The organism is Gordonia humi (genome assembly GCF_014197435.1).
Lineage (GTDB): Bacteria > Actinomycetota > Actinomycetes > Mycobacteriales > Mycobacteriaceae > Gordonia > Gordonia humi.
Map to the genome: position 1 here is coordinate 3733595 of NZ_JACIFP010000001.1, position 56652 is coordinate 3790246.

The window sequence follows — 56652 nt, forward strand, 5'->3', positions numbered from 1 at the left end:
GAGTGTGGCGTAGAACATGATCAGGCCGAGGACCGCGAAGGTCGCCTGGGTGGTGAACATGCCGTACGCCGAACCATCGAGCGAGTAGCCCTCCACCGACGACGCGGACAGCACCATGATCAGACCGAACGCGGTCAGGATCACCGTCAGCGACAACACCATGTGGAACGAGGTCAGCGGCTTGGCGAGCAGCGTCTTGATCCCGTCGCGCACCGTGGCGAGACCACCGCGCACATCGACCGACGACATCGACAGGTCGAGACTGCGCGCGGGCGCCTCGGTGCGGCGAGCTCGCGAGCGACGCGTCCGCGCCGGGTCCGGTTCGTCGTCGGAGTCGTCGGCGTCGGCCGCCTCCGCGTCCACGCCGTCCGTCCCGTCGGCCTTCTCGTCGCCCCCGGCTTGGTCGTCCCGGTCCTGGTCGTTCCCGGTCTCATCGTCGACGGTCTCATCGTCGACGGCCTCATCGTCGACGGCGAGGAAGTCGTCGAGGTCGTCGGCGACGGACCGCCGCGCACGGCGACGCGTCCGCGGGCTTCGGTTGCCGCGCGCGCTCATCGCGAACGGGTGTCGGCGAGGGCTGCGGACGCGGCGGCGAACGAATCGCCGCGTGCCCCGTAACTCGCGAACATGTCGAGGGAGGCGGCCGCCGGCGCCAGCAGCACCGCGTCCACTCCCCCGCGCGCGTCACGGTCCGCCTCTGCCAACTGCCAGGCGGCCGAGACCGCCTGGGCCATCACCGCGTCGGCGCCGTTCACGCCGGGCGCGACGACGACCGGGGTGTCGTCACCAGTCCGCTGAGTCATCACCGAACCATCGTCCCCTGTGAATACTGTGACTGCTGGGACTTCTGGGGCGTGTCGCGCAATCGCCTCCAGAATGATCTGCCGATCCGTGCCGATTGCGACGACTCCGGCGAGCCGATCGGAGTTCTGCGCGATCAGATCGTCGACGGCTGCGCCCTTGAGGAGACCGCCCGCGATCAGCACCACGCGGTCGAAGGCCGCGATCGCCGCCTGCGCGGCGTGCGGGTTGGTCGCCTTGGAGTCGTCGACGAATGCGACGCCCGCGAGGGTGGCGACGGTCTGTCCGCGGTGCGCGGCGGGCGAGAAGCCGGCGAGTCCACGGCCCACGGCGTCGGCGGACACGCCCGCCGACCGCATCAGTGCGGCCGCGGCGAGGGCGTCGGCCCGCCCCGACGGCCCGGCCGGTCGGACGTCGGCGGCCGCGATCAGCGGCACGGGTGCACCGGCGAACGCCCGGTCGACGAGGACGCCTTCGATGACTCCGAACTCTCCCGCCTCGGGATGGTCGAGGGTGAAGCCGATGCGCCGCGCGGCCGGTCCCACCGGCAGTCCGGCCGCGACCTCGTCGTCGAGACCGACGATCGCGATCTCGCCGAGCAGCGCCTGCTGTTTCGCGGCCGCGTAGGCGTCGAAGGACCCGTGCCAGTCGAGGTGGTCGGCGGCCACGTTCAATACCACTCCCGCGCGCGGACGCACCGACGGCGCCCAGTGCAGCTGGAACGACGACATCTCCACGCAGAGGACCTCGGCGCGCGGAGCGGAGCGCAGCGCGTCGACGACGGTCAGACCGATGTTGCCGCACGCGAGCGCGGACAGACCGGCCGCCTCGGCGATCGACTCGGCCATCGACGTGGTGGTCGTCTTCCCGTTCGTCCCGGTGATCACCAGCCAGGTGCGCGGCTCGCCGTAGAGTCCGGCGCGGTCGACCCGCCAGGCCAGCTCCACATCGCCCCACACCGGGATCCCCGCCGCGGCGGCCGCGGTCAGGATCGTGTCGTCCGGGCGGAAGCCGGGCGACACGACGATCAGGTCGGTGTCGCCGGGTGCGGTCGCCACCCCGTCGGCGTCGACGAAGGCGTCCGGTCCGACGGCGGCGACTCCGCGCTCGCGGAGGGCGTCGTCGCCCGCGCCGGCGGCGAACTTCGTGTCGAGCATGGTGACCACGGCGCCCTGCTCGAGGAGCAGTTCCAGCACGGCCAGGCCCGTCGCGCGAGCGCCCGCGACGAGGACCCTCGTACCGACCGGCAGCGGTGTGCGGTCGGTCATCGCGTCAACCGGCATGCGAGATGTACTCGCCGTAGAACAACGTCAGACCGAGAGCACAGGAGATCGCGGTCAACAGCCAGAACCGGATGATGACCGTCGTCTCCTTCCATCCGCCCAGTTCGAAGTGATGGTGGAACGGCGCCATGCGGAAAACGCGCTTTCCGGTGGTCTGGAAGAACGCGATCTGTACGACGACCGACACGATCTCGGCGACGAACAGCGCGCCGAGGACCACGGCGAGGAGTTCGGTCTTGGTGGTGATGGACAGGCCCGCGACGAGACCGCCCAGGGCCAGCGAGCCGGTGTCTCCCATGAAGATCTTGGCCGGTGCGGCGTTCCACCAGAGGAAGCCGAGGCAGGCGCCGCCCGCGGCGACGGCGACCACGGCGAGATCGAGCGGATCACGCACCTGATAGCAGCCCGCCTTGTCGTCGCCCGCGCCGAGCAGCTCACACGACTGGCGGAACTGCCAGAACGTGATCAACACGTACGCGCCCATCACCATCGCGGCCGAGCCGGCGGCGAGGCCGTCGAGTCCGTCGGTGAAGTTCACCGCGTTCGACCACGCGGCCACGACCAGCCAGCAGAAGAACACGAAGCCGATCGCCGACAGCGAGATCACATTGATGTCGCGCACGTACGACAGGTGATCGCTGGCCGGCGCGAGTTCGGCGCCGTTGCGGAACTGCAGCAGCAACACGCCGAAGATGATGGCGGCCGCGAACTGTCCGACCGACTTGGCGGTCTTGTTCAGACCCAGGTTGCGCTGTTTGCGGATCTTGATGAAGTCGTCGAGGAAGCCGACGATGCCGAGCGCGGTCGCCAGTCCCAGGACCAGCAGTCCCGAGGCGCTGGGGCCCGAGCCGTCCTGGATGAAGCCGACGAGGTGCGCTCCCAGGTAGCCGAGCCACAGTGCCGTCAGGATCGCGACCCCGCCCATCGACGGGGTGCCCCGCTTGGCCTGGTGGCTCTCCGGGCCCTCGACGCGGATCTCCTGGCCGAACCCCTGTCGTGAGAAGACCTTGATCAGGACCGGGGTGAGAAGAATCGACACCGCCAGCGAGATCGCGCCCGCGATCAGAATCTGGGTCACAGCTGGAAGTCCTCACTCGATGAAAGAGAAGTTGAATTCTGAATCTATCGCGCAACCGTCCCGAGTCGGCGCATCGGGTGACCCGCCGCGCGTCGGAGATCACAGATCGACGAGGCGAACCTGCAGGTCGGCAACGGTCTGCCAGTAGTCGACGAGTGCGGGCGCCAGATCGTCGGGGCCGGCGATCACCACGACGTCACCGGGTCCCGGAGCGTAGCCGGGCGCGGTCCGCATGTGGTCGATCGCCTCCGCGGGGGTGCCGACGAAGGCCGCCTCGTCGCCCCACGAGCCCTCCATCACCGCGCCCTGGTGCAGCGCGCGGACGATGCGGGTCTGACCCACGGCGATGATCTTGTCGACGGCCACCCGCACGGCCTGCCTGCCGAGTGAATCGTGTTCCACGGCACGGGCGTTGTCGTCGAGGCCGTCCCGATCGGCGAGTTCGCCGAAGACCGCCCAGGTGCGCCGCGACGATTCGCCGCCGGCGCCGCGGTGCATGCTGCCGGCTCCGGCGTCGGCGGCCACCGCCACCATCTCGCGCAGCAGCTTCTTGACGTCGGCGACGTCGGCCCCCGGCGCGGCGATCAGTACGTGCAACGGTTCAGCGGTCACCGTCGGTCCTCTCCTCCACTGCGTGCGCGAGCACGTCTTCGACTGCCTGCATCAGCACCAGCCGGTCGTCGAACGGGTGCTTGACGCCGTCGATCTCCTGTCCGGTCTCATGCCCCTTGCCCGCGACGAGCACGACATCGCCCGGTCGCGCCCAGTCGACGGCCGCGGTGATCGCGGCGCGGCGGTCGCCGACCTCTCGGACGTCCACGGCCCGCAGCTCGTCGCCGCTCACCGCGCGGGCGCCGGCGAGCACCGCGGCGCGGATGGCCGCGGGCTCCTCGCTGCGCGGGTTGTCGTCGGTGACGATCACGAGGTCGGCCCCGCGCGCGGCGGCCGCACCCATCAGCGGACGCTTCTCGGTATCGCGGTCGCCGCCCGCGCCGAGTACGACACCGATCCGGCCCGCGGTCTGTGCGCCGAGAGTGGCCAGCACCGCCTCGACGGCGGCGGGCTTGTGCGCGTAGTCGACGACGGCGAGGAACTCCTGACCGCGGTCGATCTTCTCCACTCGGCCGGGAACGGCGACGTCGGCGATTCCGGCGGTCGCCGCGGCTTGGTCGACGCCGAGCTGCTGGACCGCCGCGACGGCGACGAGTGCGTTCGCGACGTTGTAGGCGCCGGGCATCGGCACCACGATGTCCTGCTCGACCCCGTCCGGTCCGGTGGCGCGCACGTCCTGGCTCCCGCGGGCCGTCGCCGTCGCCGACACCACCCGCCAGTCCCCGGCTCCGCGCGCCCCGGTGGACACCGTGACGACGGGACGCCCGCCGGATGCGGCGATCGCCGCCATCCGCTCGCCCCACTCGTCGTCGATGCAGATCACCGCGCGCGCGGCCGCGACGGTGGAGTCAGCGGCGAACAGCCGCGCCTTCGCGGCGAAGTAGTCGTCCATCGTCTTGTGATAGTCGAGGTGGTCCTGCGACAGGTTCGTGAACGCACCGACCGCGAACCGGCAGCCGTCCACGCGCCCCAGGTCCAGGGCGTGGCTGGACACCTCCATCACGACGGCGTCGGCGCCCCGCTCGCGCATCACCGCCAGGAGACGCTGCAGGTCGGGGGCCTCCGGCGTGGTGAGCTCACTGGGGATCGGCCGACCGTCCAGTCGCGAGCCGGTGGTGCCGACGAGGCCGACGCTGCGGCCGGTGGCGCGCAGCGCGGCCTCGACGAGATACGAGGTGGTCGTCTTGCCCGAGGTCCCGGTGATCCCGACCAGCTCGAGCGTCGCCGTCGGATCGCCGTACACCCGCGCCGACACACCGCCGAGGATCGCGCGCGGATCCTCGTGCACCAGTACCGGCAGATCCGCGCCGACGGCGGAGGCCCGGACCAGCGCGAGGCCCGCGTTATCGGTCAGGACGGCGACGGCGCCCGCCGCGACCGCCTGGTCGACGAACTCGGCCCCGTGGCGGCGACCGCCCGCCATCGCGGCGAACAGGTCACCGGGCAGGCAGTTCTGCGCTCGCAGCGTGATGCCGGTGACGTCGACCGTCCCGCGGGGCGCGTCGATCCGCGCCCCCGTCAGTCGCGCCAGCTCGACGGTCGCGACCGGTTCGGTCGTCGGACGCGGCTGGACGTTCGCCGAGTCGTGTCCTGTGCTCACTTGTGTGCCCCTCTCCTGCGGCGGCGCCGGTGCCGCCTGCCCCCGATCGGTGCCCGCCGTCTGTCGCGGGCAGTGCGTCGATCAATCTACCGTGGTGCTCGAGGCGGTTCAGGACTGCAGACGTAGTCGCGGTGCGGGCTCGGGCGAGTAGGGCACACGTTCGTGCTGCAGCAGCCATTCGCCGATGGTGCCGAACAGCGGTGCGGCACTCTGACCGCCCGATCCGTCGGAACTGCGGACCGGGTTGTCCATCATGATGCCGACCACGTAGCGGGGGTCGTCGGCGGGCAGAATGCCCGCGAACGTGATGTTGTAGCTCGACCGCGAATAGCAGTTGCACTTGGGATCGACCTGCTGCGCCGTGCCGGTCTTGCCGGACGTCTGGTAGCCGGCGATCGCTCCGGAGGCGCCGGTGCCCTGCTGGGGGCCGCCGTCGTCGCCCTGCATCACCGCGCGGAACATGTCGCGCACCGTGTGCGCGGTCTGCGGCGACACCACGCGGACCGAGTCGGGCCGATCGCCGTCGGCGATGATCCGCGGGGGGATTCGCACCCCGTCGTTGGCGATCGCCTGGTACATCGAGGTCATCTGCAGCAGGGTCATCGACAGTCCCTGGCCGATGGGCAGGTTGGCGAACGAGCCGCCCGACCACTGGCTCAGTGCCGGGACCGCGCCGGGACTCTCGGCGGGCAGCCCGACGCCGGTGGCCGTGCCGAGACCGAACTTCTCGAGCATGTCCGCGAAGCGCTGCTCGCCGACGCGCTGCGCCAGCATGAGGGTGCCGACGTTCGACGACTTACCGAAGATGCCGGTCGTCGTGTACGGCGCGGTGCCGTGCTCCCAGGCGTCGTTCACGGTGATTCCGGACATGCGGATCGAACCGGGAACCTGCAGGACCTCGTTCGGGTTGGTGACCCCGTACTGGATGGCCGCGGACGCGGTGACGATCTTGTTGACCGATCCGGGTTCGAACGGGGAGGTGACCGAGCGGTTGCCTCGATCGGCGTCGCCCTGCTCGTCGAACGGCAGTGCCGGATTGAAGGTGCCGTCGTTGGCCATCGCGACCACCTCGCCGGTCCTGCTGTCGAGCACCACGGCCGAGACGTTGTTGGCTCCGGACGCCTTCTTGGCCATGTTGACCTGCGTCTGAACGAACCACTGGACGTCGGAGTCGATCGTCAGGTGCACCGTCTTCCCGTCGACCGCCGGGTGCACGTTGCGGGTGCTGCCCGGGATCACCGTGCCGTCGCGGCCCTGGTCGTAGGTCTCGGTGCCGTCGGTACCCGCGAGCACGGCGTCCATCGACGACTCGAGCCCTTCGGCACCGTTGCCGTCGTAGTTGACGTCGCCGACGATGTTCGCCGCCAGCGAGCCGCCCGGGTAGACCCGCACGCTCTGCGGTTCGGAACCCACCTCGGGGAAGTCGTTCATGATGGCCTTGGCCTGCTCCGGATCGATCGATCGAGCCAGGTAGACGAAGTCCTTGTCGGACTTGAACTCGGCGAGCAGGTCCTCGGACTTGATGCTGCCGCCGAGAGCCGACGAGACGCCGTCGGCGATCTGCTTGAGTCGGGTGTCGACGTCGGGCAGCGACTCGTCCTTCGCATGCTCCTCGGCGATCGACTTGCGCACCGACTTCGGCTGGAATGTCAGGGCGCGCGCGTCATCGGTGTGCGCCAGCAGGCGGCCGTTGCGGTCGACGATCGATCCGCGGGTGGCGTGCAGCACATTCGTCACGGTGCGCTGCTGCGCGGCCTGCGCCGATATCGAATCGGCCGCGATCAGCTGAACGTACGCCATCCGGCCCGCGACCAGCACACATGCCAGAGCGACGACGATCCACATCATCCGCTGGCGGCCGATGAACCGCCGGGACGGTGCGGTGTCCAGCTCGGCGATGCGATCGTCGTCGGGTGGCGGTGGAGGCGGCGTGGAGCCGACCGTCGAACGACCACCCGGTCGGGGCGCCGGCGGACGCACGGAACGGGATCGGGTCATGATCGTCGATTCTCCCCCGCGTCAGCGCACAGATCGGGTATTGGGCGTCGGCGTGGCGGAGACGGGCGGCGTGACGTCCGTCCGCGGTGCGCTCACGCGGCGCCCCGGGTCGGCGGGCCGGACATTGGTCGCGGGTCGATCCGACGGCGCGGGTGCCTGGGACGTCGGATCCGAGGTCGGTGCGGGCGTCGAAGTCGACGGTGCCGCCTGCGTCGACGTCTGCTGCGACGAGCCGGAGTCGCCGAGCCCCTCCGAATCGTCCACCTTGTCGGTGTCGATCTCCTTGACCGGATCGGGCGCCGGGTTCAGATCGGGCAGGACCTTGCCGTCGGAGGTCTTCGCCTCGCCGACCCGACGGGCCTTACCGTCCGCACCGATGACGATCTGCACGGCGCCGTCGGCGGGCACCATGTCGAGAGCCGCGGCCTTCTTGCCGATCTCGGCCGCCGAGTCGCTCTGATCGAACTGTCGCTGCAGATTGTCCCGCTTGTCCTGCAGGCTCTGATTCTCCTTGCGCATCGCGTCGAGCGCGTACGAGTCCTGAGCCGACTTCGTCGTCAAGTACAGGGTGAGACCGAGGGCGCCGACGATGAGCAGCAGCACCGGGTACACCAGCGGCACTCCGCGGATCCGGCGACCGCGCAGAGTCGCCGCCGCGCCGACTGGCGTCCCCCTGCGTTCACGGCGGGCGAGAGCGCGCTGCGCGGCCTTCGATCGGGTGGCACGTTCGGTCGCGGATCCTCCCGACCGTCGGCTCCGGGTCGGGCGCTGAGCACCCCGACCTCGGACACCGGGCGTCGTCTTGCGGTCGTCGAGCACTGTGCTCACCGCGGTCCCCCTTCGTTCACCGTCGTCCCCCTATGTCTTCGGCGACGCGCTCGATGGCCCGGATTCGGACCGGCGCCGACCGCGGATTCGCTTCTCGTTCACCGTCGTCCGCCTGCTCGGCCCCGCGTGTGACCAGCGCGAATCGAGCGGCCGTGCCGGGCAGGTCGACCGGCAGACCGGCGGGTGTGGTGTTACGGACCGCCTGCGCGAAATCGCGCTTGACGATCCGATCCTCGAGCGACTGATAGCTCATCACCGCCAGACGTCCGCCGACCGCGAGCAGGTCCAGCGACGCCGGGATCACGGCGCGCAGGGACTCGAGTTCTCGGTTCACCTCGATGCGCAGGGCCTGGAAGGTGCGTTTGGCGGGATGTCCGCCGGTCCGCCGGGTGGCGGCCGGAATCGTCGCGTACAGCAGTTCCACGAGGCGTCCGCTCGTGGCGAACGGTTCGACGGCGCGTTCGCGTAAGACCGCGGAGGCGATCTTCCCGGCGAAGCGCTCCTCACCGTATTCGCTGAGCACCCGCGCGAGCGCACCGTGATCGTAGGTGTTGAGCACATCGGCCGCGGTCAACTCGTCGTCGGAGTTCATCCGCATGTCCAGCGGCGCGTCGACGGCGTAGGCGAACCCGCGGTCGGCGCGGTCGAGCTGCATCGAGGACACGCCCAGGTCGAGCAGGACGCCCTCGACTGCGGTGAGGCCGGCGGCCGCGGCCACGTCGCCGATCTCGTCGTAGCGGGCGTGGTGGAAGACCACGCGGTCGCCGAAACGGTCGAGACGCTCCCGCGCGATGTCGATGGCCGAGGTGTCGCGGTCGATCGCGTGCACGGTGAGTCCGTCGAGCCGATCGAGGAAGTATTCGGCGTGGCCGCCCGCCCCGAGCGTGCCGTCGACGAGCACGGCACCGCTCGCGTCGTCGGAGCCGCCGGTGAGGGCGGGCGCCAGGAGTCCGAACATCCGCTCGGCCATCACCGGCACGTGTCCGTGTTCGCCGTGCTGACGGTCGTTCACGTAGCGCCCTCCCCTCGAGTGCTGATGTCGTTCCTGCGTGCGTCTGCCGCTGTGCGGCCTGCGAGACGACTCTGCGGTGAGGCGGGGTCCCCGCCCGAGCGCACCTGGCGTTGGGGAAGTACGTCAGGGTCGATCGGGCCGAGGCCTCATCTCACCGCAGGGTCTCCTCGTCGTCTTCGGTTCGTTCGTCTCACTCGCTAGAGGATCGAGTCCAGTGCCGCCGAGCCTGCGCTGGAGAACGCCTCCTCGTGAGCGTCCTGGTACTCGCGCCACTTCTGCGCGTCCCAGATCTCGAGGTGGTCGTACGAGCCGATCACCACACACTCCTTGGAGAGCTCCGCGTACGTGCGGTGCTCCGCCGAGAGGCTCACGCGCCCCTGTCCGTCGAGCCGTTGCTCGTCGGCGCCTGCGAAGAAGTACCGCAGGAAGGCTCGCGCTTCGGGATCATTCCGCGAGGCGGCCACGGCCTTGTCCGCGATGGCGTCGAACTCTTCGGCTCGATACACCGACAGGCTGTGATCCTGGCTTCGCGTGACCATGACTCCTCCTGACAGTGCTTCTCGGAACTTCGCGGGCACTGTGAGGCGCCCTTTGTCGTCGAGTTTGGGTGTGTACGTGCCGACGAAGCGAGCCATGTCGGCACCTCCTCACCCGGTCCTGGGTTTCGGTGGTTCCGGTCTCCCCCTCGCCCAGTGATGCCCACAGTACCCCACTTCCCACCACTTTCCACCCCTTACACCCCACCATTCCTCCACAATGCAGTGAAAATGCAGGTCATAGAGGTTTCTTGGGTGGGGATTCTCAGATTTCTCATCGCGTGTCCGCGCGCGTCGGCCGTTATTCACGAGACAAAACACCAGTTGAGTGGCTACAGAGACCACGGCGATCATCACAGTGGGGGAAGGTGGGGAGCCGGGGTGGGGCGTTGTGGGGAACCGGGGTGGGACGTTGTGGGGCACATATGCGTCAGGGGGTCGCATCGCTGCCTTTCGGAAGCGATGCGACCCCCTGACGGAGATCGTCTATTCAGTTCGTGTCAGTTGTGGGCGACGGAGTTCGTGACGACGCAGATGTCAGTGATCGTCCTGATCGAATCGTCGCTGGAATCGCGACTCCATCCGTTCACTGAACGACGGCTTGCCGCCGCCCGTCGACTTCGTGCCGCCCCTCGATCCGGACTGACCGGGCTCGGCCGCGGCCCCGCCGCGCCCCGACGAGAGAAGCCCGAAAGCCGCCGAAGCGAACATGACGAGGAAACCGGCGAAACTCAAGATCTTGAGACCGCCGATGTCGAAGTCCACCATCAGACCACCCACCAGCATCGCCAGGCCGATCAAGAACCCCAGGATCGCGATGAGTCGGCGACGCGCCGTCGGACGGCCTACGCGCTTCTTGGTCACGCTCGAGGCGAACTTCGGATCCTCGGCGTAGAGCGCGCTTTCAATTTCGTCGAGCATGCGCTGCTCGTGCTCGGAAAGCGGCACCATCCCTCCCTCGCTGGTCGTCCGGGCGTCATCTGTCAATGCCCAGTTATAACTCATGATACGAGCAGATCGCCGCGGCGACCACCTCCGGTAGCGGAAGTACGTCGTCGATGTCCGATCTTCCCTTGTTCGTACGCCAAGAGGGTGGCGTCCGCCACGTCGAGGAACTCCATCGCGCGGCGTTCGACGCGCGCGCACATCGTCGGGTCGATCGTCCGGACCAGGCCCGACTCGACCTTCGCACGCATGGCCGACAGACCGCCGAAGTACTCGGCGAGATCGTGCGCCTCGGGTGCCACGGCGCGGATCCGACTCCATGCGTCGCGCGCGTCGCGGCGGCGACGCACCGGGCCCGCGGGCTCGTGCACGGCGAGGACGGCTCCGGCGGCGCGAATAGCCGCGAGGTAGAACACCCGGAAACGCTCGGGTTCGTCATCGGTGATCTTCGATGCGTCGTCGAACAGAGCCTCGGCCCGTTCCAGCAGATCGCGGCTTCGGAGCACGACTCGCTCGTCGACTGTGTAGTGCGTCTGTGCTCGCATGGGCTGTGTCATCGTGTCGTCACCTGCTTTCTCACGTCCGGCACGCGTTCGTCCGGTCTGTTGAGACAGACGGTGTCATGAGCCTCTGACATTTTCGTCGCACCGCATCCGGTTCCACCGCACGACGACCAGGCGGACGCCTCGCGCATCCCGCCCCGAGGCCATGCCCTAATGTCTGGCGAAGAGAATTCCGGCGACACCGATGCGCGAGCACCGGCCCACGACGAGGGAGGGTCCAGCCGTGACCGCACCGTCCCCTTTCCGCCTCGTCGCCCTGCGCCCCGAGGACGCCCATCTGTGGCTCGACCCCGCCGTGCACACCTATGTGACGGCGATGAACTATCCGCGAAGCACCGAAGCGCACCGCATTCCGCTCTGGCGCGACCACATCGCGCGGCAGGGCTGGTTCGCGGTCGGCGCGGTCACCCGTGTCTCCACGATGGACGCGCTGCGCCCCGGGCTGAGCCGTCTGCGCATCGACCGGCTCACCGGAGGCGAGCGAGAGATCCTGGTGGGTGTGGCCTACGGCTATCACGGTGCGCGGGATCAGTGGTGGAATCAGCAGCTCCGGTCCGGGCTGCGCCGCGCGGGCCGCAGCCCGGACGAGATCACCGCGGTGACCGCCGACTACTTCGAACTGACCGAGTTGCACGTCCATCCCCTCGCGCAGGGCCGCGGCATCGGGGAACGACTGTTGACCGCGCTGCTGGCCGACCGACCGGAATCGACGGTGCTGCTCTCCACACCCGAGGTCCCGTACGAGGAGAACCGTGCGTGGGCGCTGTACCGACGGCTGGGTTTCACCGACGTCCTGCGCCGGTTCACGTTCGTCGGCGACCCACGACCGTTCGCATTCCTCGGGCGTTCGCTGCCACTGGCCACATCGCCGGAGTCCGTGTCGCGCCGCTGATCCGCGACCTCCTCTGGCACGATGACACCGTGAAGTCACTGCGCCGCGTCCCGATCCTCGCCATCGCCGCGCTGCTCGCGCTGGTCCCCGTCCTGTCGGGTTGCATGACCAAGTCCACGACGGTGGGCGATCAGTTCTCCGGTCGAGTCCTCGTGGCCACCAGTCCCGACTCGGGGCCGACGACTCCGTCGTTCGACATACCGGCGTCGTTGGGCGCCCAGGTCTGGTCTGCCGAGTTCCCGTCGCAGGACGCCGCCCCCGCACCGAAGGCTCCGGAACCGACCGACCCCGAACCCGGTGCGGTCGCGCCGACCGCCGACGGCAAGACCGGGGCGCAACTGTCGTTCGATCACCTCTCGACCGGACAGTTCGGTCAGCTCGGCTCGATCATCGCCGCAGCTCTTCCCGATCAGGCCGCGACGATGGACCTCAAGGTGACGCGCAGCGGCGACTACGTCCGCCTCCGCGGCTCCAGCGCACTCGGTGAACTGGATCCGAAGACGACGTTCGTCTCGATCACCGTCGACTTCGCGGGCCCGGTGGTCGCCACCAACGGTCAGCAGACCGGCGACTCGACGGTCACCTGGTTCCCGACGCCCGGGCAGACCACCGAGTTCAACGCCGACTCCGAGTACGCCGACCCCGCGACGGCGGCCGTGCCGAGTTGGACATGGTTCATGCTGCTGCTGTGCGCCGCGGTCGTGGTCTTCATCGTCGTCGCCGCATACAAGAACCGCGACAACAGTCCGCGTCCCGGGCGCGTCCTCACCTCCAAGCCGCTGCCGACGCCGCTGCAGAAGGTGGCCGACAAGGTCTCCAAGGACGAGTCCGACCCCTACGACGTGTAGCCCGCCCGAGCCCGGATCGACGCCGACGGACGATCGACGCCGACGGACGTCGGGAGGGACGGCGACGCGTGACGGGTGTCGATCCGCGGAGGATCAGACGGCCGCGAAGGCGCCCCGGGTGTCGACGCCGATGCGGTCGAGGACCTCACTGGTCGCCTTGGCGAAGTTCAGGCTGCAGAAGTGCAGACACGGTGCGCCCTCGGCGACGAGACGTTCGGCGGCCTCCGTGCACAGGTCGATGCCGACGGCCCGGATCGCGGCGCGGTCCTCCTCGGGGCCGTCGCCCGCCGCGCGCATCAGCCGTTCCTCGACGTCACGCGGAATGGTGCTGCCCGACAGTTCGGTCATCCGACGGGCGCTGGCCAGCGAGGTGATCGGCATCAGTCCCGGGATGATCGGTTTCGCGCCCTGCTCGGGGTCGGCGGCGACGACGCGGTCACGCAGGCGCAGGTAGTCGTCGACGTCGAAGAACACCTGGGTCACCGAGTACTCGGCGCCCGCACGCAGCTTGCGGACCAGGTTGTCGGTGTCGGCGACCAGGTCGGGGGCACGATGGTGTCCCTCCGGGAACGACGCGACGCCGGCGTGGAAGTCACCGAGGTCGCGAATCAGTTCGACGAGTTCGGCGGCGTATTCGACGCCGTCGGGATGCTTGACCCACTCCCCCAGCGGATCGCCGGGCGGATCGCCGCGCAGCGCGAGGAGATTCACAATGCCCTTGTCCGCGTAGGCGCCGACCAGCGCGCGCAGTTCGCCGACGCTGTGATTCACCGCGGTCAGATGCGCGATGGTGAGCAGGGTGGTCTCGGTGGCGAGTTCACCCGCGATGCGGACGGTGCGGTCCCGGGTGGAGCCGCCCGCCCCGTAGGTCAACGAGACGAAGGCCGGGTTCATTCGCTCGAAGATCCGCACGGCACGCCAGAGCCGGGCTTCGGCGTCGGCGTCCTTCGGCGGAAAGAACTCGACGGAGAACGGCACGGGGCCGTCGTGCGGGGCGGCGATCGCTTCGATGACCGATCGCGCGCCCGCGCGGGCGGTCGCAGAGGCAGTGGCTTCACTCACGCTAGAAATCATACGGAGCGCGCCGCCGGCGGTCGCTCGACGAGCCTCCACCGAGCCCGGCCGTGTGGTCGGTCACTTGACGAGGTCCCGGTAGGGTGAGCGCCGTGGTCAATCTGATGGATGTGCCGGTCGCCGTCGACGAGGTCCTGGACGAGTTCTTCCAGGCCACCGCGCCGATTCTCGAGTCGATTCATCCGAGTGTGATCGACAAGGGCCAGGCGCTGCGGGCATTCGTGATGACCGGCGGCAAGCGCATCCGCCCGCTGTTCGTCTACGCGGGTCGGCAGTGCGCCGGAGATAAAATCACGATGAGTAAAACACCGGACGCGGAGCGTGAGGCACTGCGCGTGTGCGCCGCCATCGAGTTGATCCAGGCCTGCGCGCTGGTGCACGACGACATCCTCGACCGGTCGGACACCCGGCGCGGGAGGCCGACCGTCCACCGTCGCTTCGAAGCTCTTCATCGCGACCGCGGCTGGGACGGCGACGCACGCCATTTCGGGGACAGCGCCGCGATCCTCGTCGGCGACCTGGCCCTCGCGTGGGCCGACGATCTGTTCCACGGAGCGCTCCCGACGGCGGTCGGCGCGCAGCCCGGCCCCGATCGGCCGGTTCCGTTCGCGGCGACGGCGGTCTGGTCCCAGATGCGCACCGAGGTGCTCGCCGGCCAGTTCCTCGACGTCACCAACGAGGCGTCCGGCGACGAGTCGGTGACCGCCGCCGAACAGGTGATGACCTATAAGACGGCCGCCTACACCGTCGCCCGGCCGTTGGAGCTGGGCGCCACGCTCGGCGGCGCCGACGAATCACTGCGCGCCGAGCTCCACGGCATCGGCATAGATCTGGGCATCGCGTTCCAACTGCGCGATGATCTCCTCGGCGTCTTCGGCGATCCCGCCGAGACCGGTAAGCCCTCGGGCGACGACCTGGTCGCGGGCAAGCGGACCGCGCTGCTCGCGGCCGGTCTCGCACAGGCCGACGAGACCGGTGCGCGCACGCTCCGCAGCGGCATCGGCAGGCCGCTCGCGGACGCGGAGATCGCCGCTGTCCGCGCGGTCCTGACCGAATCGGGCGCCGTCGCCGAGATGGAGCGTCAGATCGCCCGGCGCCGCGACTCCGGGCTGGCCCGGATCGATGCGCTCGACTGCGACGAGGACGCCCGCGCCGGACTGCGGACGCTGGCGCACCGCATCACCGACCGGACCAGCTGATGCCCGCCCGGACGCCGCACATCGCGGTGATCGGCGCGGGACTCGCCGGACTGGCCGCCGCCGCCCGACTCCGCGCGCACGGAGTCGACGTCACGGTGTTCGAGACCGGCGACGTCCCGGGCGGGCTCGTCCGCACGGAGACGATCGGCGGGCACCGCTTCGACACCGGAGCCACGGTCCTGACGATGCCGTCGCTGATCGTCGACACGGTGACGCAGCTCGGTGTGTCCGCGCGCGAGGCGCTCGACCGCCTCGCCGCGGCGCCGGTGGACCCGAGCTACGTGATGAACTACGCCGACGGCGCATCGCTGTCGATCCCCCACGACGCCGCCGCCGTCCCCGATGCGGTCGCCGAGGCGCTCGGCGCCCGTGCGGGCGCCGGCGCCGCCGATCTCCTCGGCTGGCTGCGCCGTGTCTACGACGCCGAGTTCGACACGTTCATCGACCGGAACTTCGACCCGACCGGTCTGGTCGACGCCCGGACCCGCCGGGCCGCCGCCCGACTCGTTCGGCTGCGCACGCTCGGCGGTCTGACCGGCGCGGTGTCGCGATTCGTCGACGACGAGCGGCTGCAGCGCGCATTCACGTTTCAGGCGCTCTACGCGGGTGTTCCACCGCACCGTGCGCGCGCGATCTACGCGATCATCGCCGACATGGACATCGGGCGCGGCGTGTCGGCCCCCGCGGGCGGCATGGGACGGGTCGGCCGCGTCATCGCCGACGCCCTGGTCGACGCGGACGTCGAGATCGTCTACGGAACCACCGTCCGCGCTCTGCGCCGTGACCACGACGGCACGGTGACCGCGGTGGTGACCGACGACGACACGATCGCCGTCGACGCGGTGGTCGCGACCGCCGAACGCGACGCCGTCGCGCGACTGGCGGACGAGCGGCCGCGTCGTCGGCTCCGATACTCGCCCAGCGCCGTCGTCGTGCACGGGGTGCTGCCGGTGGGGGCCACCGACACGTGGCGGTCGGGCCACCACACCGTCGACTTCGGGCGGGCCTGGACGCAGACCTTCGCCGAGATCACCGGCCGACGCGGTCGGCTGATGTCCGACGGCTCGTTCCTGATCACCCGCGGTGCGGTCGGCGATCCGGACACCTTCATCGCCGACGGCGCCGAATCGGTGTCGGTCCTGGCCCCGACGCCGAATCTGGAGTCGGCCGACCTCGACTGGAACGTGCTGGCCGGTCCCTACGTCGCCGAGATCCTCGCGACACTCGCCGCACGCGGCTATCCGGGCATCGATGCGATGCGCGTGCTCCGCGTCGACCATCCGAGGACCTGGGCCGACGCCGGGCTGCCCGCGGGCACACCGTTCTCGGCGGCCCATACCGCCGCCCAGACGGGACCGCTGCGAACTCGCAACGTGTGGCCGACGAGCCGCAACCTGATCCTGGCGGGAAGTGCGACGGTGCCCGGCGTCGGCATCCCACCGGTCCTGGTGTCGGGCGGGCTGGCGGCCGATCGGGTCACCGATCTGCTGCGCGGGGACGACGGGACGCGGTAGATGTCGGAGATGTCGTTCACGTCCACCCGCCGCCCGTCTCCGGTCCGACTGCTGCGCGCGTACCCGGACTCCGCGGTCGGTCTGCTCGGCTCGGTGATGCTGACCGTCGGCAGCTACGGACTCGCGGATGTGCCCCGCAACGACGCGACGCTCGAGAACCTGGGGCTGGCGCCGATGACGTACGGGCACGGCAAGACGCTCGCGGGCATCGCGTTCTGGCTGGGTGCGGCACTCATGATGATCGCCTGGGTCCGGATCGGCCGCGACCGCGAGTCCATGAGCCTGCGCGCCACGTCGACGACGGTACTGGTGTGGGCCGCTCCCCTGATGTTCGCGATCCCGGTGTTCAGCCGCGACGTGTACGCCTACCTCGGCCAAGCCGCCGCCCTCGCCGGCGGTTTCGACCCGTACAACGACGGTCCGGCGCACGTGCCCGGTCCGATCGTCGATTCGATGGCGCAGATCTGGGCGCCGACCACGTCGCCGTACAGTCCCGCGTTCATGCTGCTGGCGCGGGGCGTGGTCGCGGTGACCGGTCAGAACGTGTTCGCGGGCGTCTTCGTGTTCCGGATCGTGCTGCTGCCCGGTCTGCTGCTGGCGCTGTGGGCGGTGCCGCGCATCGCCGCGCACTTCGGTGCGAGCCGGCGGACCGGCGTGTGGCTGGCTCTGCTCAATCCGCTGCTGCTGGTGTACCTGGTCGGCGGTCCGCACGGCGAGATGCTGCTGATGGGCGTACTCGCCGCCGGCGTCATGCTGGTCCTCGACGGCCGCCACGTCTGGGGTCTGGCGGTGTTGGGAGCAGCGGTGTCGTTGAAGGTCACCGCCGGTGTGATGGTCCCGTTCGTAGTGTGGATCTGGCTCGATCATCTACGTCGCGAACGGGCGGTGAGCACCCGCGACCGCATCGGCGTGTTCGCGGCGACGGCGGCGATTCCGGCCGCCGTGTTCGGAGCGTTCACCCTGATCCTCGGCCTGGGACTGGGCTGGTTGAACGGACTGGCGTTCGCCAACCGGATCATCAACCCGTTCACGATCCCGAATCTGGCCGCCCATCTGATCAGCCTGCTGGCCGCTCCGTTCCACACGTTCAATCTGCACACGGTGCTCGGTGTGACGCGACCGATCGGTCAAGCCGTCATGGTGGTGGCCCTCGTCTGGCTCTGGTGGCGCGGTCGCGCCACCGAACGGACGGCGATGATGTACATGTGCTGGGCGATGTTCGCCGTGCTGCTGCTGGAGCCGTCCACGCTCCCCTGGTACTACACCTGGGTGACGGTGCTCGTCGTCGCCTTCACCCTTCCCATGTGGGCCCGTCAAGTGATCGTCGGCGTGTCCGTGTACCTGCTGATCGTCTTCCAGCCGGACGACTCGATCCTGTTCTACAAGCCGGTCGAGTCGCTGATCGCGGTGGCCCTCGGCGTGCTGGCGGCGGTCTCGCTGCGTCGTCCCGATCCGTTGCGGCTGCGTCGGTTCGACGCGCTGCTGCGTGGCCGTGGCTGACCCGGCACGGGGTTTCGCGGCCGCCCGCGAGATCACCGCGGACGCCGGTCGCACCTACTATCTCGCCTCGCTGCTGCTTCCGGGGCCCCGTCGACGCGCCGTGCACGCGCTGTACGCGTTCGCCCGCCTCGTCGACGACGCCGTCGACGGAGGACTCGGACCGGTCGCCGCCGCGGCCCGCGTCGACGCCCTCGACGCCGGACTGTCGGCCGTGCTGTCCGGGACGGCACCGCCGCCGGCGTTGTCGAGCCGTGACGTCGACCTGCTGTCGGCGTTGGGCGTCGCCGTCGACGAGAACCGCGTCCCGATCCACACCTTCGACGCGTTCCTGACGTCCATGCGGATGGACGTCCCCGGCACACCGACGTTCCGGTGCCGCTATCGGACGTTCGCCGAACTGTCGGAGTACACGTACGGGTCGGCCGCGGTGATCGGAGTGCAACTGATACCCGTCCTGGGCGCCGACCCGTCGCTGGCCGACGGCGCGGCCCTGCTCGGCGAGGCCTTCCAGCTCACGAACTTCCTCCGCGACGTGGCCGAGGACCTGCACCGCGACCGCATCTACCTGCCGCTCGACGAACTCGCGGCCTTCGGCGTCGACGAGGCCGTGTTGCGAGCCGATCTGGAGCGGGGCGCGACCAGTCCCGCACTGCGCCGCGCGCTGGCGCACCTGATCGCGGTGAACCGCGACCAGTACCGACGGACGCTGCCCGCGATCGCCGGACTGCCGCGGACGACGCGGCCCGCGATCTCCGCGGCCGCGCGCTCGTACGGCGACATCCTCCGGGCCATCGAGGACGTCGATCACGACGTCATGCGGATCCGCGCCGTGGTGCCGCGCCGGACGCGACTGGCACACGCGGCAGGCGCGCTCCTGCACCGCACCGGCACCGGGTGAGCCGGCGCCGAGGCCCGTCGTCTCAGAAGGCCTGCGCCTGCGCGCGTCGGATGACCTCGCGCGCGGAGTGGGTGTGCAGAGCGTCGGCCGGGCACAGACCGAGGTCGTCCTGCTGCTCGAAGAGCCAGCCCATGGCCTCGTCGCGGGTGTATCCGCCGTCGAGCAGGGTGGTGACCAGCCCCTCGAAGTGTTTGGCCAGTCCGCCGTCGTCCGCGAAGAACGCGGCGGGGACGACCGGTTGTCCGCCGCGCGAGGCGGCGAGGAGGTTGTGGTCGCGGATCAGCGTCCGCACGCGGTTGAGGGAGACGCCCAGTCGGCGGGCGGCCTCGTCGAGGCTCACGGCCTCGGCGTCGTCGGGCAGGATGTCGATGGAAAGCGGAAGGGAACCCACGGTGAGAGACACTACCCGCCCGTCCGCGGGGCGCACACGACTTCCCGTGCGTTACGGGTAGATTCGAACACCATGACCACTCCCGACGACCCGCTGATCGGCCGGGTGCTCGAGCGTCGGTACCAGATCGACGCGCCGATCGCGCGCGGCGGCATGTCCGCGGTGTACGTGGGCACCGACCTGCGACTGCACCGTCGAGTGGCCGTCAAGGTGATGGATTCGCGGTACGTCGGCGACCCGCAGTTCCTGCGGCGCTTCGAGTTCGAGGCCCGTGCGGTGGCCGGGCTCAGCCATCCCGGGCTCGTGGCCGTCTACGACCAGAGCATCGACGGCGACATCGCGTTTCTCGTGATGGAGCTGGTGCGCGGCGGCAGCGTCCGCGAGCTGCTGCGCGAGCGCGGTCCGATGCCGCCGCACGCCGTCGCCTCGGTCGCGATCCCGATGCTCGGCGGTCTTGGGACCGCTCATCGCGCGGGTCTCGTCCACCGCGACGTCAAACCCGAGAACGTCCTGATCTCCGACACCGGCGACATCAAGGTCGCCGACTTCGGACTGGTCCGGGCCGTCGCCGAGGCCGGTGTCACCTCCGCCAGCGTCATCCTGGGCACCGCGGCCTATCTGTCGCCGGAGCAGGTGTCCTCCACCGACATCGACGCGCGCAGCGACGTGTACTCGGCCGGGGTCCTGCTGTTCGAGTTGCTCACCGGCCGTCAGCCGTTCAGCGGCTCCACCCAGCTCGCGCTCGCATATCAGCGACTCTCGTTCGACGTCCCCGCCCCCGGCGACATCATCGACGGCGTTCCGCCTCAGCTCGACGACATCATCCTGCGCGCCACCGAGCGTCACCGGGACGATCGGTACGTGGACGGTTTCGCCATGCAGCACGCGATTCTCGACGCCGTCGACGATCTGCGCCTGCCCGCGTTCACAGTGCCCGCGCCCCAGCAGGCCTCCGATCGCGTCACCGCCGCGATCGCGCGCCCGATCCGACCGCAGCAGGCTCCCCCGCCGCCCGAGACCCGTCAGGTCACCGGTCCCGGTGAGCCGTACGACGACGAGGACGTCCTCGACGACGAATACGGCGACGACGGATACGGCGACGGCTACTCCGACGACGACTATTACGACGAACCTCGTCGGTCCGCGCTCCGCGAGCACCGCGGCGCCCCCGACGACGATCGGATCGACGATGTGATGCCCCCGAGCCGCCGCCTCGCGGCGCTCGTCTGGTTCCTGCTGATCGCCGCCGTCGCCGCGGGCCTGGCCGCCCTCGGCTGGACCGTCGGCGCGGGTCTGGCCTGACGCCGATCGGCAGACCGGACATCCGCGGCAGACAGCGACTTCCGCGGACGTCGGGACAGCCGCCGAAGTCGATGAGTGCCGCGGGTGCCGGGCGAGTCTAGCCGCGCAGCATCTCGGCGACGAGGAACGCGAGTTCCAGCGACTGCTGGGTGTTCAGGCGCGGATCGCAAGCGGTCTCGTAGCGGCCCTCGAGGTCGAGATCGGAGATGTCCTGGGCGCCGCCGAGGCACTCGGTGACGTCCTCGCCGGTCAACTCGATGTGGATGCCGCCGGGATGCGTGCCGAGGGCGCGGTGGACCTCGAAGAAGCCCTGGACCTCGTCGACGACGCGGTCGAAGTGGCGGGTCTTGAATCCGGTCGACGCGGTGTGGGTGTTGCCGTGCATCGGATCGCACTGCCAGATCACCTTGTGACCGGTGGCCTCGACGGCCTGCACGATCGCCGGAAGGACCTCGCGGACCTTGCCGTTGCCCATCCGCGAGACGAGCGTCAGACGGCCCGGACGGTTGTCCGGGTCGAGCAGCTTCACATACTCGACGGCCTGCTCGGGCGTCGTCGTCGGACCGATCTTCATGCCGATGGGGTTGTTGATCAGCTTGGCCAGCGCGACGTGAGCGCCGTCGAGCTGGCGGGTGCGCTCGCCGATCCACAGGAAGTGCGCCGACAGGTCGTACAGGACCTTGTCGTCGCCGCCGCGCGGGTCGTCGGCCAGCCGCAGCATCGCGCGCTCGTAGTCGATGACGAGTGCCTCGTGGGAGGCGAAGATCGACGCGGACTCCAGGCTCGAATCGGTGACGCCGCACGCGTCCATGAATTTGAGTCCGCGATCGATCTCGGCGGCGAGCGCCTCGTACCGGGCTCCCGCCGGCGAGGTGCGCACGAACTCGCGGTTCCAGTCGTGCACGCGGGCCAGCCGCGCCTCGGCGCCGGTCAGGGCGCGCACCAGGTTCATCGCCGCCGACGCGTTCGCGTAGGCGCGGACCAGACGCGACGGATCGTGGACGCGCGAGGCCTCGTCGGCGGCCAACGAGTTGACCATGTCTCCGCGATACGACAGCAGACCCAGTGCGTCGGTGTCGGCCGATCGCGGCTTGGCGTACTGCCCCGCGATACGCGCGACCTTGACCACGGGAAGGCTCGCACCGTAGGTCAGGACGACGGCCATCTGCAGCAGGGTGCGGATGTTGCCCTTGATGTGCGGTTCGGTGTTCGCCGCGAAGGTCTCGGCGCAGTCGCCGCCCTGCAGCAGGAACGCACGACCGTGGGCCACCTCGGCGAGCTGATCGGCGAGGTTCTCCACCTCGGTGGGCATGCAGATCGGCGGCACGCTCTCGAGGACCGTGCGCATCTTCCTGGCCTCTTCTTCCGGCCAGTTCGGCTGCTGCAGCGCCGGGCGCGCGAGGACGTCCTCGAATCGCTGGGCGAGCGAGCCGGGCAGCGGCGGCAGCTCCGGAAGTTCTTCGATGGGTACGTCTACGGTCCAGTTCACCACGTCGTTCACCCTATCCTGCGTCGACGGCACCCGAGCGGCCCGCCTCGATCGAGGTCCACTTGTCGAGGTTGTGCCGCGCATCGGCGAGCGCATCGTGTGCGTCCTTCGGCGCGGGCGGCAGCTTCGGCGAACCGGCCGCCTCCCAATGCTGCTTCAGTTCCCGGGTGTAGCGCGGCATGTTGCGCGGAAGGTCGGTCATCGGTCCCCACAGCTGACAGAGCACCACGTGGTCGTACGCGGCGACCCACGCCCACAGTTCGATTCGGCCCTCGCCCGCACTCAGGAACTCGTGCAGGTCGTCGCGGATCCGTTCGCGCGAACGCCACGCCTTGTCGGCGGGCGACGGCAGCTTGTCGAGAACGTTGGCACGGACCCACGGCCCCGCCCGGCCCGGGTCGAACTCGGTCGACACCGCGTAGAACTCGCGACCGTCCTCCCCGACCACCCCGATCGACACCAACTCGATGGTCGTTCCGTCCTCGATGAACTCGGTGTCGTAGAAGTAGCGCACGGGGTGAAGAGTAGCGCGAAGGCGTCAGTCCATAATCGTCGTATGCCCTCTTCGACCCGTGCCGCCGAATCCGCGCTGCGCCGCTGGCGTCCCGGGCCCGCCGCGTCGGTCCTGGCCGCCCTGGTCTTCGCGGCGTCGTCGACACTGCAGATCGCCGGAGTGCCGTTCACCTCCAGCTGGGGCACGCGGACCCGCTTCGACATGGACGTCTACCGACTCGGCGGGCAGGCCTGGCACCAGGGGCTCAGCCTCTACGCCGACGGATCGCTGCCGTTCACCCAGGACGGCATCTGGCTGCCGTTCACCTATCCCCCGTTCGCCGCGCTGGTGTTCACGCCGCTCGGCGCGATGTCGTTGGCCGTCACCAGCATCGGCATCTCGATCGTCACCGTCGCACTGCTGGTCTATGTGACCAAGCTGACCTTCGACGTCCTCGACGTCGGCGATCACGCCAACCGCTGGCAGCTCGGCCTGATCCTGTCCGCGGTCACCGTGTGGTTCAACCCGTTCTGGATGACCCTGGGCTTCGGTCAGATCAACCTGGTCCTGATGGCCCTGATCATGGTCGACGTCTTCGTCGTCGGACGACGGGGCGGCCTCGGCGCGACGGCGCAGGGTGTGCTGACCGGGCTCGCATCGGCGGTCAAACTCACGCCGCTGGTGTTCCTGGCGGTGTTCCTCGTCGCCGGGCGCGTCCGGGCCGTCGTGGTCGGCGTGGTCGCCTTCGTCGGCGCCGCGGCACTGGCGTGGCTGTGGATGCCCGACGACTCGAAGACCTACTGGACCGACACCGTGTTCCACACCGGCCGCATCGGCGAACCGGAGGGCCGGATCAACCAGAATCTGAACGCCCTGTGGCTGCGGCTGTTCGACGGCGGGTCGACCGCGTCGATCCTCTGGGTCGTCTCGAGTCTCGTCGTGACCGTGCTCGCCGTCGGCGCGGCGCTGGCCGCCCGCCCGCGCGAGGCGTTCGCGCCCGGCGCGATCGACGGCCGTGTCGACGCGATGGTGGTGGCGTGCACCGTCGCCGTCTGGGGCTTCCTGATCTCCCCGACGACGTGGGCGCACCACTGGGTGTGGTGCGTTCCGGCGCTGTTGACCTGCCTGGTGTTCGCGGCGCGGACCGACGACCGGCGTGTCCGCTGCGTCTACGGCGCGCTGACCGTCGTCGGCACGGCGATCTTCGCGATCGGGCCCTTCCAGTTGATCCCGCCCATCCAACAGGGGTGGTCGTGGGCCGACCACATCGTCGGAAACACCTTCGTCATCTGGGGCGTCGCGATGCTGCTCGCGTTCTGGCGGATGCCGTACCGCAATGTCACGCAAGCGGCCGCGGACTGACGAACGTGCGCGCGGCTACGCGGCGCCGTCGCCCATGAGGTCTTCGGCCTTGGTGTATGAGCCGTCGTCGTTCTTCAGCTTGGCCGCGTAGACGTCGACGTACTGCTGACCGCCCAGCCGCATGAGCGCGTACTGGATCTCGTCGGCGACCGCGCGTTCGATGAAGCGGTTCCCCGCCATGCCCTCGTAGCGGGAGAAGTCCATCGGCTCGCCGACCTTCACCGTGATCCGGGTGGGCCGGGGCAGGACGGTGCCGGGCGGGTTGATGCGATCGGTGCCGATCATCGCGACGGGGATCACCGGGTTGCCGGTCTCCAGTGCCATACGCGCCAGACCGGTCTTGCCCTTGTACAGACGACCGTCGGGCGACCGCGTCCCCTCCGGGTAGAGGCAGAGCAGACCGCCGCCGTCGAGGACGCGCTTACCGGCGGTCAGCGCGCCGGCCGCCGCACTCGCCCCGGACCGGTCGATCGGGATCTGGCCCGACGACGAGAAGAACCACTTCTGGAAGCGACCTTTGAGACCGGGGGTCGTGAAGTACTCCGACTTGGCCAGGAAGAAGATCCGGCGACGCACCATGAGCGGCAGATAGAAGCTGTCGACGACGGCGAGGTGGTTCGACGCGATCAGCGCCGACCCGGCCTTCGGAATGTTGTCGTGGCCTTCGATGCGCGGCCGACCCATGAGCCGCAGTGCGGGCCCCATGAGGATGTACTTGAAGATGAAGTACCACATGCGTACGCCCTGTTCCCTTCTACCGGAAGCCGTTCGGCTCGCCGCTCGCGCAGATCACTTTACTTCGGCGGCCTCGCGCATCGCCGTCAGTCCCTGACGGGCCACTTCGGCCGCCCCGATGACGCCGGCCGTCTCCCCCAACTGGGTGCCGCGGATCCTCGCCAGTTGACGGTGCCCGGCGCCGGTGACCGCCGTCGTGTAGTGCTCGCGCGCGTCGTCGAGGAAGAGCCCGGACGCCGCCCCGACGCCGCCGGCGAGGACGATCAGATCCGGGTCGAAGACGTCGGCGATCATGCCCAGCCCCAGGCCCAACCAGCGGGCGAGGTCGGCGTAGGCGGCCAATGCGACGGGATCACCGTCGGCAGCGGCCGCCGCCACTCGCCTGCCGGTCAGCGACCCGGGGTCGGCATCCGATTCGGCGGCCAGCGTGCTGCGCGGGAACTCCTGGGACGCCAGCATCTCGACGGCGGTGTCGACCAGTGCGGTACCGCTGCAGTACCGCTCCCAGCAGCCGCGCTTACCGCAGCCGCACGGGCGTCCGTCCGGAACCACGGTGAGGTGCCCCAGCTCGGGCGCGACGCCGAAGCTGCCGCGATAGATCTGCCCGCCCAGGATGAGACCGGCGCCGATACCCGTGCCGATGGCCAGCACCAGGGTGTTGTGGCCGCGTGCGGCGGCGCCGAAGTGCAGTTCGGCGACGGCGGCGGCGTTCGCGTCGTGCTCGGCGAAGACGGGCATTCCGATGCGGGCGGCCATGTCGTCGGCCACCGCGGCCTCGCGCCAGGCCAGGTGCGGACTGAATCGGATGATCGTGCGATCCGGAGTGAGGAAGCCCGCGATGGCCAGGCCGACGGCGCCGACCGTCCATCGGTCGCGCAGTTCGCCGACGAGTCGATCCAGGCAGTGCTCGAGCGCCTCCGTCGTCGACGGCGTCGCCGTCCGCAACGTGTCGAGGATCCGCCCCGACGCGTCGACGACGCACGCGCGGACGCTGGTTCCGCCGATGTCGATGCCGACGGTCAGGTCGGTCACGGTCTGTCCGGTCATCGCCTCGCCGCTCCGGCTCACCCGATCCGCACCGGGATCGATTCGAAGGCCGTGCCCGGCCGCGTCGTGTCGGCCGGCGCCGACCGCAGCACCTCGACGATCGCCTCCAGCACCGCGATGAACGCGGTCAGGATGCGTGCCAGGAGATCGCCCAGGTCGCTGAGCATCGTGCCCAGTTCACCGAGGAGATCGGGCACCGGTCCCGGGAGCACTGCGGCCGCCGCGGCGGAGTGTCCGCCGCCGATGAGGGCCGCGAGCTGATCGATGGTCGACGCGAATCCGAGCAGCAGCTCCTGCACCGGATCGCCGCCTGGGGCGTCTCCGGCGCGGGTGTCGCGCGCGTCGTCGGGCATCGTCGAATCGGCTCCTGTCGAGGAAAGTCGTCGGTGGGAGTCTACCGGGACGAGGGAGCCGCACCGGTGCCGCCCTGACGGGCGGGCCACAGCGTCGGATCCGGGCGCAGTCGCACGCTCAGACGTCCACCGGACCAGTCCGCGCCGTCCACCCGGCATCGACGCAGGACAGACGGGAGCCGGATCGGCTGCCGGAAACCCGCCACGGTCACCAGGAGGTCGTCTCCGGAGCGGCCCAGCTGGAGCCGGTCCGGCTCGGGCAGCCCCTGCCGCCAGGCCAGTTCGAAGACCGAGTCGACGCCCTCGCCGGACACCCGGCGGACCGTCATCGCACCGCTGCCGTACGGCCGACCGCTCGGTGCGGCGAACTGCACCGGCACCCGCCGCAGTCGGGACAGTCGATCGAGCGTTCCGCCGGAGGGCACCTCGGCGACGACGACGTCATCGTCGCCGAGCAGACCGCGCACCTCGTCGGCGACCGCCGCGGTGGACGCGCCGAACTCGCCCGCACTCACCTGTACCGACCGCAGGGGGAATGCGGTCAACTCGGCGATCGCCACGTGATCGGCCACCGCTCGACGGCCCCGCTCCGACGCGTCGAGGACGAGGTGTCCGGCCACCGCGTGCGGGTCCGCGAACAGGTCGGTGAGATCCTGACAGTCGCGGTCGATGCCTTCGATCGCCGCCGACAGCTGTGCCAGCGCGGGCTTCTCGGCGGCCTGTGCCAGACGTGTGGCCCGCGGCCACAGCCGCTCCATCGCCGCCGACAGGGCCACCGGTGCGCGGAGCAGCGCGTACGGGTCGCCGACTCCGGACAGATCGACGACGATGCGCCGCCACCGGCCGCTCGTCGCCGCGTCGCGGATCCGTCGCAGCATCAGGAACTCCTGGATGCCGGGCAGGCCGGTGATCTCCCCGGGAGCGATCGACGCGATCGTGCCGACGACCGGCAGGAGGTGTCGTCCGCCGATCGCCGCGGCCAGTGCCGCCGTGAACTCGCCCCACGCGTCCTCGACCACGTCGAGCTGACCCACCTGCAGCAGGTCGACTCCCGCGGTGACCGCGACGGGCTCGCCGGGAACCCGGTACACGCCGAGTGCCGCGGGCAGCTGCGACCGCGGGTCGAGGGCGATCAGGAGGGTGTCGTGCTCGTCGCCGATCGACAGCACCGTCGACCGTGCGGGGGCGTTCGTGCGCAGCGCGCCGGCGGCGGCGGTCACCGAGACGCCCGAGCCACCGGGGCCGAGCACCAGATGGATGGGGGTCAGATCTATCAGCCTTCGACCCTCTTCTTGAGATCCTTGAGCGCCGCCTCGGTGATCGCCTTCTCCGCGCGGCGCTTGAGTTGACTGATCATCGGGATCTGCAGGTCGACGGTCAGCGCGTAGGTGACCTTGGTCGATCCGGGCAGCTGCTGGGTGAGGCGGTAGCTGCCGACCTGATCGCGCTGCAACTCGCTGGACAGCAGGCGCCACGACACGCTCGCGCCGTCCTCGGCCCACTCGTAGCGCAACTCGTAGGTGTCGGCGAGGACGCCCGCGTCCAGAACGAAGCGGACGTGGGTGCCGCGGCCCGCGGCGTCCCGTTCGAGAACGGTCACCTCGCGCGCCGCACCGACCCATTGCGGGTAGTTCTCGAAGTCGGCGATCACCGCCATGACGGCGTCGGCGTCCGCGCCGACGACGGTCGACTGCTCGGTGTGATCGCTCATGCCACGCTCGCCCCGGCCGCGGGCTCTCCTGCGGCGCGACCGCGTTCGAGCTCCTGCTTGACCTCGAACGCCATCACCTTGCCCGCCACGCGACGCACCCGGTTGAGTTCGGCGACCGCGTCCATCCACGCCCGCGGCTCGGACGGCAGCGGCTCGACCGGCTCCGCGTGGAGGAAGTAGTGCAGGATGAAACCGTCCAGACGCTTCTCACACCAGATCTCCATGGTCCCGGTCAACGGACCGGACACACGCCAGCGCACACCGTCGTCGCCGCGGTCCTGGACCACCTCGAGTCGAAGGTCCGGCCACCACCGACGCCAGCGGGCGCGGTCGCCGACCACCGCGCCGGCCGACGATGCCGCCGCGGCGACGAAACCGTCGTCGGCTACCTGGATGCTCGTCACCGAACCAGCATCACATACGGGCGAGGAAAGCGAAAAGCCGAGCCGTGCCGGACGCTCGTCAGTACTCGACGCACGGGCGGGGATAGACTCTGTGAACAGACCAACGTCTCTTGTCACATAGAACGGCGCCCGAAAGGTGTATCTCCATGGCTGAATGCCGCGTTCCCGCAGACTTCGTCACGCCGCAGGAGCGGAATGCGGCCGACGTCCTCTACGACATCGCAGCTGCGACACCGGGTAAGACGGTGTTCCGCGTCCAGCAGGGCACACAGTGGCTCCCCGTGTCCGCGCGCGACGCCGTCGCCCGGGTCCGCTCCCTGGCCAAGGGCTTCATCGCGGCGGGCGTCGAACCCGGCGACCGGGTGGCGATCCTGTCCTCCACCCGCCTCGAGTGGACGCTCATCGACTTCGCGATCTGGTCGACCGGTGCCGTTCCCGTGCCCATCTACGATTCGTCGTCGGGCCCGCAGATCGACTGGATCATGCGCGACTCCGGCGCGGTGGCCATCGTCGCCGAGACGCCCGCGCACCGGAAGGTCGTCGACACGGTCGAGTCGGTGACCGAGGCCGTCCAGGTGTTCCAGATCGACGACGAACCCGGCAAGGGCATCGTGGAGGCGTTCGCCGCAAGCGGCGCGGACGTGACCGACGAGCAGCTCGACGCACGTCGACGCACCCTCGGCGCAGCCGATCCGGCGACCCTCATCTACACCTCCGGCACCACCGGACGCCCCAAGGGCTGCATGCTGACCCACGCGAACATGCTCGGCGAGATCAGCGGTGTCCTGTCGTCGTCGATGAGCACTCTGCTGGGTCCGGAGAAGCGTCTGCTCCTGTTCCTGCCGATGGCGCACGTTCTGGCCCGCGCGATCAACCTGGTCGCCCTCGAAGCGGGCGTCGAAGTCGGCTACACCAACAACACCAAGGATCTGCTCCCGATCTTCGCGCAGTTCCGGCCGTCGCTGATCCTGTCCGTACCGCGCGTGTTCGAGAAGGTCTTCAACTCGGCTCGTCAAAGCGCGCACGACTCGGGCAAGGGACGCATCTTCGATCTGGCGGCCGACACCGCCGTCGAATTCTCCAAGGCGGGTGATCGCCCCAGCCTGCTGCTACGCGGCAAGCACGCACTGTTCGACAAGCTCGTCTACGGCAAGCTCCGCGCCGCGCTCGGCGGCCAGTGCGAACTGGCGATCTCCGGCGGCGCTCCCCTCGGCCCCCACCTGGGGCACTTCTTCAGCGGCGTCGGCATCCCCGTGTACGAGGGATACGGCCTCACCGAGACCACGGCGGCGGTCTGCGTCAACACTCCGCACGAGGTGCGCGTCGGCACCGTCGGACGTCCCCTGCCCGGCAACGCGGTCCGGATCGCCGACGACGGCGAGGTCCTGCTGTCCGGCGAGGTCGTGTTCGCCGGGTACTGGCACAACGACGAGGCGACGGCGGCCGCGCTGACCGACGGCTGGTTCCACACGGGCGACCTCGGCAGCCTCGACGCCGACGGCTACCTGTCGATCACCGGTCGCAAGAAGGAGATCATCGTCACAGCGGGCGGCAAGAACGTCTCACCCGCTCCCATGGAGGACATCATGCGCACGCACGCGCTGGTGTCGCAGGCGATGGTCGTCGGCGATCAGAAGCCGTTCGTCGCCGCCCTGGTGACCATCGACCCGGAGGCGTTCGAGGGCTGGAAGTCGCGCGCCGGCAAGGCCGCGAGCGCCGCCGTCGCCGACCTCGCGAACGACCCGGACCTGATCGCCGAGGTCCAGTCCGCCGTCGATCAGGCCAACGCGACCGTCTCGCATGCCGAGGCCGTCAAGAAATTCACCATCCTGCCGTCGGACTTCGCCGAGGAGACCGGTGAGCTCACCCCCACGCTGAAGGTCAAGCGCAATGTGGTCGCCGAGAAGTTCGCCGACTACATCGAGGGCCTGTACAAGAAGTAGGAGGGCGGGCGCCTGCTGATCGAGCGGGCCCTGCGCCGATCGCGCGGAGTCGAGATCCCCACGGTGCGGTCTCGGCTCCGCTCCGGCGCCTACAGCAGCCGCATCAGACGCGACGCCTGGCGGCTCCACTGCCAGTTCTCGACGATCCACGCTCGGCCCTTCTCGCCCATGGACGCCGCGAGATCGGGATCGGTCAGGAGGGCGGCGATCGCGCCGGCGACGCGCTCATGGTCGCGACCGTCGACGACCGTGCCGGTCTGTCCCTCCAGAACGGTCTCCGGTGCTCCTCCCGAGTCGCCCGCGACGACCGGCACACCGCTCGCCGAGGCCTCCAGGAATACGATGCCGAGACCCTCCACGTCCAGCCCGCGCCCGCGGGTCCGGGTCGGCATCGCGAACACGTCGGCCATCGCGTGATGCATCGCCAACTCGTCGGCGGGCACCGAACCGGTGAAGGTCACCGAGTCGGTCACGCCGGTCCTGTCCGCGAGTTCCCGGAGCCGGTCCCCGTAGGGGCCGCCGCCGACGATCATCAGCCGGGCGTCGGGCACCTCGCGCAGCACGGACGGCCACGATTCGATGAGGACGTCCTGTCCCTTGCGCGGCACCAGTCGCGACAGGCACAGCACCACGGGCGCGTCGCCGAGTCCGTACCGCGCGCGCAGCTGCTCTCGGGCCGCCGGATCCGGCGCGAACCGTGCGGTGTCGACACCGCACGGCACGTACTCCAGCGCGGCATCGCGGCCGAACGCGGCGGCGAATCTGCCCCGCGTATAGCGGCTGACGTAGGTGACCACGTCCGAGTGCGCTCCGATGTAGCGCAGCACTTGGCGGGCACCCGGCAGCATCGACCAGCCGACCTCGTGGCCATGCGTGCTGGCCACGATCCGTGTCGCACCGGCCCTGCGCAGCCGCGGCACGAGGACCGCCAGCGGTGCCGCGGCTCCGAACCAGACCGTGTGGACGTCGTGTTCCCGGACCAGTCTCGCGGCACGTCGGGCCACGAGCGGGGTGGGCAGCATCAACGAGGTGCGGTGTCGCACGATGCGGTACGGGGCGGCGGCGTCGTAGACGTCCGAGCCCTTCCACTTCGGGGCGTAGACGATCACGTCCTCCGGCGGCAGGAATCGAAGCAGATTCTCCAGGTACGACTGGATTCCACCCGGTCGGGGCGGGAAGTCGTTGGTCACCAGAAGCGTCGTCCTCATCCGCGGACCTGGGCTCGCAGCCATTTCTGCCACTGTTCCACCAGCACCTTCTTGTCTGCGCCGACGGCCGACTTCACGGCGGCGTCGACGGTGTCCGTGTCGCCGCCCGCCGACACCTTGCGGTACAGGTCCTTGAGCTTCGGCTCACCGTACTCGTCGGCGACGAAGGCGGCGAACGACCAAGCGCTCTGGTACGCCACCCGCGCCGCATCGCTGTCGACAGCGAACGCCGAGTCGGCCGGCAACGTCTTCGGGACTCGTCCTGCGGCGACCTCGACGGCCAGATCCGGTGCGGCATCGACGAATTCGCGGTAGGTGCCCTTGCGTCCGAGGTACTCGGGCACGCCCTCGGTGAGCCACATCGGCGCGTTCTCGGCGGTGGTCAGCCGGGTCGCCACATGGAGGAGTTCGTGTTTGAGGATCACCGACAGCGCGGGTTCGGACAGGTCGCGGGCGTTCGGTGAGAGCACGATCCGCTGTCCGAGGACCTGCTTGGCTCGTCGATCGATACTGGAGTACACCGTGGCCGCAGCCGCTGTCGTCGTCTCGGACGTGGCGGTGCGTGTCAGGCCCGCGAACTCGGCGTCGTCGCCGGTCGCGACGACGGCCGCCCGGCGCGGCCAGTCCGAACCCCAGAACTCGTCCACGGCCTCCACCGCGCCGGGCAGCAGTCGGCGGGCGCGGGAGACCGTCGTGTCGGTGCCCGGGTAGGACAGGACGGTCGACAGTCCACCGGCGGTCTTCACGTCCGCAGCGGCCACACCCGGGAAGGCCCACGGTCCCGTCTCGACGGGACCTCGCGGCACGTCCTCCACAGCGCGCGGGTCGAGCGCGATGTCGGCGTCGCCGACCAGCTTCCAGTCGTCGTCGTAGCGGGCGAACGACATCATCGAGTTCAGGGTGACGGGCGGCTCGTCGAGTCCGGGAGCGGCCGCTCCGCCGAGCGCGTATGTCAGTTCGACGGGCGTCACCCAGGTGTCCGAGCTGCCCCGGGCCTCGACCTCGGCGACGACGCGCGGATCCATCTGCCACTCGGCGCCCACCGTGGGCGCCACCCGATAACTCAGCGACGCCACCCGGAGCGGACCGCCGCGGTCCCCACGGTCCCCGCGCGCGGCGAAGGCCGAGACCATCGTCGTCATCTGCTCGCGGAACGCCGCCGGCGCGGCCGGATCGATCAGGTCGTCGAGGCCGCTCGCATCGCCGGAGCGCACCACGGCCGACAGTTCGTCCAGAAGCGCGCCGACGCCGTCGGTCCGCTGCTGTTCGAACGGATTGAGCGGTGTCGTCGAGACACTCCCGGACGGCGCCGCGGCGTCGTCGGAGGCTCCGGAACACGCGGCGAGCGGGCCCAGAGTCACCGCCGCTACGACTAGCGCGGTGACGCCGCGAGTGCGGAGCCGGGAGGCGGTCACTCAGTACCGTCGCGCGGCGTTGTAGGGTCCGGCCTTGTCGATCGGGACCACCGCGACCGGAATGCCGAACGTCGACGCGTGGACGACGAAACCGTCTCCGACGTACATGCCCACATGCGAGGCGTCGCCGTAGTAGATGATCAGGTCGCCGGGCTTGAGGTCCTTGCGGTCGACCGGCGTCCCGCCGCCGAGCTGAGCCTCGCTGGTGCGCGGCAGCGTCTTCTTGGCCTGTTTGTAGGCCCACACCATGAGACCCGAGCAGTCGAACTGGTGTGGTCCGGTGGCTCCCCAGACGTACGGGTCGCCGATCCGGGAGATCGCGGCCTGCACGGCGACGAGCTCGGGCGCGGTGCCCTTCGGCAGCGAGCTCGCGTCGAAGGCGTACTTGGGCCCGCGCAGGGCGGCGAGCTGCTTGCCGGTCAGCGACTGGTACACGGCGCGGATCTGCACGGCCTCGAGCTGCAGATCGGCCTGCTTGGCCTGCAGGCTCCCGCGGCGGCGCTCGGCGTCGGCGACGGCGACGCGTGCCTTCTCCGCCGCTTCGTCGGCCGTCTTCTTGGCGTCCTTCGTCTTGCGGGCGGTCGCGGTGATCGAGCGGAGATCCGCGGCCGACTGCCGGGACATCACCTCCAGCCCGGACATGTTGTCGAGCAGGCTCTGCGGGGAATCGCTGACCAGCATCGCGTACAGGCGATTGATCCGCGCACCCCGGTAGCTGGCACGGGCGAGCGCGTCGACCTTCTCCTGCGCCGCATCCATCTGCGCGGTCATCGCGGCCAGTCGCCGTCCGGCCTCGGCGGACGCTCGACGCTCGACGCGGACGTTGCGCCGTTGCTCGTCGTAGTCGTGCTGGGCCTTGTTCATCGCCTCGGCGGTCTTCTCCGCCTCCCGCGAGAGGTCCCGGTAGTGCGACAGGATCTGCCCCGCGTTCCGCGTCGGCTCGGCCCCGGCGTCCGGGACCGCGGGTGCCAATGCGACGGTCGATGCCATGACGGCGCCCACGGCGGCGACACGCATCCACGCGCGGCGACGACCTCGTTGCAACTGATTCACCACGGATTCCTTAATACCGAAAGGGCGGGCCGCGCGCACTGCACGCACGACCCGCCCGTTCTCACATCTTGATGACCTGCGATACCGCTCAGTAACGGCGGATGCTCGTCACGCTCCAGTTCTTCACCTTGTCACGCTTGACGGGGACGCCCTCGGTCGAGGCGTGCACGAACATGCCGTTGCCCGCGTACAGGCCGACGTGACCGCCACCGTTGAACACGAGGATGTCACCGGGACGCGCCGCGGCGAGCGAGGCGACCGGGGTGCCGCCACCGAGCTGACCGTAGCTGTCACGCGGAATGGTCTTGCCCGCCTGCCGGAAGGCCCACGAGGTCAGGCCGGAGCAGTCGAAGGCGTTGGGCCCTGCGGCTCCGTAGACGTAGGGCGAGCCGATCTTCGACTCGGCGGCGCGCAGCGCCTTCTGAGCGCGGACCTGCTGCGGGGTGCCGATCGTTCCCGGGTTGAGCTTCGGGCCCTGGATATCGCCCGGCAGCATCTTCGTGATGTTGTCCGGAACGTCAAAGGTCCCGACACCGGGAACCTTGACGGGCGCGGCGTCGGCGGGACCCGCTGCGAGTGCGAGCGATCCGCCGATGGCGATCGAGCCTGCGACTACGGCAGTCGTGGCGACCTTGCGGCCGGCGCCGGGCTTCTCCAAACGGTGTTTAGCCACTGGACTTCTGTACTCCTTGTTGTTCTCCCTGACCGCCGACCGGGTTAGCTGTCGGATTCGGGCCGGAAGAGATGGCCCTACGCGCTACGACGGTGTCATCGACCGTCGGACCGCGATTCACCCCGATTCGCCGGCGCGTTCGCACACGCCCGTGAAAGAAGTGGTTCCCCGGTTCGCCTTCGGAGGGTGAAGGCGATTAGGCGGTGACCCTCCGGTCGATCTCCCGGTGATGGGTGATCTCCCTGAGTGGAAAGTCTCGAAAAGATTACGAAACCCCGACGCCGATGTCCACCAGATCGGCGGCGCGTCCGGCACAACGACGTGTCAGACCGCGCGCAGCCGCAGTCGCCCGTCGTCCGTCGTGACGGAGTGACCTGCGGCGACATCGGCGCATGCCAGATTTGCCGCTTCGGGAGATATCAGGCCTGTGTCGACGAACACACCGACGGCGGCGATCAGATCCGCCTCCGCGTCCGATTCGGAGAACATGCTGGTAGCGGGCTCGAAGAGGAGCTGCATCATGCAGTCGTCGCACTCTCGATTCCGCACCGGACACTTCGCGCAGTCGATGAGCATTGTGATCCGCCTCTCATTTGGTATTCGTTGGCACGTTTACGTCGTTGCACGACGGCCCCGGAGGTTCCGGCGTGTCGCGATGACGTCGATTTCTCTCGACCTCGGGTGCAGACTACGAATCGCCTCCGACAATTCTTGTCGGAGGTCGGTCCTACCGTGCTGAGCATGACCACCGGCCAGCTATCGTTCACCGACCTCGACGCCGAGGAGTTCGCGGACCGTTCGTTGTTCGACACGACACTCGTCGTGGTCGACCTGGAGACGACCGGCGGCAGTTCCGACACCGACGCCATCACCGAGATCGGCGCGGTCAAGATCCGCGGCGGGCAGGTCCTGGGCGAGTTCGCGACCCTGGTCGACCCCGGTCGGGAGATTCCGCCGCAGATCGTCGCGCTGACCGGGATCACCACGGCGATGACCTACGACGCCCCGCCGATAGAAGAGGTGCTGCCGGCCTTCGCCGAATTCGCCCGCGGCGCGATCCTCGTAGCGCACAACGCCCGCTTCGACACCGCGTTCCTCCGCAAGGCCGCGGCGAGGATGAATCTGCCGTGGCCGTTCACCGCGTCGCTCTGCACGGTCGCGATGGCTCGGCGCATCCTGACCCGCGAGGAGGCGCCCAGCGTCAAGCTGTCGGCGCTGGCGGACCTGTTCGATGTGACGGTCAAGCCGACGCATCGGGCCCTCGACGACGCCCGAGCCACCGTCGACGTGTTCCACCGACTCCTCGAACGTGTCGGAAACCGGGGCGTGCACTCCTACCGCGACCTCACCGACTATCTGCCGCGGGCGACACCCGCGATGCGTGCCAAACGCGCGCTGGCCGCCGGTCTGCCGCGACGTCCGGGCGTCTATCTGTTTCGCGGACCCGGCGACGAGGTCCTGTACATCGGAACCGCTGTGGACCTGCGCCGCCGGGTCTCGTCGTACTTCTCCGGCGGCGACACCCGATCGCGGATGGCCGAGATGGTCGCGCTCGCCGAACGGGTGGACCACGTCGAGTGCGCGCACGGGCTCGAGGCGGGTGTCCGTGAACTGACCCTCCTCGCCGCACACAAGCCGGTCTACAACCGACGTTCGCGCAATCCCCATCGGGGCTGGTGGATCACGCTCAGCCACGAACGGTTTCCGCGGCTGACCGTCTCGCGCACCCCGGGGCCCGATTCGGTCGGACCCGTCGCGGGCCGATCCGTCGCCGCCGACGTCGCCGATGTGATCAGCGCCGCGGCCGGGCTGCGCAGCTGTACACAGAATCTTCGTCGGGCCGATCATCACTGGTGCCGAGGAGGCGGCCCGGCCGATCGGCTTCCCGATCCCCTGGTCGCCCTGCGGCCCGATCTATGTCATGCGGCGAGCGAACGCCCGCAGACCGTGCCCGACTACCTGTGTCGAGTCGAGGCCGTGCGCGCCCTGCTGGACGGACGGTCCGATGCCCTGCTGACCGATCTGACGCGCCGCCTCGAGCGACTGGCACAGACCCGGCGGTTCGAGTCCGCCGCGCGGGCGCGGGACAGACTGGCGACCACGATCGACGTATTGGCCCGGGCACAGCGATTGAGCGCGCTGGCGGCGATCGCCGAGCTCGTCGTCGCCCGCACGGACGGCGACGGCGGGTGGGAGCTGAGCGTGGTCCGCTACGGCAGGCTGGCCGGTGGCGCGCATGCCGTCCGCGGTGCGCCGCCGATGCCGATCGTCGAGGCGCTGCGGGCATCCGCGACGACCGTGCTCGAACCGGTGGACGCCGGACCGCTCGGCGGAGCACCGGCGGAGGAGGTCGCGCTCATCGAGCGTTGGATCACCGAACCGGGCGCCCGGATCGTCCAGACGACCCAGCCGCTGTCGCTTCCGATCGGATGCGCGCAACGATGGACGGGATTCTCCGCGACCGCACGTCTGGCCCGGGATGCGGCCGTGCGATGACCCGGCCTCGGATTAGAGTCGAGACATGATCACTGCCATCGTCCTCATCGGCGCCGACATCCACCAGATCCCCGAGACCGCGCAGGCCGTCGCGAACATCCCCGGAGTCACCGAGGTCTATTCGTGCGCCGGCGACGTCGATCTCATCGCCAAAGTGCGCGTGCGCAACCACGACGAGATCGCGGACGTGGTCACCGCCAAGATCAACCGCCTGCCGGGCGTGCGGTCGAGCGCCACGCACATCGCGTTCCGCAGTTATGCCAGCGCCGAGGTCGACGGCGGCTTCTCCATCGGTGAAGAGGACTGACGCCCGCCTCCTCGCAGAACAGACGGCCCGGCCGCTATTCGGCGAGCAGCCGAGTCTGCGCCGCCCAGGCGTCCAGCAGTCGAGCGGCGGCGCCCGAGTCGATCACCTCGTCGACGCGAGCCGCCGCGGTCCGCAGCGCGGCCAGGAGTCCCGCATCGTCGTACAGACCCGACTGCTCCACCGCGACGAGTGCGGCGGCGGCGTTGAGGACCACGGCGTCGCGCACCGGTCCTCGTCGCCCGGCGAACAGCTCGCGCGCGATCTGCGCGTTCACCGACGCGTCACCGCCCTGCAGTGCGGACAGCTCGACCGGCTCGATGCCGAGATCCCGGGGATCGATCGACAGCTCGCGCACCCGGCCGTCGAACACCTGCCACACACTCGAGGTCGTGGTGGTGGTCAACTCGTCCAGCCCGTCGTCGCCGCGGACCACGAGCACGCGGTTCCCACGATCGGCGAAGGTGCGCGCCAGGACGGGCGCCAGCTCCTCGAAGGCGCAACCGATGAGCCCGGCGGTCGGCGACGCCGGGTTGGTCAGCGGGCCGAGGACGTTGAAGACCGTCGGGATGCCGATCTCCTTGCGCGGCGGCCCGGTGAAGCGGAACGCCGGGTGGAACACCGGCGCGAAGCAGAAGCCGATGCCGACGGCGTCCACGCACGCACGCACGGCCTCGGGACCGAGAGTGATGTTCACGCCGAGGGCCTCGAGGACGTCCGCGCCGCCGCTCTTCGACGAGGCCGCGCGATTGCCGTGCTTCACGACGGGCACGCCCGCGGCGGCCACCACCACCGACGTCATCGTCGAGATGTTGACCGTGTGCGAACGGTCGCCTCCGGTGCCCACGATGTCGACCGCGTCGCCCTCGACGGTGATCCGGTTGGCCATCGCCAGCATCGTCTCGGCCAGACCGAGCAGTTCCGACGGGGCCGCACCCTTCATCTTGATGCCGACACCGAGCGCGGCGATTTGCGCACCGGTCGCCGAGTCGGACATGATCTCGCCCATCGCCCAGGCCGCCTCGTCGACGCTCAGATCGATTCCGTCGGTGGCTTTGCCCAGGATCTGCGGCCAGGTGTATTCGCGAGTGCTCACTCGATCACCCTATCGACCGTCGCATCCACCGCTCCACTCACTTCTCCGACTCGGCGGGGGCGTCGAGAACCCACCAGCCCACCGCATGGCCCCCGCTTCGGGACGCGAGGCTCGCACATCGCGACCGCTCCTGGGACACCGTTCGCGCATCCACCGACTGCACCCGAGCGAGAGCGACGGCCACGAGAGGCTCGTCGGGGCGCGGATCCTCCGGTCGCGTCGACACCTCTGCATAGCCCTCCAGCGCCGCCGACTCGATCGCGGCGTCCACTCCCGATTCGGGCACGAACACCAGCAGTCTCAGCACGACGGGACCCGCGATCGAGACGGCGGCCGATTCGAGCACCGTCGACGTCGCGACCGCGTCGTCGGTCGAACCGACGAGCACGACGAGATCCTCGTCGTCCGGTCGGGGCACGCGAATCGGACCTGTCGAACGCCGCAGGCGACCGGCGAGTCTGCCGAGCACCGTCTGTCTGCTGTCACCACTCATGTGAACGAGGAAACCACGCAGCGGGCGAGGACACGCCGACCGCCCGACGGGCACCGCCTCTACCTGCACCGGAACACCGGCCGCAGGCGAATTCCCTACCCGGCTGGCAATCGGTTACTACGAACCGTCATACTTCTTGATGTGACTAGCGCTGTGGGTAACTCCGGAACCGCCATCACCTCACGCGTGCACTCGCTGAACCGTCCGAACATGGTCAGCGTCGGCACCATCGTGTGGTTGTCGAGCGAGTTGATGTTCTTCGCCGGCCTGTTTGCGATGTACTTCGTCGCGCGGGCCAACGCCTCTGACGGGTGGCCTCAGCCCCCCGCCCATCTGAACCTGGCTCTCGCCGTGCCGGTGACCCTCGTGCTGATCCTCAGCTCGGTCACCTGTCAGTACGGCGTGTTCGCCGCTGAGCGGGGTGACGTCTACGGCCTCCGCCGCTGGTACACCCTCACCCTCGTGATGGGCACCTTCTTCGTGTGCGGCCAGGCATACGAGTACTACACGCTGGTCGGCGAGGGCCTGACGCTGTCGTCGAACGCGTACGGCTCGGTCTTCTACATGGCCACCGGTTTCCACGGTATGCACGTCATCGGCGGTCTCCTCGCGTTCGTGTTCCTGCTGGTTCGCACGCGCCTGTCCAAGTTCACCCCCGCCCAGGCGACCGCGGCGATCGTCGTGTCGTACTACTGGCACTTCGTCGACGTCGTGTGGATCGCCTTGTTCGTGGTCATCTACTTCATCCGGTAGCCCCCGGCGGCCCAGAACCGATCAAACGGTTCGCACAGAAAACCAGTCCAACCGCTTAGTAGAGAGTCACCGATGAGATCATCTCCACCGAGTTCGCCGACGCCGCGCGACGAGGCTGCCACGCCGTCGCGCGCCAAGTCGCGTCGTAAGCTGCGACGTCGCGCCGCCGGAACCATCTTCCTCCTCCTCGGCCTCGTCGCCACCGGCCTCATCGCGGGCCTGTTGAGCCCGAAGCCTCAGGTCGCGACCGCCGACAACCTCGAGACCAGCCTGATCACCGAGGGCAAGCAGCTGTACGACACCTCGTGCATCACCTGTCACGGCGCGAACCTCGAAGGCGTCGAGGACCGCGGACCGTCCCTGATCGGCGTCGGCGACGCCGCCGTGTACTTCCAGGTGTCGACCGGTCGCATGCCCGCCGCTCGCGGTGAGGCTCAGGCGCAGCGCAAGCCCGCTAAGTTCACCGAGGCCGACATCGACAAGCTCGGCGCCTACATCCAGGCAATGGGCGGCGGCCCCCGCCCGATGTACGTCACCGACGACAACGGCCAGATCGAACGCGACGCACAGGGCTTCCCGCGCCTGCAGATGGACTCGCTGCGCGGCGACGACCTCGGTCGCGGATCCGAGCTGTTCCGCATGAACTGCGCGTCCTGCCACAACTTCACCGGTCGTGGCGGCGCCCTCTCGGGCGGTAAGTTCGCTCCTCCGCTGACCGACGTCAACCCGCAGCAGCTGTACACCGCGATGCTCACCGGTCCGCAGAACATGCCGAAGTTCTCCAACCGTCAGCTGACGGTCGACGAGAAGAAGGACATCATCGGCTTCATCCGCTACGCAGACTCGTCCAACCCCTCCGGTGGTTTCGGTCTCGGTGGTTTCGGTCCCGCCTCTGAGGGCGTGACCATGTGGGTTGTCGGCGCAGCGGCCATCGTCGCAGGCGCCATGTGGATTGGATCACGAAATTGAGCGATTCGAATAAGGACATCCCGTCCGACGAGGAACTCGCGGCGATGTCTCAGGAAGACAAGGTCCGTCTGGGGACGAATCTCGACGGCGTGGAGATCATCCACCGCGCCGAACGGTATCCCGAGCCGGGCACCAGGGCCGAGAAGCGGTCGGAGTTCACCGTCGCCGCGTGGTTCATCATCGCGGGTCTGCTCGCGATCGCCGGCTTCGCACTCTTCATCTGGAACCGGTGGGAGTTCACCATGCCGGAGGAGTCCGGCTACTGGGCGTACACCCTGTACACCCCGCTGCTCGGTGTCACCTTCGGCGGCGCGATCCTCGCGCTCGGCTTCGGCGTCATCCAGATCACCAAGCGGTTCATTCCGCAGGAGATCTCCGTGCAGGATCGTCACGACGGCGGATCCGCCGAGATCGACAAGGTCACGATCGTCGCCGAGCTCAAGGACGCCGCCGAGACGAGCACCCTCGGTCGTCGCAAGGTGATCCTCGGATCGGCCGCGTTCGGCCTCGGTGCGCTCGGCATCGCCGGCGGCGTCGCCGCGATCGGCGGGTTCATCAAGAATCCGTGGGCCAAGGGCGACGACGCTCCCCTGTGGAACACGGGTTGGTCGCCGATCTTCAACGAGACCGAAGGCGAGACCGTCTTCCTCCGTCGCGACACCGGCAATCCGTACCAGGTCGCGCTGGTCCGCCCGGAGGACATGGACGCCGGCGGCATGGAGACGGTGTTCCCCTGGCGCGTGTCCGACGGCTACGGCGAGACCGAGGAGTCACGTCACAAGCTCCTCGAAGGCATCCGCGGCATCCGCAACTCGGTCATGCTGATCCGTTTCCGCCCGGAGGACAATGCGCGGGTCATCAAGCGCCGCGGCCAGGAGAGCTTCAACTACGGCGACTACTACGCCTACACGAAGGTCTGCAGCCACCTCGGCTGCCCGACGTCGCTGTACGAGCAGCAGACGCATCGCGTCCTCTGCCCGTGCCACCAGTCGCAGTTCGACGCGCTCGAGTTCTGCAAGCCGGTCTTCGGACCCGCCGCACGTGCTCTGGCTCAGCTGCCTATCACTGTCAACAACCAGGGCTACCTGGTCGCCAACTCCACGATCAACGGTGGCGACTTCATCGAGCCCGTCGGACCGGCATTCTGGGAGCGTAAGTCATGACAGTCGCCGATCGCCTCGCCACGCAGGCCGAAGAGGTGGACTCGCGGTACCACCTCGCTTCCGGCATGCGCCGCCAGATGAACAAGGTGTTCCCGAGTCACTGGTCGTTCATGCTCGGTGAGGTCGCCCTCTACAGCTTCATCGTTCTGCTGCTGTCGGGCACCTACCTCACGCTGTTCTTCGATCCGTCGATGGCGCACGTCCAGTACGACGGTGCGTATCAGCCGCTCAACGGCGTCACGATGAGTCGCGCGTACGAGACCACCCTGAACCTCTCGTTCGAGGTCCGCGGCGGGCTCTTCGTCCGCCAGATCCACCACTGGGCAGCGCTGCTGTTCGCGGCGTCGATCATCCTGCACATGGCCCGTATCTTCTTCACCGGCGCCTTCCGTCGCCCGCGTGAGGCGAACTGGATCATCGGCTGCTTCCTGCTGCTGCTGGCGATGTTCGAGGGCTTCTTCGGATACTCGCTCCCGGACGACCTGCTCTCGGGTACCGGCATCCGCGCCGCGATGAGCGGCATCGTGTTGTCGATTCCCGTGGTCGGCACCTGGATCCAGTGGGCGCTGTTCAACGGCGACTTCCCGGGCGACATCATCATTCCGCGCCTGTACGTGCTGCACATCCTGGTGTTCCCGGCGATCATCCTCGCCCTGATCGGCGCGCACCTCGCGCTGGTCTGGTACCAGAAGCACACCCAGTTCCCCGGCCCGGGTCGCACCGAGAAGAACGTCGTCGGCATCCGCATCATGCCGGTCTTCGCGGCCAAGGGCGGGGCGTTCGCCGCGATCGTCATCGGATTCCTCGCTCTGATGGCCGGCGTCTTCCAGATCAACCCGGTGTGGAACATCGGTCCGTACAACCCGGCTCAGGTCTCGGCCGGTTCGCAGCCCGACATCTACATGATGTGGACGGACGGCTTCGCGCGACTGATGCCCGCATGGGAGCTCTACCTGGGCAACTACACCGTTCCGGCCGTGTTCTGGGTGGTTCTGATCATCGGTGTCATCTTCGCTCTGCTCTTCGGGTACCCGTGGATCGAGAAGAAGCTCACCGGCGACGACGCCCACCACAACCTGCTGCAGCGTCCGCGTGACGCCCCGGTCCGCACCGCGGTGGGTGCGATGGCTCTGGCGTTCTACATCATCCTCACGGTGATGTGTATGAACGACATCATCGCGCTGAAGTTCCATGTGTCGCTCAACGCGACGACGTGGATGGGACGCATCGGCCTGCTGGTGGTCCCGCCGCTGGTGTACTTCATCACCTATCGGTGGGCTCTCTCGCTGCAGCGCAGCGACCGCGGTGTCCTCGAACACGGTATCGAGACCGGTATCATCCGTCGTCAGCCGCAGGGCGAGTACATCGAGATCCATCAGCCGCTCGGCCCGGTCGACGACCACGGCCACCCGATCCCGCTCCCGTACGAGGGCGCTCCGCTGCCGAAGCGTATGAACAAGCTCGGCTCCGCGGGTTCGCCCGGCACCGGTACCGTCCTGGTTCCGGACTCGCAGGAGGAGCAGGCTCAGAACGTGCGCATCGCGCACGAGCAGCACGAGGCCGAGAAGAAGGCCCTGCAGGAGTTGCAGAGCAAGGGCGGAAACCCGCTCGCCTGACTCTCCGGCACAGCACGACGGCGACGGCCGCCTCGCACAGCGAGGCGGCCGTCGTCGTATTCGCGTACCTGTCGTGGGCCGGATTCGACCACTCCCCCACCCCGCCGTCGGACCTCCCCTCGTCGACGGCGTCGGCGTCGGCGGCCGAGCCTTCAGCCGCCGGTCCGCCGGGCCGCACTCTCGCACAGCGCCCACAGGCGTGCCGCGTTCGCGACGGCGCGGTGATACTGCTCGGCGTAGTCGGTGTCGGTCGGGTCCTCGCGCCGCAGCGCGTCCGCGAGTCCCATCGATGAGACGAATTCAGCGGTCTCCGGCCGAGTCACGTCGGTGACCGACGGAAAGCCCGTGCGCAGGCCCGGATCCATCTCGTACGCGAGGTATTCGGAACGGATGCGATCGTGCTCTCGCATGGCGGCATTCCACACCTGCGTCGCATCGGCCGTCACTCCGTCTCGGCGCGGCCGAGCCCGCCACCATCGTCGCTTCGTCATGTCGCCGACGGCCGGGGCCCTGCCCGCGAGCCCGACCATCGACGTCTCCTCGTCCGGCCGGTGCACGAGATGCGAGCGACAACGGTCGACCGCCACCATCGCCGTCGCGGACGTCGACGGCGGCGGATCGACGGACAGCCACGCCCGGCCGTCGTCGACGTGCGCGGCCCCGATCCGGTGATGCGAGCAGTGTCGTGCGAACGCCGCATCGCCGTGCGTCGTCGGGCCCGCCGTCAGCGCGACGACGTCGCCCACGGCCGGAAGGGCCGTCGACGCCTCGACGACGACCCCCGACCGACTGTGTTCGAGGACACGACACGCCCGCGGCGGATCCACCTGATCTGCGACGGGCGGCGGCGGACGCAGCATGTTCCCGGCCTCCGCGGCGATACCGGGGATCGGTCCGCAGACCGATGTGAAGGCGCCCAGCACGGCGTCGAGGCGATCGTCGGAGGCGCGGTGGAGGATCGTGCCGCGTATGCCGCGCCGTCGGCGCAGCGCCGCCGCGACGCACACCGCGTGGAGCAGCCGACGCCGATCGTTCCCGAGCGCCTCCCTCGGCAGATGCGGCAGGACGACGTCGATGAAGTCCGGATAGTGCTCCATGCCGGGTCCGGCACGCACCACCTCGTCGAGGTCGCCCGCGGACACGCCGGCCGCATCGGCGGCGCGCGCGAGCTCCTGCGCTTCGAGGGCGGTCGTCTGCACGAGGCGAAGCGCGAAAGCGGTCAGAATCGGATCTCCGGTCGTGAGTCGCTGTTGCACAGTCGGATCCGCCGCATACGACTGGAAGTCGGGCACACCCGGTGACGGACACAGGAGTTCGAGCGGGTCCGGCCGCAACACCGGACTCCCCGCTTCCACGATGCGATCGTCGAGCCGCAGGGCGAGGGACGGGTCGGTCTCGTCGTACACGACGGGGACCACGCTCCCCCATCCGCCGCCGCGGAACGCGATCGGCGGGGAGCCGAAGAGGACGGGTCGCGCCTCGAGACCAGGGGCCCAGAGCAGGTCCGGACCGTCCGCCGGGTCTCTGAGCGTCACGAATCCCCGCCGCAGAGGGGTCAGCCGCAGAGGGGTCAGCAGACCCCGCGTCGCGTCACCGCTGGACATGAGCGGCTACCGGAACACGAACACGAGCGCCGTCGTCGTCGGCGTGGTCCACACGGTGCCGTGGTCGTGGAGGGTGGTCGTTGAGACGTGATCGGCGGACGTCGGCATCATGCCAGGAACGTGACATCACCAACTGTCACCACTGCGTCGTTCGCAGACGAGGAGACCGGAGGTGTCCTCGTCGGCCGACCGACCGGTGAGGAGAACCAACACGGAACCCCGGTCACCCGGTGTCGAGCGCACGCCGTGAGCGGTGCAGACGCCGAGAGGGCCCGTCCAGGGCTGCCATCCGCGTCGGAGGTACAGCGGCCGTCCGGCGTCCGAGGCACCGAGCGCACCGAGGTCGTAGGAGCGTCGGATGATCGCGTCGATCCGCTCCATCACGGTGTCGCCGATACCGCGGCGACGCATGTGCGCCGCGACGGCGACGGCCTCGACGTAGCCCGTACGCAGCACCGCACCCGAGACCTCCAGGTGGCGCTGTACGAGCGCGGCGTGTCCGACGATCGTCCCGCGGTCGTCTTCGGCGATCACGTGAAGACCGCCGAGGCAGTGATCGAAGTCCGTGTCGTCGAAGTCGCCGGCGAATGCCTCCGACAGGAAGGTCTTCAGCGACGCCCGGTCCGCCTCCGACATCTCGTGGGTATGACGAAGCCGCACCCGGTATCCGGGTGCGGCTTTGTCGGATGCTGTGTGCGTCAGTGCTTCTCGGGTCCGACGTGGTACTCGAACACCAGGCCCGCGACACTGCCGACGATCACGAACACCATGGCGATCGCGAACCAGAAGTTCGCGGTCGCGAAGCCGATCGCGAACAGTGCGGCGCCGCCGGCGATCATGATCGGCCAGTAGCTGCCGGGGCTGAAGAAGCCGAGTTCGCCCGCGCCGTCCTCGATCTCGGCCTCCTCGAAGTCCTCGGGGCGGATCTCGACGCGTCGCGCGACGAACCGGAAGTAGGTGCCCGCGATGAGCGCCAGGCCGCCCGCGAAGAACATGCAGGCCGCGCCCGCCCATTCCACACCGGTCCGGTAGTAGAAGGTGCACACCGTGTAGATGACACCCATCAGGATGAAGAAGACTGCGAGGACCTCGAAGATCCGTGCTTCGACCTTCATCAGCTATCGCCTCCCTGCGCCGGCTTGCACTGAGCCAGCTTGGTGTTAGACGCATCCCCGATATCGGAGGGGAGCTTGTCGTTGGACACGCGGCGCGTGTCGAACGGGACCGTGGTGACCGACTCGGGTTCCTGGCAGATGGCTTCCAGCGCCTCGGCGTTCGACGCCTTCGGGTTCGCGTCGCGGTACTCGATGTACTTGGCGAAGTCTGCCGGGCTGACCGCACGGACCTCGAAGTTCATCATCGCGTGGAACGTTCCACACATCTCGGCGCATCGTCCGACGAAGGCGCCCTCACGGTCGATCGAGCTGATCTGGAAGCTCGGATCCTGGTGGTTCTGCTCCGGGAACGGCATCACGTCGCGCTTGAAGAGGAACTCCGGCACCCAGAACGAGTGGACGACGTCGGCCGCGGCCAGATCGAATTGGATACGGGTGTCCGTCGGCAGGACGAGGACCGGGATCGTCGACGAGGTGCCGAGCGTCTCGATCTTGTCGTAGGTCAGGTACTTGCGCTCTTCGGCCGAGCGCCCACCGGCCGCGCCGTGGATCTCTTCCTTCTCACCCTCGTGCTCCCGGTACTGCGGGATCTGGAGCTCGAAGGGGTCGCCCTTGCGCGAGTCGGCCGGATCGACCAGCTGCCTGCCGTCGAGGTTCACCGAGTTGTAGCCGAACTTCCAGTTCCACTGGAAGGCGGTCACGTCGACCACCACGGCCGGGTTCTCCTGCTTGTCCTCGACCTTGTTCTGCACGATGACCGTGAAGTAGAACATGACGGCGATCAGCACGAACGGAATCGCGGTGTACGCGAGTTCCAGCGGCACGTTGTAGCCGGTCTGGCGCGGGATCATGTCGTCGTCGGAGCCGTCCGCCTTCGCCCGGTGGAAGGTGATCGTCCAGAAGATCAGACCCCAGACCAGCACGCCCATCGCCAGCGCGGCGATGACCGACCATGTCCAGAACTGTCGCATGTCGTGCGCTTCGGGGGTCACGCCCTCGGGCCAACCGAATCGCAGTGCTTCGTCAGCACTGCATCCCGACGTCATCAGCACGACGACACCCAGGACCGCGAGGGCACTCAGTGTTTTGATCGTGCGCGACGCGGATTTCCCACGTCGTGCCGACGGCCGTCCACGGTTCGTCAATTTCACGCCTTCCTGCTGGCAGGGAGCTGTTCCACAAGGTTCACACCAGAGCTTCTCCGGCCCTGCCGCAATTCTTGCACCTAGTAACTACGCAGCGTAGTCCAACCCGCGCGCGAGTTCTCTATTGGGTCGGCGGATGTCGCGACGGCGGTACGCGACCTGCAGCTTTGCGGCGGCACTGCGTGGCGTCGACCTCACGTCGGCCCCGAGATGTCGCACCCGCGCGCGCTTCTACGGCATAGTGGACCGGGCGTGCGAGCACCACGGGGGCTTCGGCGCGCGTACTTGCAATCTATGGAAAGAGGCTCGTCAGCGTGTGCGGCTTGCTCGGAATGCTCACCAGCGACGGCTCGGCGCCCGCCACCGCCGAACTCATCGCGTCGGCGGCGCACTGCATGCGTCACCGCGGACCCGACGAACCCGGTACGTGGAACGACGACGACATCGTCCTCGGCTTCAACCGTCTGTCGATCATCGACATCGAGCACTCGCACCAGCCGCTGCGCTGGGGTCCGCCGGAGAATCCGGACCGGTACGCCCTCGTCTTCAACGGCGAGATCTACAACTACCTGGAGATCCGCGACGAACTGGCCACGGAGTTCGGGACTCGGTTCCGGACCGAGGGCGACGGCGAGTCGATCGTCGCCGGGTTCCACCACTGGGGCCCCGACGTCGTCCGCAGGCTCCGGGGGATGTTCGCCTTCGCCGTCTGGGACACGCAGACACGCGAACTGTTCCTGGCCCGCGACCGCTTCGGCATCAAACCCATGTTCCTGGCGACCAGCGACGCCGGTACCGCGTTCGGCAGTGAGAAGAAGAGCCTCCTGGAGATCCTCGACCGGATGGGCCTCGATGCCGAACTCGACGATCGAGCGATCGAGCACTACACCGTGCTCCAGTACGTGCCCGAGCCCGAGAGCCTGCACCGGAACATCACCCGTCTCGAGTCCGGCTGCTACGCGACGCTGCGGCCGGGCGTCGCCCCGAAGGTGACGCGCTACTTCGATCCCAAGTTCCCGGTCCGGCCCTTCGCCGCCGGAGGCGAACAGAAGCGGTACGACGAGATCGCCGACGCCCTGCGCGATTCCGTGGCCAAGCACATGCGCGCCGATGTGACCGTCGGTTCGTTCCTCTCCGGCGGCATCGACTCCACCGCGATCGCGGCGCTGGCGATCCAGCACAACCCGGACCTGATCACCTTCACCACCGGATTCGAGCGCGACGGCTACTCCGAGGTCGACGTCGCCGCCGAGTCGGCCGAGGCGATCGGCGCCCGCCACGTCGTGAAGGTGGTCTCCCCCAGCGAGTTCATCGAGGCGCTCCCGAAGATCATTTGGTACCTCGACGATCCCGTCGCCGACCCCGCGCTGGTGCCCCTGTACTTCGTCGCGGCCGAGGCGCGCAAACACGTCAAGGTGGTGCTGTCCGGCGAGGGCGCCGACGAACTGTTCGGCGGCTACACCATCTATAAGGAGCCGCTCTCGCTCGGCGCGTTCGACAAGCTGCCCGGCGGTATTCGACGACTCGCCGGCAAGGTGTCCGAGCGTATCCCGGAGGGGACCCGTGGAAAGAGCCTTCTGCACCGCGGCTCGCTGAGCCTGGAAGAGCGCTACTACGGCAACGCCCGGAGCTTCGACGACGCCCGCCTGCAGGCGGTGCTCCGCACCTTCCGTCCCGACTGGATGCACCAGGACGTCACCGCACCGATCTATCGGATGAGCGAGGGCATGGATCCGGTGACGCGCATGCAGCACCTGGACCTGTTCACCTGGCTGCGCGGCGACATCCTGGTCAAGGCCGACAAGATCACCATGGCGAACTCACTGGAGCTGCGGGTGCCCTTCCTGGACAAGGAGGTCTTCGCCGTCGCCGAGCAGCTCCCGTTCGATGAGAAGATCGCACACGACACCACCAAGTACGCGCTCCGCAAGGCTCTCGAGCAGATCGTCCCGCCGCACGTCCTGCATCGGCGCAAGCTGGGCTTCCCGGTGCCCCTGCGGCACTGGCTCGCGGGCACCGAGATGTACGACTGGGCCCGCGAACTCATCGCCGCGTCCGACACCGATCACATCTTCGACAAGGCCTTCACCCTGCAGATGCTCGACGAGCACAAGGCCGGGACCGTCGACAACAGCCGCCGCATCTGGACCGTGATCTGCTTCATGCTCTGGTACGGCATCTTCGTCGACGGATCGGTGACGCCGCAGATCGATGAGCGAGACTATCCCGTGCGCCTCTGACCGTCTCGTCGGGTGGTCTGCGCGAGAAGCACGCGGCACCCGGCGACTTCCGCGGCCCTCGGGAGTGCCGCCGATGTCGTCGGGTGCCGCGGATAGCTGAGTCGGCGGCGCGGTGTCACCCGGCCGGGGTCCGACGATTACAACGCCGCGCGGATCTCCGTCGCCGCCTGCTCTCCGTACGCCGCAGCGAGCCGCTCGCCTGCCGCGTCGGCGTCCCAGACCCAGCCCTGCGTCGACTCGCATTCGAGGACCAGTGTGGCGACCATGGCACCGAGTTGCGCGCTGCGCTCGAAACTCAGATTCTTGCTCAGACCGGTGAGGAAGCCCGCGCGGAAACCGTCGCCGACGCCGGTCGGATCCACCTGCTCGTTCACCGGGACGACGTCGACGTGAGTGACGGTGCCGTCGGTGTCGATGATGTCGACTCCACCGCCGCCCAGCGTGGTGACGCGCACGCCGACCAGCTTGGCGATGTCGTCGTCGGACAGCCCGGTCTTCTGCTTGAGCAGACCCCACTCGTACTCGTTCGTGAACAGGTACGCGGCACCGTCGATCAGTTCGCGGGCGGCGCCGCCGTCGAGGCGGGCCAGCTGCTGCGACGGGTCGGCGGCGAACGGGATGCCCTCGGCACGGCAGGCCGCGGTGTGGCGGGCCATCGCCGCGGGGTCGTCGGCGCCGATCAGGACCAGGTCCGGACGCTTGTCGGCGACGACCTGAGCGAGATCGATGTCGCCGGCCTCCGTCATCGCACCCGCGTAGAAGGTCGCCAGCTGCGCCATCGTCTCATCGGTGGTGCACATGAAACGCGCCGTGTGCTTGGTCGCCGATCGGTGGACGCCACGGCAGTCCACGCCGTGCGACGTGAGCCAGTTCTCGTACTCGTCGAAGTCGCCGCCCGCCGACGCGATCAGCAACGGCTCGTTGCCGAGGACGCCGAGCGCATAAGCGATGTTGCCGCCGACGCCCCCGCGGTGCAGGACCAGGTCCTCCACCAGGAAGCTGAGCGAGATGTGCTCGAGTTGGTCGGCGACGAGCTGGTCGGAGAACTTTCCGGGGAACTTCATCAGATGATCGGTCGCGAGGGATCCGCACACGGCAATGAACATTCGTCCAACGTAGTGGGATCTCGACTCCGCTCGGTCGGCGGGGTGCGCGCTCGATCGTCGGGGCGGGCGGACACGCCGGTCAGCGGGGGCGGGCGCACGCGGGTCGGCGGGCCGAGATGCACGTTCCCCGGAACGCCGACGGCCGCGACCCCGGAGGTGGGAGTCGCGGCCGTCGAAAGACCCGCGTCAGGTCAGTTGAACGAGTCGCCGCAGGCGCAGCTGCCGGTCGCGTTCGGGTTGTCGATGGTGAAGCCCTGCTTCTCGATGGTGTCGACGAAGTCGATCGTGGCGCCCTGCACGTACGGTGCGCTCATCCGGTCGACGGCCAGCTTGACGCCGCCGAAGTCCTGGACGATGTCGCCGTCGAGCTGGCGGTCGTCGAAGAAGAGCTGGTACCGCAGACCGGCGCAGCCACCCGGCTGGACGGCGATGCGCAGAGCCAGGTCGTCGCGGCCCTCCTGGTCGAGCAGACCCTTCGCCTTGGATGATGCGGCGTCGGTGAGCAGGACACCGGTGTCGGTGGTGGTTTCGTTCTCAACGGTCATGAGGCGCTCCTTGAATACGTCTGTCGTCGATCGGGGGACCCGGACCGGAGTCCGGCTCTGCGGTCTGACATCGTCAACGGTACCCGCACGTCGCCTATTCCCGCAGCAGGCCCCCGCGTCTGTCCGTCCAGATCCGCGCGACGTCGGAGGCCAACGCGAACAGCGACGGCCCGGCCTCAGCCATCGCGGCCTCCACCGACCCGGCGTGCTCGGTGACCGACCAGGCCCCGGCGACGCCGTCGATCGTCGGCTCACCGCGGATCTGCCCGGCCAGCACGAGGACCGGGACGTCTCCCGCATCGGCGGCGAGAGCGGCGATCACCTTGCCCCGAGCCGTCTGCGCATCGAATCTCCCCTCCCCGGTGAGGATCACATCGGCGGCCGTCAGTCGCGCCCGACGTCCGGTCGCCTCGGCGACGACGTCGGTTCCGGCCCGGCGCCGTCCGCCCACCGCGAACAACGCGACCCCGAGACCGCCCGCCGCGCCGGCGCCCGGTACGTCACGCGTATCCGGGCAGGCATCGGCGAGGTCGTCCGCCCACGCGGCCAGCCGCGCCTCGAGGAGCACGACGGCCTGCCCGTCGGCGCCCTTCTGCGGCCCGAACACCGCGGCGGCGCCGTCGGGCCCAAGCAGTGGATTGTCGACGTCGGAGGCGACGACGACGTCTATGTCGCGAAGCAGGTCGGCGGCGGCGCGCGCGCCGCCGAGCGCGTCGAGCGCACCGCGACCGCCGTCGGTGGTCGCGCTCCCGCCCAGACCGACGACGATCCGTCGCGCGCCGTCGTCGAGTGCGACGCGGATCAGTTCACCGACACCCGCTGTCGAGGCCGCCAGAGCCGTCGCGGTGGTCGGCGGTCCGCCGAGCAGCGGCAGGCCGCACGCCTGGGCTGCCTCGATGTAGACGACGCCGTCGTCGCTCACTCCGTAGTCGGCGTCCACCGGTTCGCCCAGCGGACCCGACACCTGAGCGGTCCGCACCGCCACCGCGCCGGCCGCCGCGAGCACCGCGACGAATCCGGGACCGCCGTCGGACTGGGGCAACAGGTCGACGGTGTCGTCCGGCCGCACCGACGACCACCCGTCGGCGATCGCTCGCGCCGCCTGCGTGGCGCTGAGCGTTCCGCCGAACTCGTCGGGTGCGACGACCACCGAGCACGGTGCCGTGTTGGCATATTGATCCATGCGAGGTAACCGTAGTGCCTCACCGCTCCCCGCCCGATTCCGACTCCGGCGTCGTGATCGCCTAGTCTCGATGATGTGAAACTGCCCTGGAAGTCCGATGCGACGAGCACCGACGACACCGTCGACGACGCCCAGACCACCGACGTCTCCGGCGACGACGTGAGCCTGAACAAGCCGAAGCAGACGCCCGGCAAGGGTCGCCCGACGCCGAAGCGCCGCGAAGCCGAGAACAAGCGGCGCGGTCCGGTGGCACCGCCGCCCGCGACACGCGCCGAGGCCCGCGCTCGCCGCAAGTCGCTGAAGCAGTCGATGACGAAGGACGAACGCAAGCAGATCTCGAACGAACGCCGCGAGAAGCGCTTGGAGCAGCGCGAGAAGATGATGGCGGGCGACGAGAAGTACCTGATGGCGCGCGATAAGGGTCCCGTGCGCAAGATGGCTCGCGACATCGTCGACTCGCGCCGCAACTTCGCCGGACTGTTCATGCCGTTCGCCGTCCTGCTGATCGTCGGCATCATGATCCCGTCGATCGCCGGAATCATGAACCTGCTGCTCCTGGCGTTCGTGGTCTTCATGGCCATCGATTCGGTGTTCCTGGGCCGCACGGTCAACAAGCGAGTCCGGGAACGCTACCCCGACACCCAGGACGGCGGTTTCAAGCTCGGCTGGTACTCGTTCAGCCGCGCCATGCAACTGCGGATGATGCGCGCGCCGAAGCCGGTCGTCAAGCCCGGCGACAAGGTGTAGTGGCCGTGGCTGTCCTGGTCCTGGGCGGAACCCGCTCGGGTAAGTCGGAGCATGCCGAGCAGCTGGTCTCCGGCGCCGAGTCCGTCCGTTACCTGGCTACCGGCCCCGCACACGACGACGACGCGTGGCGAGCTCGCGTTCAGGCGCATCGAGAGCGCCGGTCCGAGACGTTCGAGACCGTCGAGACCGCCGATCCGGCCGCCGAGCTGCGTGCCGACCCGACCGCGACGGTCCTCCTCGATGATCTCGGGACCTGGATCACCGGCGTGCTCGACGCGACCGGAGCGTGGACCGATCCCGCCGTGTCGATCGCCGATCGGGTGGACGATCTGTGCGCGGCCGTCGCCGACCACGTCGGACCGCTGGTCATCGTGAGCCCGGAAGTCGGGCTGTCGGTGGTCGCCGAGACCGCCGCGGGACGCCGCTTCGCGGACGAGCTCGGCGCGCTCAACAAGCAGATCGCCCGAGTGTGCGACGACGTCCGACTGGTCGTCGCGGGTCGAGTCGTGGATCTGCCCGCCGACGAGTCCGTCAGACCCGTGGCGTCCCCGGTCGTGGTCGCCGCGCCCGAACACCGCGCGGTCGCGTTCGCGGGCGCGGATGTGCCGGACGGCACCGATGCTGAGATCTTCGTGGCGATCGACCCGCCGGACACGGCGACGGCGCACGCCGCACGTGCGCGTCACCTCACGCTCACCAAGCCTCCCGGCTCGCTCAGCGTCCTCGAAGACCTGGGGATCTGGGCGTCCGCATGTCAGGGTCTGTGTCCGCCGCGTCGTATCGAGGCCGCCGCGGTCGCGGTGTTCGCGGGCGATCACGGCGTCGCGCGCGACGGCGTCTCCGCGTTTCCGCCCGAGGTGACCGCGCAGATGGTCGCGAACATCGCGGGAGGGGGCGCCGCGGTGAACGTCCTCGCGCGGCGAGTCGGCGCGAGCGTGCACGCTTTCGACCTCTCCGTCGACGCTGATCTCCCGGACGGACACACGGCGAACACCGCCTACAAGGTGCGCCGCGGCAGCGGCGATCTCCGCCGCGGCGAGGCGTTGACGATCGGTGAGGCGCGGCGCGCCGTCGCCGCCGGACGGGCGATCGCCGACGGACTCGTCGACTCCGGCGCCGACCTGCTGATCGCGGGCGACATGGGCATCGGCAACACCACTCCGGCCGCCGTCCTGATCGGCACTCTCACCGATCAGGAGCCGGTGGTGGTCGTCGGCCGCGGCACCGGGATCGACGACGAGACCTGGATCCGCAAGACCGCCGCGATCCGCGACGGCATGCGCCACGGCCGCCGCTACCGGAACGAGCCGCTCGCGCTGCTCGCCGCGGTCGGCGGAGCCGACCTCGCAGCCATGGCCGGTTTCTACGCTCAGGCCGCCGTCCGGAAGACTCCGGTGATCCTCGACGGCGTCGTCACGACGGCCGCCGCCCTCGTCGCCGAGCAGATGGCGCCCGGTGCGTCCACCTGGTGGCGAGCCGGACACCGCTCCACCGAGCCCGCGCACGACTTCGCGCTCAAGAACCTCGGGCTCACCCCGATCGTCGACATGTCGATGCGGTTGGGCGAGGGCACCGGCGCACTGACCGCCCTGTCGATGGTGTCGTCAGCCGTCGACATCCTGATCGACATGGCCACGTTCGACGAGGCCGGCGTCAGCGATGGGGATTAGCCGGGCGTTCTCCGGCGTCCACGTGGCGGTCAGCTGGCTGACCGTGGCTCCCCTCCCCTCCCCGCGCGTCGAGATGGACCGTCATAGCGGGGGCGCGGCGATCGCCGCCGTGCCGATCGTCGGGGCCCTGCTCGGCGGCGCCGCGGCCGCCGTCGCGTACGGTCTCTCGTTCACGAGGCTTCCCGATCTGCTGATCGGTGTTCTCGTGGTCGGGCTGCTCGCTCTGCTCACCCGCGGCATGCACGTCGACGGCCTCGCCGACACCGCCGACGGCCTCGGCTGCTACGGCGATCCCGAACGAGTGCGGCAGGTGATGCGCAGCGGCGACGTCGGTCCGTTCGGCGCGGCCACGCTCGCCGTCGTGCTCGGCGCGCAGGCCGTGGCGTTCGGCGCTCTCACCGCCGAGCACCGCTGGTGGGAGGTCCTGTTCGCGGTCGCTCTGGCCCGTGTCGCCGTCGTCTACGTGTGCCGCGTCGGTCTGCCTCCGGCGAACAGCACCGGATTCGGCGCTCTCGTCGCCGGGACGCAGAAGTGGTCGATCCTCGTGTGGACGGTGCTCGCCGCCGCGGCCGCCTGGCCGCTCGGCGTCCGCGCCCTGGTCGCGGTGGCCGTCACAGCCGTGGGCGCGACGGCGCTGTCGGCTCACTGCGTGCGGCGGATGGGCGGTGTCGCGGGCGATGTCCTCGGCGCCGCTATCGAGTCGTCGACGATGGTGACGCTGGTTCTGCTCCTCGTGTGAGACGGGCCGTGCGTCCGCCGGTCGCGACTCCGCTCGGTCGGCGGACAGGCCGCGACCGGACCGGCGGCCGACGGGCGCCGCGGCTACGGCGCGGGGTGCAGCGTCGTCATCCAGTTGTGCGTATCGGCGAAGGTGCCCCGCTGCAGGCCGGTGAGGGTGTCGCGCAGCGCCTTGGTGACCTCGCCGGTGTCACCGTCGGCGACCGTGTACTCGTCGGTGTCGGAGAGCACCCGACCGACCGGGGTGATGACTGCGGCGGTACCGCACGCGAACACCTCGCTGATCTCACCGGAGCGGACGGCGGAGGCTAGTTCACCGGTCGAGATCTTGCGCTCCTCCACGCCGTACCCCGCGTCGGCGGCCAAGGTGAGCAGCGAGTTGCGAGTCACGCCCGGCAGCAGCGACCCGCTCAGCTCGGGCGTCACCAGGCGGGCCTGCGAACCCGAACCGTAGACGAAGAACAGGTTCATGCCGCCCATCTCCTCGATGTAGCGGCGTTCGATCGCATCCAACCAGACCACCTGATCGCACCCCTTCTCCGCGGCCTGAGCCTGCGCGAGCAGCGATGCCGCGTAGTTGCCGCCGAACTTGGCCGCACCCGTGCCGCCCGGCGCCGCACGGACGTACTCGGTGCTCAGGTAGACGCTGACCGGCTTCAGACCGCCCGAGAAGTAGGCGCCTGCCGGCGAGGCGATCAGCACGTAACGGTAGTGATCGGCCGGGCGCACGCCCAGGCTCGGCTCCGTCGCGATCATGAACGGACGCAGGTACAGCGCCTCCTCGCCGCCGGCCGGCGGAACCCAGGCGTTGTCTACGGCGAGGATCTCGCGCAGAGACTGCACGAAGTCCTCGACCGGGAGCTCCGGCATGGCCAGTCGACGAGCCGAGGTCTGGAACCGCTCGGCGTT

At 69.2% G+C, this 56652-nt stretch carries 55 protein-coding genes and 1 riboswitch (2 of these 56 only partly in view); of the genes, 19 read left to right on the forward strand and 36 right to left on the reverse strand.

Annotated elements, in window-relative coordinates; all coding sequences use genetic code 11:
* The 11 genes from ftsW to BKA16_RS17205 all read right to left on the reverse strand — a co-directional run.
* On the reverse strand, positions 1-555 hold the 5' portion of the coding sequence (ftsW, locus tag BKA16_RS17155) for a putative lipid II flippase FtsW (protein WP_183371813.1). The gene continues 1296 nt to the left of window position 1, outside the view; the window shows 555 of its 1851 coding nt (coding positions 1-555); it begins with the start codon at positions 553-555; its stop codon lies beyond the left edge, outside the window.
* Positions 552-2069 (reverse strand): UDP-N-acetylmuramoyl-L-alanine--D-glutamate ligase, encoded by a 1518-nt coding sequence (gene murD, locus BKA16_RS17160; RefSeq protein WP_183371814.1) that lies wholly within the window; start codon positions 2067-2069, stop codon positions 552-554. Before murD ends, ftsW begins: the two co-directional genes overlap by 4 nt.
* Before the next feature lie 4 nt (positions 2070-2073).
* Positions 2074-3162: a phospho-N-acetylmuramoyl-pentapeptide-transferase gene (mraY, locus tag BKA16_RS17165; protein WP_183371815.1), complete on the reverse strand. Its 1089-nt coding sequence runs from the start codon at positions 3160-3162 to the stop codon at positions 2074-2076.
* A 99-nt stretch (positions 3163-3261) separates the two neighbouring features.
* On the reverse strand, positions 3262-3774 hold the full coding sequence (locus BKA16_RS17170; protein ID WP_183371816.1) for a UDP-N-acetylmuramoyl-tripeptide--D-alanyl-D-alanine ligase: 513 nt from the start codon (positions 3772-3774) through the stop codon (positions 3262-3264).
* Positions 3764-5374, reverse strand: coding sequence for a UDP-N-acetylmuramoyl-L-alanyl-D-glutamate--2,6-diaminopimelate ligase (locus BKA16_RS17175; RefSeq protein ID WP_387995987.1), 1611 nt, complete (start codon positions 5372-5374; stop codon positions 3764-3766). The genes BKA16_RS17170 and BKA16_RS17175 overlap by 11 nt, the downstream gene beginning before the upstream one ends.
* A 108-nt stretch (positions 5375-5482) precedes the next feature.
* Positions 5483-7372, reverse strand: a complete 1890-nt coding sequence (locus tag BKA16_RS17180) for a peptidoglycan D,D-transpeptidase FtsI family protein (protein ID WP_183371817.1) — start codon at positions 7370-7372, stop codon at positions 5483-5485.
* 21 nt (positions 7373-7393) lie between these two features.
* Entirely contained in the window at positions 7394-8200 is an 807-nt protein-coding gene (ftsL, locus tag BKA16_RS17185) for a cell division protein FtsL (protein WP_183371818.1), read from the reverse strand.
* A 16-nt stretch (positions 8201-8216) separates the two neighbouring features.
* The gene (gene rsmH / locus BKA16_RS17190) at positions 8217-9170 is read right to left on the reverse strand and encodes a 16S rRNA (cytosine(1402)-N(4))-methyltransferase RsmH (protein ID WP_183373147.1); all 954 of its coding nucleotides are present in this window, start codon (positions 9168-9170) and stop codon (positions 8217-8219) included.
* A 239-nt stretch (positions 9171-9409) separates the two neighbouring features.
* Positions 9410-9847 carry a division/cell wall cluster transcriptional repressor MraZ gene (gene mraZ / locus BKA16_RS17195; protein ID WP_183371819.1) on the reverse strand — a complete coding sequence of 146 codons (438 nt, stop codon included), beginning with the start codon at positions 9845-9847 and terminating at the stop codon, positions 9410-9412.
* Positions 9848-10285: 438 nt separating this feature from the next.
* Positions 10286-10696 (reverse strand): DUF3040 domain-containing protein, encoded by a 411-nt coding sequence (locus tag BKA16_RS17200; RefSeq protein WP_183373148.1) that lies wholly within the window; start codon positions 10694-10696, stop codon positions 10286-10288.
* Between the two features lie 53 nt (positions 10697-10749).
* Positions 10750-11250, reverse strand: a complete 501-nt coding sequence (locus tag BKA16_RS17205; RefSeq protein WP_183371820.1) for an SAV_6107 family HEPN domain-containing protein — start codon at positions 11248-11250, stop codon at positions 10750-10752.
* Between the two features lie 190 nt (positions 11251-11440).
* Here BKA16_RS17205 and BKA16_RS17210 point away from each other — a divergent pair, with 190 nt between their 5' ends.
* Together BKA16_RS17210 and BKA16_RS17215 are read left to right on the forward strand one after the other, a co-directional pair.
* Complete coding sequence (locus BKA16_RS17210; protein WP_183371821.1) at positions 11441-12148, forward strand: GNAT family N-acetyltransferase; 708 nt, start codon at positions 11441-11443, stop codon at positions 12146-12148.
* A gap of 29 nt (positions 12149-12177) precedes the next feature.
* Complete coding sequence (locus BKA16_RS17215; protein WP_183371822.1) at positions 12178-12996, forward strand: LppM family (lipo)protein; 819 nt, start codon at positions 12178-12180, stop codon at positions 12994-12996.
* Between the two features lie 93 nt (positions 12997-13089).
* Here the strand turns inward: BKA16_RS17215 and BKA16_RS17220 are convergent, their stop codons facing one another.
* Positions 13090-14070: a methylenetetrahydrofolate reductase gene (locus tag BKA16_RS17220; protein WP_183371823.1), complete on the reverse strand. Its 981-nt coding sequence runs from the start codon at positions 14068-14070 to the stop codon at positions 13090-13092.
* A gap of 92 nt (positions 14071-14162) precedes the next feature.
* On the opposite strand from BKA16_RS17220, the gene BKA16_RS17225 reads away from it, so the two are divergent.
* The 4 genes from BKA16_RS17225 to BKA16_RS17240 are packed head-to-tail and all read left to right on the forward strand — an operon-like array spanning position 14163 to position 19181.
* Entirely contained in the window at positions 14163-15269 is a 1107-nt protein-coding gene (locus tag BKA16_RS17225) for a polyprenyl synthetase family protein (RefSeq protein WP_382425296.1), read from the forward strand.
* Positions 15269-16783 carry a phytoene desaturase family protein gene (crtI, locus tag BKA16_RS17230; RefSeq protein WP_183371824.1) on the forward strand — a complete coding sequence of 505 codons (1515 nt, stop codon included), beginning with the start codon at positions 15269-15271 and terminating at the stop codon, positions 16781-16783. The genes BKA16_RS17225 and crtI overlap by 1 nt, the downstream gene beginning before the upstream one ends.
* Complete coding sequence (gene mptB, locus BKA16_RS17235; protein WP_183371825.1) at positions 16784-18283, forward strand: polyprenol phosphomannose-dependent alpha 1,6 mannosyltransferase MptB; 1500 nt, start codon at positions 16784-16786, stop codon at positions 18281-18283.
* A complete protein-coding gene (locus BKA16_RS17240) occupies positions 18276-19181 on the forward strand; it encodes a squalene/phytoene synthase family protein (RefSeq protein WP_183371826.1) in 906 nt (301 codons plus the stop codon). Before mptB ends, BKA16_RS17240 begins: the two co-directional genes overlap by 8 nt.
* A 22-nt stretch (positions 19182-19203) precedes the next feature.
* Here the strand turns inward: BKA16_RS17240 and BKA16_RS17245 are convergent, their stop codons facing one another.
* The gene (locus tag BKA16_RS17245; RefSeq protein WP_183371827.1) at positions 19204-19572 is read right to left on the reverse strand and encodes an Rv2175c family DNA-binding protein; all 369 of its coding nucleotides are present in this window, start codon (positions 19570-19572) and stop codon (positions 19204-19206) included.
* Positions 19573-19644: 72 nt separating this feature from the next.
* On the opposite strand from BKA16_RS17245, the gene BKA16_RS17250 reads away from it, so the two are divergent.
* Positions 19645-20874, forward strand: a complete 1230-nt coding sequence (locus BKA16_RS17250) for a protein kinase domain-containing protein (RefSeq protein WP_183371828.1) — start codon at positions 19645-19647, stop codon at positions 20872-20874.
* Positions 20875-20971: 97 nt separating this feature from the next.
* On the opposite strand, the gene BKA16_RS17255 is transcribed toward BKA16_RS17250, so the two are convergent.
* The gene (locus tag BKA16_RS17255; protein ID WP_183371829.1) at positions 20972-22366 is read right to left on the reverse strand and encodes a class II 3-deoxy-7-phosphoheptulonate synthase; all 1395 of its coding nucleotides are present in this window, start codon (positions 22364-22366) and stop codon (positions 20972-20974) included.
* A 10-nt stretch (positions 22367-22376) separates the two neighbouring features.
* Positions 22377-22877 (reverse strand): polyadenylate-specific 3'-exoribonuclease AS, encoded by a 501-nt coding sequence (locus BKA16_RS17260; protein ID WP_183371830.1) that lies wholly within the window; start codon positions 22875-22877, stop codon positions 22377-22379.
* 42 nt (positions 22878-22919) lie between these two features.
* Between BKA16_RS17260 and BKA16_RS17265 the strand changes: the two genes are divergently transcribed.
* Entirely contained in the window at positions 22920-24218 is a 1299-nt protein-coding gene (locus BKA16_RS17265; RefSeq protein WP_183371831.1) for a glycosyltransferase 87 family protein, read from the forward strand.
* 15 nt (positions 24219-24233) lie between these two features.
* Here BKA16_RS17265 and BKA16_RS17270 read toward each other — a convergent pair whose 3' ends face one another.
* Genes BKA16_RS17270 through BKA16_RS17295 form a run of 6 tightly spaced genes read right to left on the reverse strand, consistent with a single transcriptional unit; the run spans position 24234 to position 28468 of the window.
* A complete protein-coding gene (locus tag BKA16_RS17270) occupies positions 24234-24953 on the reverse strand; it encodes a lysophospholipid acyltransferase family protein (RefSeq protein ID WP_183371832.1) in 720 nt (239 codons plus the stop codon).
* A 54-nt stretch (positions 24954-25007) separates the two neighbouring features.
* The gene (locus tag BKA16_RS17275; RefSeq protein WP_221246897.1) at positions 25008-26000 is read right to left on the reverse strand and encodes an ROK family protein; all 993 of its coding nucleotides are present in this window, start codon (positions 25998-26000) and stop codon (positions 25008-25010) included.
* A 17-nt stretch (positions 26001-26017) separates the two neighbouring features.
* On the reverse strand, positions 26018-26353 hold the full coding sequence (locus BKA16_RS17280) for a hypothetical protein (RefSeq protein ID WP_183371833.1): 336 nt from the start codon (positions 26351-26353) through the stop codon (positions 26018-26020).
* A 41-nt stretch (positions 26354-26394) separates the two neighbouring features.
* A complete protein-coding gene (locus BKA16_RS17285) occupies positions 26395-27606 on the reverse strand; it encodes an ArsA family ATPase (RefSeq protein ID WP_183373151.1) in 1212 nt (403 codons plus the stop codon).
* A gap of 20 nt (positions 27607-27626) precedes the next feature.
* A complete protein-coding gene (locus BKA16_RS17290) occupies positions 27627-28064 on the reverse strand; it encodes an SRPBCC family protein (RefSeq protein ID WP_183371834.1) in 438 nt (145 codons plus the stop codon).
* On the reverse strand, positions 28061-28468 hold the full coding sequence (locus BKA16_RS17295; RefSeq protein ID WP_183371835.1) for a hypothetical protein: 408 nt from the start codon (positions 28466-28468) through the stop codon (positions 28061-28063). The genes BKA16_RS17290 and BKA16_RS17295 overlap by 4 nt, the downstream gene beginning before the upstream one ends.
* Before the next feature lie 146 nt (positions 28469-28614).
* Between BKA16_RS17295 and BKA16_RS17300 the strand changes: the two genes are divergently transcribed.
* Complete coding sequence (locus tag BKA16_RS17300) at positions 28615-30411, forward strand: AMP-dependent synthetase/ligase (protein WP_183371836.1); 1797 nt, start codon at positions 28615-28617, stop codon at positions 30409-30411.
* An 89-nt stretch (positions 30412-30500) separates the two neighbouring features.
* Here BKA16_RS17300 and BKA16_RS17305 read toward each other — a convergent pair whose 3' ends face one another.
* The 5 genes from BKA16_RS17305 to BKA16_RS17325 all read right to left on the reverse strand — a co-directional run bounded on the left by BKA16_RS17305 (position 30501) and on the right by BKA16_RS17325 (position 35282).
* The gene (locus tag BKA16_RS17305; RefSeq protein ID WP_183371837.1) at positions 30501-31619 is read right to left on the reverse strand and encodes a glycosyltransferase family 4 protein; all 1119 of its coding nucleotides are present in this window, start codon (positions 31617-31619) and stop codon (positions 30501-30503) included.
* A complete protein-coding gene (locus BKA16_RS17310; RefSeq protein ID WP_183371838.1) occupies positions 31616-33034 on the reverse strand; it encodes a peptidase MA family metallohydrolase in 1419 nt (472 codons plus the stop codon). The genes BKA16_RS17305 and BKA16_RS17310 overlap by 4 nt, the downstream gene beginning before the upstream one ends.
* Positions 33035-34051 (reverse strand): C40 family peptidase, encoded by a 1017-nt coding sequence (locus tag BKA16_RS17315; protein WP_183373152.1) that lies wholly within the window; start codon positions 34049-34051, stop codon positions 33035-33037. It abuts the gene before it with no gap.
* 124 nt (positions 34052-34175) lie between these two features.
* Positions 34176-34760, reverse strand: coding sequence for an NlpC/P60 family protein (locus BKA16_RS17320; RefSeq protein WP_183371839.1), 585 nt, complete (start codon positions 34758-34760; stop codon positions 34176-34178).
* 19 nt (positions 34761-34779) lie between these two features.
* Positions 34780-34973: riboswitch (cyclic di-AMP (ydaO/yuaA leader) on the reverse strand.
* A gap of 111 nt (positions 34974-35084) precedes the next feature.
* Complete coding sequence (locus tag BKA16_RS17325; RefSeq protein WP_183371840.1) at positions 35085-35282, reverse strand: hypothetical protein; 198 nt, start codon at positions 35280-35282, stop codon at positions 35085-35087.
* Between the two features lie 219 nt (positions 35283-35501).
* Here BKA16_RS17325 and BKA16_RS17330 point away from each other — a divergent pair, with 219 nt between their 5' ends.
* Positions 35502-37256, forward strand: coding sequence for a DEDD exonuclease domain-containing protein (locus BKA16_RS17330; protein ID WP_183371841.1), 1755 nt, complete (start codon positions 35502-35504; stop codon positions 37254-37256).
* 25 nt (positions 37257-37281) lie between these two features.
* Positions 37282-37563 (forward strand): Lrp/AsnC family transcriptional regulator, encoded by a 282-nt coding sequence (locus BKA16_RS17335; RefSeq protein ID WP_183371842.1) that lies wholly within the window; start codon positions 37282-37284, stop codon positions 37561-37563.
* A 34-nt stretch (positions 37564-37597) separates the two neighbouring features.
* On the opposite strand, the gene trpD is transcribed toward BKA16_RS17335, so the two are convergent.
* Positions 37598-38656 (reverse strand): anthranilate phosphoribosyltransferase, encoded by a 1059-nt coding sequence (gene trpD / locus BKA16_RS17340; protein WP_183371843.1) that lies wholly within the window; start codon positions 38654-38656, stop codon positions 37598-37600.
* 37 nt (positions 38657-38693) lie between these two features.
* On the reverse strand, positions 38694-39149 hold the full coding sequence (locus BKA16_RS17345; protein WP_183371844.1) for a hypothetical protein: 456 nt from the start codon (positions 39147-39149) through the stop codon (positions 38694-38696).
* Positions 39150-39290: 141 nt separating this feature from the next.
* Between BKA16_RS17345 and ctaE the strand changes: the two genes are divergently transcribed.
* From ctaE to qcrB, 4 genes are all read left to right on the forward strand, one after another.
* Positions 39291-39902 carry an aa3-type cytochrome oxidase subunit III gene (gene ctaE / locus BKA16_RS17350; protein WP_183371845.1) on the forward strand — a complete coding sequence of 204 codons (612 nt, stop codon included), beginning with the start codon at positions 39291-39293 and terminating at the stop codon, positions 39900-39902.
* Between the two features lie 72 nt (positions 39903-39974).
* The gene (qcrC, locus tag BKA16_RS17355; protein ID WP_183371846.1) at positions 39975-40871 is read left to right on the forward strand and encodes a cytochrome bc1 complex diheme cytochrome c subunit; all 897 of its coding nucleotides are present in this window, start codon (positions 39975-39977) and stop codon (positions 40869-40871) included.
* Positions 40868-42034, forward strand: coding sequence for a cytochrome bc1 complex Rieske iron-sulfur subunit (gene qcrA / locus BKA16_RS17360; RefSeq protein ID WP_183371847.1), 1167 nt, complete (start codon positions 40868-40870; stop codon positions 42032-42034). The genes qcrC and qcrA overlap by 4 nt, the downstream gene beginning before the upstream one ends.
* A complete protein-coding gene (gene qcrB / locus BKA16_RS17365; RefSeq protein WP_183371848.1) occupies positions 42031-43650 on the forward strand; it encodes a cytochrome bc1 complex cytochrome b subunit in 1620 nt (539 codons plus the stop codon). Before qcrA ends, qcrB begins: the two co-directional genes overlap by 4 nt.
* Positions 43651-43802: 152 nt before the next feature.
* Here the strand turns inward: qcrB and BKA16_RS17370 are convergent, their stop codons facing one another.
* The 4 genes from BKA16_RS17370 to ctaC all read right to left on the reverse strand — a co-directional run bounded on the left by BKA16_RS17370 (position 43803) and on the right by ctaC (position 47520).
* A complete protein-coding gene (locus BKA16_RS17370) occupies positions 43803-45254 on the reverse strand; it encodes a hypothetical protein (RefSeq protein WP_183371849.1) in 1452 nt (483 codons plus the stop codon).
* Between the two features lie 126 nt (positions 45255-45380).
* Entirely contained in the window at positions 45381-45890 is a 510-nt protein-coding gene (locus BKA16_RS17375) for a GNAT family N-acetyltransferase (protein WP_221246899.1), read from the reverse strand.
* Between the two features lie 62 nt (positions 45891-45952).
* Positions 45953-46369, reverse strand: a complete 417-nt coding sequence (locus tag BKA16_RS17380) for a cytochrome c oxidase subunit 4 (RefSeq protein ID WP_183371851.1) — start codon at positions 46367-46369, stop codon at positions 45953-45955.
* A complete protein-coding gene (gene ctaC / locus BKA16_RS17385; RefSeq protein ID WP_183371852.1) occupies positions 46369-47520 on the reverse strand; it encodes an aa3-type cytochrome oxidase subunit II in 1152 nt (383 codons plus the stop codon). Before ctaC ends, BKA16_RS17380 begins: the two co-directional genes overlap by 1 nt.
* A 308-nt stretch (positions 47521-47828) precedes the next feature.
* Here ctaC and asnB point away from each other — a divergent pair, with 308 nt between their 5' ends.
* Positions 47829-49754 (forward strand): asparagine synthase (glutamine-hydrolyzing), encoded by a 1926-nt coding sequence (gene asnB, locus BKA16_RS17390; protein WP_183371853.1) that lies wholly within the window; start codon positions 47829-47831, stop codon positions 49752-49754.
* Positions 49755-49891: 137 nt separating this feature from the next.
* Here asnB and BKA16_RS17395 read toward each other — a convergent pair whose 3' ends face one another.
* From BKA16_RS17395 to BKA16_RS17405, 3 genes are all read right to left on the reverse strand, one after another.
* Complete coding sequence (locus BKA16_RS17395; RefSeq protein ID WP_183371854.1) at positions 49892-50860, reverse strand: carbohydrate kinase family protein; 969 nt, start codon at positions 50858-50860, stop codon at positions 49892-49894.
* A gap of 191 nt (positions 50861-51051) precedes the next feature.
* Positions 51052-51405: a HesB/IscA family protein gene (locus tag BKA16_RS17400; RefSeq protein ID WP_183371855.1), complete on the reverse strand. Its 354-nt coding sequence runs from the start codon at positions 51403-51405 to the stop codon at positions 51052-51054.
* A gap of 94 nt (positions 51406-51499) precedes the next feature.
* On the reverse strand, positions 51500-52588 hold the full coding sequence (locus BKA16_RS17405) for a glycerate kinase family protein (RefSeq protein ID WP_183371856.1): 1089 nt from the start codon (positions 52586-52588) through the stop codon (positions 51500-51502).
* 75 nt (positions 52589-52663) lie between these two features.
* Here BKA16_RS17405 and BKA16_RS17410 point away from each other — a divergent pair, with 75 nt between their 5' ends.
* Genes BKA16_RS17410 through BKA16_RS17420 form a run of 3 tightly spaced genes read left to right on the forward strand, consistent with a single transcriptional unit; the run spans position 52664 to position 55744 of the window.
* Positions 52664-53335, forward strand: a complete 672-nt coding sequence (locus tag BKA16_RS17410; RefSeq protein WP_183371857.1) for a DUF3043 domain-containing protein — start codon at positions 52664-52666, stop codon at positions 53333-53335.
* A 5-nt stretch (positions 53336-53340) separates the two neighbouring features.
* The gene (gene cobT, locus BKA16_RS17415; RefSeq protein ID WP_183371858.1) at positions 53341-55005 is read left to right on the forward strand and encodes a nicotinate-nucleotide--dimethylbenzimidazole phosphoribosyltransferase; all 1665 of its coding nucleotides are present in this window, start codon (positions 53341-53343) and stop codon (positions 55003-55005) included.
* Positions 54995-55744: an adenosylcobinamide-GDP ribazoletransferase gene (locus tag BKA16_RS17420; protein WP_183371859.1), complete on the forward strand. Its 750-nt coding sequence runs from the start codon at positions 54995-54997 to the stop codon at positions 55742-55744. The genes cobT and BKA16_RS17420 overlap by 11 nt, the downstream gene beginning before the upstream one ends.
* 83 nt (positions 55745-55827) lie before the next feature.
* On the opposite strand, the gene BKA16_RS17425 is transcribed toward BKA16_RS17420, so the two are convergent.
* Positions 55828-56652, reverse strand: the 3' portion of a protein-coding gene (locus tag BKA16_RS17425) for a branched-chain amino acid aminotransferase (RefSeq protein ID WP_183371860.1). Its footprint extends 282 nt past the window's final position; only the last 825 of its 1107 coding nucleotides appear in the window; its start codon lies off the right edge, out of view; it ends in the stop codon at positions 55828-55830.

Bases quoted from the DNA above. Each gene is read 5' to 3' on its own strand.
- murD (WP_183371814.1), bottom strand. From the start codon at position 2,069: ATGACCGACCGCACACCGCTGCCGGTCGGTACGAGGGTCCTCGTCGCG.
- BKA16_RS17180 (WP_183371817.1), bottom strand. From the start codon at position 7,372: ATGACCCGATCCCGTTCCGTGCGTCCGCCGGCGCCCCGACCGGGTGGT.
- rsmH (WP_183373147.1), bottom strand. From the start codon at position 9,170: ATGGCCGAGCGGATGTTCGGACTCCTGGCGCCCGCCCTCACCGGCGGC.
- mraZ (WP_183371819.1), bottom strand. From the start codon at position 9,847: ATGGCTCGCTTCGTCGGCACGTACACACCCAAACTCGACGACAAAGGG.
- BKA16_RS17205 (WP_183371820.1), bottom strand. From the start codon at position 11,250: ATGACACAGCCCATGCGAGCACAGACGCACTACACAGTCGACGAGCGA.
- BKA16_RS17210 (WP_183371821.1), top strand. From the start codon at position 11,441: ATGCGCGAGCACCGGCCCACGACGAGGGAGGGTCCAGCCGTGACCGCA.
- BKA16_RS17220 (WP_183371823.1), bottom strand. From the start codon at position 14,070: ATGATTTCTAGCGTGAGTGAAGCCACTGCCTCTGCGACCGCCCGCGCG.
- crtI (WP_183371824.1), top strand. From the start codon at position 15,269: ATGCCCGCCCGGACGCCGCACATCGCGGTGATCGGCGCGGGACTCGCC.
- mptB (WP_183371825.1), top strand. From the start codon at position 16,784: ATGTCGGAGATGTCGTTCACGTCCACCCGCCGCCCGTCTCCGGTCCGA.
- BKA16_RS17250 (WP_183371828.1), top strand. From the start codon at position 19,645: ATGACCACTCCCGACGACCCGCTGATCGGCCGGGTGCTCGAGCGTCGG.
- BKA16_RS17265 (WP_183371831.1), top strand. From the start codon at position 22,920: ATGCCCTCTTCGACCCGTGCCGCCGAATCCGCGCTGCGCCGCTGGCGT.
- BKA16_RS17270 (WP_183371832.1), bottom strand. From the start codon at position 24,953: ATGTGGTACTTCATCTTCAAGTACATCCTCATGGGGCCCGCACTGCGG.
- BKA16_RS17275 (WP_221246897.1), bottom strand. From the start codon at position 26,000: ATGACCGGACAGACCGTGACCGACCTGACCGTCGGCATCGACATCGGC.
- BKA16_RS17280 (WP_183371833.1), bottom strand. From the start codon at position 26,353: ATGCCCGACGACGCGCGCGACACCCGCGCCGGAGACGCCCCAGGCGGC.
- BKA16_RS17290 (WP_183371834.1), bottom strand. From the start codon at position 28,064: ATGAGCGATCACACCGAGCAGTCGACCGTCGTCGGCGCGGACGCCGAC.
- BKA16_RS17300 (WP_183371836.1), top strand. From the start codon at position 28,615: ATGGCTGAATGCCGCGTTCCCGCAGACTTCGTCACGCCGCAGGAGCGG.
- BKA16_RS17305 (WP_183371837.1), bottom strand. From the start codon at position 31,619: ATGAGGACGACGCTTCTGGTGACCAACGACTTCCCGCCCCGACCGGGT.
- BKA16_RS17315 (WP_183373152.1), bottom strand. From the start codon at position 34,051: ATGCGTGTCGCCGCCGTGGGCGCCGTCATGGCATCGACCGTCGCATTG.
- BKA16_RS17325 (WP_183371840.1), bottom strand. From the start codon at position 35,282: ATGATGCAGCTCCTCTTCGAGCCCGCTACCAGCATGTTCTCCGAATCG.
- BKA16_RS17330 (WP_183371841.1), top strand. From the start codon at position 35,502: ATGACCACCGGCCAGCTATCGTTCACCGACCTCGACGCCGAGGAGTTC.
- BKA16_RS17335 (WP_183371842.1), top strand. From the start codon at position 37,282: ATGATCACTGCCATCGTCCTCATCGGCGCCGACATCCACCAGATCCCC.
- BKA16_RS17345 (WP_183371844.1), bottom strand. From the start codon at position 39,149: ATGAGTGGTGACAGCAGACAGACGGTGCTCGGCAGACTCGCCGGTCGC.
- qcrC (WP_183371846.1), top strand. From the start codon at position 39,975: ATGAGATCATCTCCACCGAGTTCGCCGACGCCGCGCGACGAGGCTGCC.
- qcrB (WP_183371848.1), top strand. From the start codon at position 42,031: ATGACAGTCGCCGATCGCCTCGCCACGCAGGCCGAAGAGGTGGACTCG.
- BKA16_RS17370 (WP_183371849.1), bottom strand. From the start codon at position 45,254: ATGTCCAGCGGTGACGCGACGCGGGGTCTGCTGACCCCTCTGCGGCTG.
- BKA16_RS17375 (WP_221246899.1), bottom strand. From the start codon at position 45,890: ATGTCGGAGGCGGACCGGGCGTCGCTGAAGACCTTCCTGTCGGAGGCA.
- BKA16_RS17380 (WP_183371851.1), bottom strand. From the start codon at position 46,369: ATGAAGGTCGAAGCACGGATCTTCGAGGTCCTCGCAGTCTTCTTCATC.
- BKA16_RS17395 (WP_183371854.1), bottom strand. From the start codon at position 50,860: ATGTTCATTGCCGTGTGCGGATCCCTCGCGACCGATCATCTGATGAAG.
- BKA16_RS17400 (WP_183371855.1), bottom strand. From the start codon at position 51,405: ATGACCGTTGAGAACGAAACCACCACCGACACCGGTGTCCTGCTCACC.
- BKA16_RS17405 (WP_183371856.1), bottom strand. From the start codon at position 52,588: ATGGATCAATATGCCAACACGGCACCGTGCTCGGTGGTCGTCGCACCC.
- BKA16_RS17420 (WP_183371859.1), top strand. From the start codon at position 54,995: ATGGGGATTAGCCGGGCGTTCTCCGGCGTCCACGTGGCGGTCAGCTGG.